This is a genomic window from Stutzerimonas stutzeri KOS6, assembly GCF_000307775.2.
Classification (GTDB): Bacteria; Pseudomonadota; Gammaproteobacteria; order Pseudomonadales; family Pseudomonadaceae; genus Stutzerimonas; species Stutzerimonas stutzeri_B.
Window position 1 is genome coordinate 446,553 of the sequence record NZ_KK020675.1, and the last position, 57,671, is coordinate 504,223.

Below are 57,671 nucleotides of genomic sequence, written 5' to 3' on the forward strand. Positions count from 1 at the left end.
CTCCACGCAGCGGATACGCACCGATCCCCGTGGGAGGCGCGCCCTCGCGGCGATGCAGGCCAAAGGCCTGCGCAAAATCCAAAGCTGCAGCCCGAGAACATCGCCCTAGAGGCGGGCCTCCCACGAAACCGGCACGCACCGATCCTCCCGTGGGAGGCGCGCCCTCGCGGCGATGCAGGCCAAAGGCCTGCGTAGAACCCAAACCTGCAGCCTGAGAACATCGCCCCGGGCGAGCCCTCCACGCAGCGGATACGCACCGACCCTCCCGTGGGAGGCGCGCCCTCGCGGCGATGCAGGCCAAAGGCCTGCACAAAGTCAGCCTGCGGCCAGAACGGCAGTGATCTGCCGATCCGCTCCTGCTCGACACTTTTCCCAAAAAAAATGCCCGTATCCTGCGATACGGGCATTTTCGTCAGCCAGCGCAAGGTCGCATCGATCAGCTCAGGGCAGCGAAGACCTTGGCGGTGATTTCGTCCACCGAGCCGACGCCCTCGATGCGGCTGTACTTCGGTGTACCTTCGGCAGCCGCCAGGCTCTGATAGAAGTCCACCAGCGGCTTGGTCTGCGCATGGTAGACGGACAGGCGATGACGTACGGTTTCTTCCTTGTCGTCTTCGCGCTGAATCAGGTCCTCGCCGGTTTCATCGTCCTTGCCCGCTACCTTCGGCGGATTGTGCTCGGTGTGGTAGACGCGGCCGGAGGCCGGATGCACGCGACGTCCAGCAATGCGACCGACGATTTCCTCGTCGTCCACGGCGATCTCGATCACGTTGTCGATGCGTACGCCCGCGTCCTTCAGCGCTTCGGCCTGGGGAATGGTGCGGGGAAAGCCATCGAACAGGAAGCCATTGGCGCAGTCGGGCTGGGCGATGCGTTCCTTGACCAGGTTGATGATCAGGTCATCGGAAACCAGGCCACCCGCATCCATCACGCTCTTGGCCTTGAGGCCCAGTTCGGTGCCGGCCTTGACTGCCGCACGCAGCATGTCGCCCGTGGAGATCTGCGGAATACCGAATTTTTTGGTAATGAAGCCTGCCTGGGTACCTTTTCCGGCACCGGGCGCTCCCAGCAGAATCACACGCATGGATGAGTCCTCGATTTTCTTGGAAGGGGGCGACTCTGCCAGCGGGCCGGTTCGGCTCTTCGCTGGCGAATCAAAAATTCTGGTCTGCCGCTATGCGACAAAAGGTTGAACACGATACACAGCGCACCGGGACGGCACAAGCCGTCCACAAAGCGTCTATCAGCTTGCATAAATGCCGCCATTGAACAGCGGTTTCGAGCACCAGGGAACCCGCCGCACCCTCCATGAGCGAGCTCAGCCGGTATTGCGCAGCCCCGCCGCGATACCCGCCACACTGACCAGCAACGCCTGCTCCAAGGGGCTCTCGGGTGGGCTTTGGCACTGTCGCGAACGGGCCAGCAGCTCGATCTGCATCAGGTGCAGCGGGTCGAGATAGGTGTTGCGCAGACTGAGCGCCTCCTGGGTCTTCGGGCTGTGATCGAGCAGATCGGACTGACCGGTCAGGGCCAGGACGGCCCTGACCACCTGCGACAATCGGTCACGCAAATCGACACCGAGCGTCAGCAACTGCGGCTGAACCAGGCGCTCGTCATAACGCCGGGCAATGTCGGCATCGGCCTTGGCCAGGACCATTTCCAGCATATCGATGCGGGTACTGAAGAACGGCCAGTGGGTGCGCATCTCTGCCAGTCGGTCCGCCTCGCCGCGCTCCAGGGCACGATGCAGGGCCTGCTCCCAGCCCAGCCAGGCCGGCAGCATCAGCCGCGTCTGCGTCCAGGCGAAGATCCAGGGAATGGCCCGCAGGCTCTCCACCCCACCCTCCCTGCGCTTGGCCGGGCGGCTGCCCAGGGGCAACCGCCCCAGCTCCAGCTCAGGCGTTGCCTGGCGAAAGTATTCGACGAACAGCGGATGCTCGCGTACCACGCCGCGGTAGGTCGCCACACCGTCCTCGGCGAGACGATCCATGACTTCGCGCCAGCCGGGTTCGGGCAACGGTGGCGGCAGCAGCGTCGCCTCCAGCACGGCGGCGAGGTAAAGGTTGAGATTTTGCTCGGCGATGTCCGGCAGACCGAATTTGAAACGGATCATCTCGCCCTGCTCGGTCGTACGGAAGCGTCCTGCGACGGAGCCTGGCGGTTGCGACAGAATCGCCGCATGCGCCGGACCGCCACCACGCCCTACGGTGCCTCCGCGCCCATGGAACAACAGCAGCTCCACGCCGTGCTCGCGACAGACGTCCACCAGACGCTCCTGGGCCCGGTACTGGGCCCAGGCCGCTGCCGTCGTGCCAGCATCCTTGGCCGAATCGGAATAGCCGATCATCACTTCCTGCGGGCCTTGCAGCCGCTGGCGATAGCCCGGCAGGGAAAGCAGCCGGTCGATGGTCGGCGCCGCGTTGTTCAGATCGTCGAGGGTTTCGAATAGCGGCACCACGCGCATCGGTCGGCGCAGACCGGCTTCCTTGAGCAGCAACTGCACGGCAAGCACGTCGGAGGCGGCATGTGCCATGGAGATCACGTAAGAGCCCAGCGAGGCAGCCGGCGCCTCGGCGATCACCGCGCAGGTGACCAGCACTTCGGCGGTATCGGCCGAGGGCCGGTAATGCGCCGGCAGCAACGGACGGCGATTGCCCAGCTCATGCTGGAGCCACTCCAGCCGGCGCTGTTCATCCCACTGCTGATAGTCACCCAGACCGAGATAGTCGGTAATCTCGGCGAGCGCCGCCGCATGCCGGGCGGCATCCTGGCGGATGTCCAGACGCACGAGGAACAGGCCGAACACGGCCAGCCGCCGCAGGCAATCGAGCAAGGCGCCATCGGCGATCATGCCCATGCCGCAGGCGTGCAGCGAGCGATAGCACAACTCCAGCGGCCGGCGCAGTTCAGCGCAATCCTGCAGCACTTCCGCCGGCGCCGGCTGACCATGCTCGATGGCCGCCCGCGCCCATTCGCGAGTCGCCCGCAGGCGATGGCGCAGCGGCTTGAGCAGCACGCGGTAGGGTTCCGGCGACTCCCCTGTCTGGCGCAGCAACTCCTCGCTGGCGGCGCTCATCGACAGGGCGGTGATCAGTCCTTCGATCTCGCGCAGATACAGGTCCGCGGCAACCCAACGCGCGGTGAGCAGCACTTCGCGCGAGACCATGGCGGTGACGTTCGGGTTGCCATCGCGGTCGCCGCCCATCCAGGACGCGAAACGAATCGGCGCAGCCTCCAGCGGAAGGTGCAGGCCCGTCAGGCGGCGCAGCGTTGCATCCGTCTGCCGCAGGACGTTGGGTACGGCTTTCCACAGCGAATTCTCGATTGCCGCGAAACCCCACTTGGCCTCTTCGACCGGCGTCGGTCGGTTGCGACGAATCTCCTCGGTATGCCACACCTCGGCGATCAGGCGTTGCAGCTGCAGCTCGATCCGGTCCTGCTCGGCGGTAGACAGATCGGTGTGATCGCGCGCAGCCAGCTGCTCGGCAATGGCGTCGTATTTCTGGATCAGCGTTCGCCGGGAAACTTCCGTGGGATGGGCCGTCAACACCAGCTCGATGTCCAGGCGACTGACCTGACGTGCCAGGAATTCGTCATCATGGCCGGCCGCCTTGAGGCGCTCGAGCAGGTCGGAAAACACGCTTGCCTCGAACGGCGCCGGATCATTTGCAGTGCGCCGGCGCACCTGGTGGTACTGCTCGGCGATATTGGCCAGATTGAGAAACTGGTTGAACGCGCGCGTCATCGGCAGCAGCTCGCCCTCGTCCAGACTGTCCAGCGTCTCTGCCAGTTGCTGCGCGCCCTCGGCCGATCCCCGTCGCGCCGCCTTGGCGCCCTTGCGGATGCGCTCGATCTTGTCGAAGAACTGCTCGCCGTGCTGTGCACGGATGGTATTGCCAAGCAGCTCGCCGAGCAGATGCACGTTGTCGCGCAGGCGCGCATCGATGATTTTCGCCATGACCCTTGCCCCTTCCGTCCATGCGGCTGTTCCCGAGCTTGGCAGCCGTTCGGGACCTTCGCTAGCGATTCGCCGCCGTTGATCAGACGCGCCGCTGGGAAAAAGATCCTGAACGGCTACGCTGAAATTGTCTCCAACCAGAGTGCCCACCGCGTCAGGTCATGACAAGGTATCAATGCCAACGGACGTGTCGCTGGGGCGCGCAACGGCACCAGTCACTACTGCTCGTCAGCGCGGGCCAAGGAGTAAGCATGAGAATTTCCGAACTTGTCAGCCACTGGGAACGGGACGCCAAGGGCCACATGAGCCATACCAGCTACAGCATTCCGCTGGACCTGGAAAGCGCGGCACGCCTTGCCGCTCTCGCCGAGATGTACCCCAAGCGCAGCCCGGAGGCGCTGCTCGGCGAACTGGTCGGAGCCGCTTTGGAAGCAGTGGAAACCAGCCTGCCGTATGTCCGCGGCGCCCAGGTGATCACCACTGACGAGCAAGGTGACCCGGTCTACGAGGATGTCGGGCCTACGCCTCTCTTTCTGGAGCTCTCGCGCAAGCACCTCCAGCGCATGCTCGATGAAGAGCAGCAGTCCGCAAACCCGGCCTGATAGCCAGACCCGGCTCGCACTGGCCCGACCCGACCCGACACGCGAGCGAGCGCACCAGAGCAGCCCCGGCAGCTCAACAAACCGAATCAACGATGCTTGCCCCAGCGCAAGCACTGCCTGCTCACGGCGGATATCGCCGGGCAGCTGCGTCATCGTCAGCCGCTCTGGCCCGCCATCTTTACTGAACGATTGGCGCCGAATGGCCTCACAAAAATATGTCCCGACATCGGTAGTGCACTCACGACCGCACTTTCTGTCTGTCCGGGATGCTGACTACTCGTCACGCAAATTCGAACTGGAGACTGACCATGAACAAAGCTGTCGAAACCCCCGCTTCGAGATTTCAGCTACCCAAGCTGGCGGCCATTGCGCTTGGCGGCCTGCTGCTGACTGCCTGTGCCGGCAACCCGCCGAAGGAGCAGTTTGCCGTGACCGAAACGGCGGTGCGCAGTGCCGTCAGCGCTGGTGGCCCGGAATATGCGGCGGTCGAGATGCGCGCCGCGCAGGAAAAGTGGAAGCAGGCAGAACTGGCCATGCAGAAGGAAAATTACGAAGAAGCCCGCAAGCTGGCCGAGCAGGCCGAATGGGATGCCCGCGTTGCCGAGCGCAAGGCGGAGGCCGCCAAGGCGCAGAAGGCCCTCGACGACGCTCAGCAGGGAATCCGTGAACTGCGCGAGGAAGGCATGCGCAGCGTCCGCTGATCCTGCGTCACGTCCGACATTCCATTTTCAGCAGCAAAGGATGAATTCGTCATGCACAAGCTCGTAACCCTACCTACCGTGCTGGCCCTGAGCATCGGCCTGGTGGCCTGCGCAAACCAGCCCAATCAGAACCTCGAACAGGCCCGCAGCAGCTTCTCCGCCCTGCAGAGCGACTCACGGGCCAGCAGGCTCGCGGCACTGGAAACCCAGGACGCCGGCACCATGCTGGACAAGGCGAACAAGGCATATCTGAGCGACGCCGATGAAGAAACCGTCGACCAGCTGGCCTATCTGACCAAGCGGCGGATCGAACTGGCCGAGCAGACCATCGCTCTGCGTACCGCCGAAGAGGACCTGGGCAAGACCTCCGCACAGCGCGCAGAGGCGCGCCTGGAAGCCCGCGAGGCGGAAATCCGCAAGCTGCAGGAAGACATGCAGGCCAAGCAGACCGAGCGCGGCACGCTGGTGACCTTCGGCGACGTGCTGTTCGATTATGATCGCGCCGAACTCAAGCCAAGCGGCATGCGCAGCGTGCAGAAGCTCGCCGAATTCCTCAACGACAATCCCGAGCGCCAGGTGATCGTCGAGGGCTACACCGACAGTACCGGCTCGGCCGAGTACAACCAGCGCCTGTCCGAGCGCCGTGCCGACTCGGTACGCATGGCGCTGGTGAAGATGGGCGTGGACTCGCGGCGCATCGTGTCGCAGGGCTACGGCAAGGAGTACCCGGTGGCCAGCAACGGTGACTCGGCCGGGCGCGCCATGAATCGTCGCGTGGAGGTAACCATTTCCGACGACAACAAGCCGGTGGCACCGCGCTCTTCGATGCGCTGAGTCACGCGCGCACGCGACAAACGAGCGCTCCCGGCGTGTTCATCGCGCCGGGAGCGCATTCGTCTCACGCAGACAATGGGCTGCGGCAATCGCCTCCGGATCAGCGCAGCAAGCCGGCCGGCGGCTGCTCTTCCACGCAGCGTACGGCACGTTTCTTGTTGTCGACCAATACTCCGCTCAGGCCTTTCTGCTCGGTATCGAACAGCACCAGCACGCCATCGATGCACTGTGCCACCTGCTCGGCCGGTTTCAGCGATACCCGATAGTCCTCGCCGGGAATGGTCTTGAGCATGGTGTAGTCGGCCAGCAACAATGCGTCCTCGGGCTTGGCGACATGCACGTAGCCGTAGTAGCTCAGCACCGCTACCGTGCCGATCACGCTGCCGATGGCGGTCAGGATCAATGGAATGGGATTGCGTTCGGACATGGATGTTCTCGTCGAGGCAAAGAGGCGCATTGTGGCAAATTCGAGGGTCCTGGCGTCAGCTCATTTGCCCCCGGCGCGGGTTTCTCCACGCGCCTGGTAGGTCGCTTCGTAAACCCGTTCGGCCAGGCGGGAGAACGGCAGGCTCTGAATCCAGACGCTGCCACTGCCCTTGAGCGTGGTCAGCAGCAGCCCTTCCCCGCCGAACAGCATGCTGCGCAGGCCGCCAGCCAGTTGGATGTCGTAGTCGATGCCCGGCGTGAAGGCGACCAGGCAACCGCTGTCCAGGCGCAGGGTTTCGTTGTTGAGTTCCTTGCGAATCACCGTTCCGCCCGCATGCACGAAGGCCAGCCCATCGCCCTCCAGGCGCTGCAGGATGAAGCCTTCGCCGCCGAAGAAGCCCGCACCGATGCGCTTGCTGAAGCTGATGCCGATGCGGGTGCCGTAGGCCGCACAGAGAAAGGCATCCTTCTGGCAGATCAGCTGGCCACCGAACGCAGCGAGGTCGATCGGCACGACCGTACCGGGATATGGCGCTGCGAAGGCCACACGCGCCGGGCCATCGCCCTGGTTGCTGAAATGGGTCAGGAACAGCGACTCGCCAGTGATCATTCGCTTGCCCATGCCCCACAGCTTGCCGAGCACCCCACTGCTGGAACCGTCGCCCATGCGTGCCTCGAAACGCACGCCACCAGTCATGTAGTTCATCGCCCCGGCCTCGGCGATCACCGTCTCACCGGGGTCGAGGATGATCTCCACGCTTTGCGCGGACTGTCCGAGGATTTCGTATTCGAGCTGATGACTGGCCACGGCAGTCTCCTTGAGCGAATGAATGGGCCATTGCGCCGACGCAGCCATGAAAACCGCTTGTGCGTCATGTGTCGCGGCGCTACTTGCGCCCGAGAATGCGCAGGATACGCAGGAACAGGTTGATGATGTCCATATAGAGAGCCGCGGCGCTGTCGATGGCGTTGTCCAGCGTCTTCGGAATCCGGTTCGCCCGGCCCCAGTCGACACCCACGTAGCCGCAGAAGATCAACACGACGATCCAGTCGATAACACCGTGGTGGATGCCAAGGAGGAACAGCTCGACCAGCTCCACGACGATCACCAGCAGCAGCGCCACCGTCAGCGCACCGGCGATGCTGGCGAAAAAGCGCGGAAACAGCGTACCGAGCAACATCATGCCCAGGGTCACCAGCGCCGTGATACGCATCGCCTCGTGCACCAGCGCGGCGTCATAGCGGGTGACCACCAGGTTGACGATCAGTCCGAACGGCACCACCACCAGGTTGTAGCCGAGGAAACTCACCCAGGGCTGGCTCGAACGGTGAAACAGCCAGGCGCCGGTCAGGCAACTGGCGAAGTAGCCGCCGAAGAACAGCCAGGGGTGAATGCTGCGAATGGCTTCGACCGGGATATTGCCGACCATCCACCAGTTGATCCAGAAGCCCCAGCCGAGCACGAGGCCGATGACGAGGTTATAGCTGGCAGCCGACAGCCTGCGGTCCATCGGGCTCGTCCGGCGACTGAAGACGGGATTGTCCATATCGTTACGCTTCCTTGCGTTGTGGGGGATTCGTGGTCGATGCCGAATCGCATCAGATGATGTTGGCGTAATCGGCTTCGATGCGATCCAGGCTCAGGTGATTGAGAAAGTTGGAGAAGCACATCCAGGCCGACAGCGCATTGAGATCCTGGAACTGCTGCGGCAGGTATTTGGGCGGCGCCACCATGCCCTCGTCCACCAGCTGGCGCAGCGTACGCATGTCCTCCAGCGTGGTCTTGCCGCAGAACAGCAGCGGGATCTGCTCGAGGCGGCCCTTGCGTACCGCGAGCTGGATGTAGTTATAGATCATGATGAAGCCCTTCAGGTAGGACAGATCCTTGGTGAAGGGCAGGCCATTGGGCGTCGAGCCACGGAACACGCGGCTGGCGTTGCTGTAGCAGTCGTCTTCGCCATAGCCCTGCTCGCGGAAAAAGGCGAACACGTCGAGGAAGTCGGCGCCCTCCTCGGCCATGTGGATGGCGCGGGTGCGGTTGGTCAGCTTGCGCAGGCGCGTCGGGTAGGAGGCGAAGGCGATCACCTCCATCAGAATCGCCAGGCCTTCCTGGGTCACCGTAGAGGACGGCGGGCCCTTGGCGAGGAAGGTGCAGATCGGCTGGTTCTGTCCGTTGAGCGTGGTACCGACGTGGACCAGGCCCTCGTGGACCTCCAGCGCGCGTATGTCACGCTCGTTGAACAGCGCATCGCTGCGGATCTTGATGTAGTCGGCACCGGCCGCCGCATCGGCGAGGATACCGTCGGACTCGAAAACGCGGATCACACCCTCGCCTTCGCCGAACACCACATCCAGCCGCTTCTGCAGCAGCTCGACCGCCTGCGGCGCGGTGAGATTCTTCGGTTCGTCACGCAGGTCGCCACGATCGGCAATGTTGTTCAGGTAGTCGGAAAGCATCAGGCCGAGATCGGCCAGGGTCGGGTCACCGGCATGGAAAGCATCGGACGCCGCGCCGTAGAGCTCCTGGGAGATCATGCCGAAGTCCGGAGTACCGCGCGCCTCGAGCATGCGGATGACCATGCGGTATTCCTTGCACATGCGCCGCATGATCTGCCCGACCGGGTTGAACTGGCCGAGCTGACGGGTGATGTCCCGCTCGATGTCCTGGAACTCCTGCTTCTTCGCGCTGGAGTCGAAGGCCAGCGGGCGGCTCTCGTAATAGGTGCGATCGATCTTCGGCAGCTCGCGTCCCTGGGCGGCGAAGAAGCCCTGGCGGATGCTCTCGTCCCACTTGACCGCATCCAGTACGCGCACCGGGGTCTGCGCCTCGACGATGCGGTCGGACAGCGCGCGCACGATGGTCTGGTAGTCGTCCAGGTTGTTACGGGTGTTCATGAGTGCTTACCTGCAGTCATTGATCGACACGCCTGCGTCGGGCTTCGCTTCGCTCAACCCAACCTACCGGTACACGTAGGTTGGGTAGCACCACCCAGGTTGAGCGGCGCGAAGCCCGGCGCTCATTGAACCACCGCACACCGCGTCCAGCCCAAGGTGTCGATCACAGTTCCGGACGCATATGCGGGAAGAGAATCACGTCGCGGATCGAAGGCGAGTTGGTCAACAGCATCACCAGGCGATCGATGCCGATACCCTCGCCAGCGGTCGGCGGCATGCCGTATTCCAGCGCGCGGACGAAGTCGGCATCGAAGTGCATGGCCTCGTCGTCGCCGGCGTCCTTGTCCGCCACCTGGGCGTGGAAGCGCTCGGCCTGATCCTCGGCGTCGTTGAGCTCGGAATAGGCGTTGGCGATCTCACGGCCACCGATGAACAGTTCGAAACGATCGGTGACATTGGGATTGCGGTCGTTGCGCCGCGCCAGGGGCGACACCTCGAACGGATACTCGGTGATGAAGGTCGGCTGTTCCAGCTTGTGCTCGACCAGTTCCTCGAAAATCATCACCTGCAGCTTGCCCAGACCTTCGTGGCCGAGCAGCTTGGCGCCGGCCTTCTTGGCCAGGACGCGGGCCTTCTCCAGGTCGTTGAGGTCGGAGGCCGAGATCTCCGGGTTGAACTTGAGGATCGAGTCGAACACCGACAGCCGCGCGAACGGTTCGCCGAAGTGAAACACCTTGTCGCCATAGGGCACGTCGGTGCTGCCGAGCACGGCCTGGGCCAGCTCGCGGAACAGTTCCTCGGTCAGGTCCATGTTGTCTTCGTAGTCGGCGTAGGCCTGGTAGAACTCGAGCATGGTGAACTCGGGGTTGTGCCGGGTCGAGACGCCTTCGTTGCGGAAGTTGCGGTTGATCTCGAACACCCGCTCGAAGCCACCGACCACCAGGCGCTTGAGATAGAGCTCCGGCGCGATGCGCAGGAACATCGGCATGTCCAGCGCGTTGTGGTGGGTCTCGAACGGCTTGGCCGCGGCGCCGCCAGGGATGGTCTGCAGCATAGGCGTTTCCACTTCGAGGAAGTCACGCTCGGCGAGGAACTTGCGGATATGCGAGATGACCTGGGAGCGCACGCGGAACGTTTCGCGCACCTCCTCGTTGACCATCAGGTCGACGTAGCGCTGGCGGTAGCGCTGCTCGGTGTCGGTCAGGCCGTGGAACTTGTCCGGCAGCGGGCGCAGCGACTTGGTCAGCAGGCGCACGCTGCTCATGTAGACGTACAGGTCGCCCTTGCCGGAACGCGCCAGGGTGCCTTCGGCGGCGATGATGTCGCCCAGGTCGAAGTGCTTGACCGCCTCGACCTGATCGGCCGGCAGGGTCTTGCGATCGACGTACACCTGGATGCGCCCGCTCATGTCCTGCAGCACCATGAACGGACCGCGGTTGAGCATGATGCGTCCGGCCACCTTGACCGGAACGGCATCCGCTTCCAGCTCTTCCTTGGTCTTCTCGGCGTACTGTTTCTGCAGGTCGCCTGCATAGCGGTCGCGGCGGAAGTCATTGGGGAAGGCGTTGCCCTGCTCGCGCACGGCTGCAAGCTTTTCCTTGCGCAGGGCAATCAGCTTGTTCTCTTCCTCTTGGATGGCGTGCTGGTTCAGCGGTTGTTCGCTCATGGTTTCAAAATGCCTGGATCGAATGGATGAATCCTGGGTTGAGTCTTCCGGAAGGCGTTTCGCTTCAGCCCACCCGGGACCCTGTCCCTCTTTTGGTGGGCTGAAGCCCACCCTACATCTGGACACGCGGAACTCAAGCAGGGTGGATTTCAGCCCACCAACGCGGTGCCCGGTCATGCCGGGCCGCCGCACTCTACGGTCGCTCTGCCACTGTGCCCGGCAAGGCTTAAAGCCCTTGCTTGAGACTGGCCTCGAGGTACTCGTCGATATCCCCGTCCAACACCTTGTCGCAGTCGCTGCGCTCGACGCCGGTCCGCAGATCCTTGATGCGCGACTGGTCGAGCACGTAAGAACGGATCTGATGGCCCCAGCCGATATCGGACTTGGAGTCTTCCAGCGCCTGGGACGCTGCGTTGCGCTTCTGCATCTCCTGCTCGTACAACTTGGCCCGCAGCATTTTCATGGCGGTGTCCTTGTTGGCGTGCTGGGAACGCTCGTTCTGGCACGCCACCACGGTGTTGGTCGGTACGTGGGTGATACGCACGGCCGAATCGGTGGTGTTTACGTGCTGACCACCGGCCCCGGAAGAACGGTAGGTGTCGATGCGCAGGTCGGACGGGTTGATCTCGATGTCGATGTTGTCATCGATTTCCGGCGAGACGAATACCGCGGTAAACGAGGTATGGCGACGGTTGCCGGAGTCGAACGGGCTCTTGCGCACCAGGCGATGCACGCCGATTTCGGTACGCAGCCAGCCGAAGGCGTACTCACCCTTGATGTGCAGGGTGGCGCCCTTGATGCCGGCAACTTCGCCTTCGGACAGCTCGATGATGGTGGCGTCGAAGCCGTGCTTGTCGGCCCAGCGCAGGTACATGCGCAGCAGCATGTTGGCCCAGTCCTGAGCCTCGGTGCCGCCGGAACCGGCCTGGATATCGAGATAGGCGTTGTTGGGGTCCATGTCGCCGCTGAACATGCGGCGGAATTCCAGACCTTCGAGAATGCCGCGCAGGCGATCCAGCTCGGCCGCGACATCATCCACGGCGCCCTGGTCGTCTTCTTCGACGGCCATGTCGAGCAGGTCACGGGAATCGGCCAGGCCGCCGTCGAGGTCGTCGATGGTTTCGACGATCTGCGCCAGGGTGGCGCGCTCACGGCCAAGGTTCTGGGCGTATTCGGGGTTGTTCCAGACGTTCGGGTCTTCGAGTTCGCGGTTTACTTCGACGAGACGATCATGCTTCTGATCGTAGTCAAAGATACCCCCGAATTGACAGGGTGCGCTCGGACAGGTCCTTGATGCTGTTGAGGATCGGGTTGATTTCCATAGGTAGGCAGCTCTCAATCGGACGGTGCAAAAGCCGGCGATTATAACTCAGCCAACCCGTGCTGACAGCCCGCCGGGCGTGCCGGCGGACGGTCAGGAAACGGATTTGCTCTCATGATGGTCGATCAGGCACTGACACCGCGTACCTGGCTTTCCAGTTCGGCTTTGAGTTGCGGATCGAGCTGCAGGCAGCGGGCCAGCTCGTCGAGGTAGGCACGCTCCATGAAATGCTCCTCGTCCACCATCAGCACACTGGCCAGATACATCTCGGCGGCCATTTCCGGCGTCTTCGCGGCAGCAGCCACGTCGGCCGGATCGAGCGGCTTGTTCAGCTCCGATTCCAGCCAATGCTGCAGGTCGGTATCGCCAGCCAGCTTGGCCAGTTCGGCTTCAATCAACTGACGTTCGCGCACATCGACGTGGCCGTCGGCCTTAGCCGCCGCTACCAGAGCCTTGAGGATGCCCTGGCTGTGCACTTCGACGTCCGCCGGCGGCAGGCGATCGATGGTCTGCGGCGCCTGTTGCGCCGCCGCGCCCTGCTGTGCCTGCCAGTTACTGTAGGCTTTGTAGGCCAGCACACCGAGTGCCGCCAGGCCGCCGTATGTCACCGCCTTGCCGCCCATCTTGCGCACCTTGCGATTGCCCAGCAGCAGGCCCATGGCCCCGGCTGCCAGCGCACCACCGCCCGCACCGGACAAGACATTGCCGAGCGAACCGCCGCCGGCACCGGAGAGCAGATCGCCCAAGCCACCTTTGCCGGGCTTGCCGCTCGCGCCGGTTTGCTGCTTCTGCAACAGGTCCTGCCCGGACCTGAGCAGTTGATCGAGAAGGCCACTGGTTTTCATCGAAGTCCCCATACGAATGGAATTTGTCCCGGTTGCTCAGTCGAACGACTCGGGCACTTGGCGAATCGGTGTGTCGCGATGCGCCGCACGTACGTACTGCGCCGGCCAGGCCACCGAATTGTCGCGCAGGTCCTCGGCGGCATGCAGCGGCCAGTAAGGATCGCGCAGCAGTTCGCGGGCCAGCAGGATCAGATCAGCCTGGCCGGTGCGCAGGATGTGCTCGGCCTGCACCGCCTCGGTGATCATGCCGACCGTGCCGGTGGCGATGCCCGCCTCCTTGCGCACGCGTTCGGCGAACTGGGTCTGGTAGCCCGGGCCGACCGGAATATCGGCGTTGGCAGCGGTTCCGCCGGAGGACACATCGATCAGGTCGACACCCGCGTCCTTGAGCCGTCGCGCAAGCGCCACGGTTTCGTCGGCGTTCCAGCCATCGTCTACCCAGTCGGTCGCCGACAGGCGCACGAACAGCGGCAACTCCTGCGGCCAGACCTCGCGAACGGCAGTGGTGACCTCCAACAGCAGGCGAATGCGATTGTCGAACGAGCCGCCATAGCGATCCTGGCGCTGATTGGACAGCGGCGAGAGGAACTGATGCAGCAGGTAGCCGTGCGCCGCATGCACTTCGGCGATCTTGAAGCCGGCTGCCAGAGAGCGCTCGGCAGCCTCGACGAAAGCCTGCACGACTGCCGCGATGCCGGTCTCGTCCAGGGCCGTCGGCGATGCATGCTCCGGCGAGAAGGCGATTGCGGAAGGAGCGACCGGGTTCCAGCCACCGGCAGCGACCGGGACGCTGCCGTGCCTGCCGAGCCAGGGCCGCCAGGTGCTGGCCTTGCGCCCGGCATGGGCCAGCTGCACAGCGGCAACCGAGCCCTGCGCCTCGATGAAGCGGGTGATGCGCCGTAGCGGCTCGACATGCGCGTCGGACCAGATGCCAAGGTCCTCCGGCGAAATGCGCCCGTCAGGGCTGACCGCTGTCGCCTCGACGATCACCAGCCCGGCACCACCAACGGCGCGGCTGCCCAGATGCACCAGATGCCAGTCGTTGGCCATCCCGGCTTGCGCCGAGTACTGGCACATCGGCGACACGGCGATGCGATTGGGCAAGGTGAGCTGGCGCAGGGTAAGCGGTTGAAAGAGTTGGGACATGACGGCCTCTACTGTCGTGAATGCAGGTTTGGACACCCCTCAGTAGAGACCGTTTCCACGCCCATGCCCAGCCCGACATTCGAATCAGGCGGCGCTGATCTGCACCGGCACGCCGTTCAGCGCCGCATTACCGGAGACATCCAGCTCACGCTCGTCCGTCAGGTCATTGCTGCTGGCACCGGGCTGCTGCCACGCGATATGCATCTGCACGCCGGGCCGGGCATGGCCCCAGCCATGCGGCAGGCTGACCACGCCCGGCATCATCTCGTCGCTGGCCAGGGCTTCCACTTCGACCACGCCGACCCGCGAGTGCACCCGCACACGCTGTCCATCCTGCAAGGCACGCGAGGCCATGTCGGCCGGATTCATCAGCAGTTGATGACGCGGCTTGCCCTTCACCAGACGCTGGTAGTTGTGCATCCAAGAGTTGTTGCTGCGCACATGTCGGCGACCGATCAGCAGCAGCTCGCCGGCAGGCGCCTGCGGCTGACCGGCGAAGCGCTGCAGGTCCTCCAGCATCAGCGACGGCGCGGCCTGAATGCGCTTGTTCGGCGTTTTCAGGCGCCGCGCCAGGTTCGCCTTGAGCGGCCCGAGGTCCAGCCCATGTGGATAGTCCTGCAGCGCCGCCACGCTCAGCTTGCGCTCCGACCTGTCGCCATACGGCCCATGGCGCAGCGCCAGATCGATCATCTGCTGCGGTGTCAGCGTCGGCTTCAGCTCGACGCCGGTGCGCGTCGCGTAGGCCCTGGCCAGCCCGATGAAGATTTCCCAGTCGTGCAACGCACCTTCGGGCCTCGGCAGCACCGGCTGATTGAAGCGGGTGACGTTGCGCACCGCGAGCAGATTGAAGGTGCTGTCGTAGTGATCATGCTCCAGCGGCGCCGTCGGCGGCAGGATGACATCGGCATAACGGGTCGTTTCGTTGATGTAGAAATCGACGCTGAGCATGAACTCCAGGCCGTCGAGTGCCTGCTCCAGCTTGCGCCCGTTGGGCGTGGAAAGCACCGGGTTGCCAGCGACACTGATCAGCGCCCGAACCTGCCCCTCTCCCGGCTCGAGCATCTCCTCGGCCAAGGCTGCCACCGGCAATTCCCCGCCGTATTCGGGCAGCTGCGAAACCCGGCTGCGCCAGGCGGCGAAATGACCGCCGGATGTGGTTTCCACCAGATCCACTGCGGGCTCGGTGCACAGTGCGCCGCCGACCCGATCGAGATTACCGGTGACCAGGTTGATCAGTTGCACCAGCCACTGGCAGAGCGTACCGAAGGCCTGGGTCGAGACGCCCATGCGCCCGTAGCAGACCGCCTTGTCCGCCGCGGCGAAATCCCGCGCCAGCTGGCGGATGGTGCCGGCCGGCACGCCGCAACGGGCACTCATCGCTTCGGCGCTAAAGGCGGCGATCGCCGTGCGTACCTCCTCGATGCCGTCCAGCGGGAGCTCGGTGGTACGCGTCAGGCCCTCCTCGAATAGAGTATTGAGCAGGCCGAACAGCAGCGCGGCGTCCTGGCCAGGACGCACGAACAGATGCTGATCGGCGATCCCCGCGGTCTCGCTGCGCCGCGGATCGACCACCACCAGCTTGCCGCCGCGCGCGCGGATCGCCTTCAGCCGCTTCTCCACATCCGGCACGGTCATGATGCTGCCGTTGGAGGCGAGCGGATTGCCGCCGAGAATCAGCATGAAATCGGTGTGATCGATATCGGGTATCGGCAACAGCAACCCGTGGCCGTACATCAGGTGACTGGTGAGGTGATGCGGCAGCTGGTCGACCGAGGTCGCGGAGAAGCGGTTGCGCGTCTTCAGCAGGCCGAGGAAGTAGTTGCTGTGGGTCATCAGCCCGTAGTTGTGTACGCTCGGGTTGCCCTGATAGATGGCCACCGCGTTGCTGCCATGACGCTCGCGCACGCCGGCCAGGCGCTCGGCGACCAGTTCGAAAGCCTCCTGCCAGCCAATGGCCTGCCATTCGTCGCCACAACGGCGCACCGGATGGCGCAAGCGGTCGGGGTCGTTCTGGATATCCTGCAGCGCCACGGCTTTGGGGCAGATATGACCACGGCTGAAACTGTCATGTGGATCGCCCTTGATCGAGAGGATGCGCTCGCCTTCGGTCTGGATGGTCAGACCGCAGATGGCTTCACACAGGTGACAGGCACGGTGATGGACGCTGATGTCGCTCATTTCGGATTCCCGCATGGCGCTGTTGTTGTCCAGCCACTCTAGGCGCCACGGCCGCGGCCAACAATCAGACGTCTTGACGGGGAATGCCGATCGATTCAGGCGGCCTATCGTCGCTTCGAACGGAGCATTCAGCGCGGCGCGATATGCGCCACCATCAGTTGCACGCTTTCCTGGCCACGGTACTCGTTGACGTCCAGCTTATAAGCCAGTTCCGCCCAGCGAACCGTCGGATTCGGCCAGATCTCGCGGTCGATGTTGAAGGCGATGCCGTCCAGGGTCAGCGCGCCGCATTCGCTCTTGAGCACGAGCTTGAGATGACGCTCGCCGACGATGCGCTGCTGCACCAGCTGGAAGACACCATGGAACATCGGTTCGGGAAAGTGCTGCCCCCAGGGCCCGGCATTGCGCAGCGCACGCGCCAGCTCCAGGTGGAATTCCTCTACGCTGAGCTGGCCGTCGGTGAGCAGCCGACCGGTGAGGTCGTCCTCGCACAGCTGACGGCGAACTTCGGCGTCGAATGCCGCGGCGAAGGCACCGAAGTGCTCCTGCGGCAACGACAGACCGGCCGCCATGGCATGCCCGCCGAACTTGCTGATCAGCCCGGGATGGCGTGCCGCTACGGCATCCAGCGCATCGCGGATGTGGAAGCCCGGCACCGAACGCGCAGAGCCCTTGAGCAGGCCTTCGCCGGCATCGGCAAAGGCAATGGTCGGACGGTGGTAACGCTCCTTCAGGCGCGATGCCAGGATGCCGATCACGCCCTGGTGCCAGTCCGCATCGAACAGGCACAGGCCGAACGGCAGGTCCTCGAGCGCCAGGTCCTTGAGCTGCGCCAGCGCCTCGCGCTGCATGCCCTGCTCGATGGCCTTGCGGTCGTGGTTGAGCTGGTCCAGCTGGGTCGCCATGTCACGTGCGAGCGCCTCGTCCTCGCAGAGCAGGCACTCGATGCCTAGCGACATGTCGTCGAGCCGTCCGGCTGCATTCAATCGCGGCCCGAGAATGAAGCCCAGGTCGGTAGAGGTGATTCGCCGATGGTCACGCTTGGCGACTTCCAGAATCGCCCGCAGCCCCGGCCGCGCCCGCCCGGCACGAATCCGCGCCAGGCCCTGATGCACGAGGATGCGGTTGTTGGCATCCAGCGGCACCACGTCGGCCACGCTGCCCAGCGCCACCAGGTCGAGCAGCTCGGCCAGGTTCGGCTCGGCCCAGCCCTGACGGCTGAACCAGCCAAGCTCGCGCAGCCGTGCGCGCAGGGCCAGCAGCACGTAGAAGATCACCCCGACCCCGGCGATGCACTTGCTCGGGAAGGTACATTCCGGCTGGTTCGGATTGACGATGGCATCGGCCGCCGGCAACTCGTGGCCCGGCAGGTGATGGTCGGTCACCAGCACCTTGAGGCCCGCCGCCTTGGCCGCGGCAACGCCGTCTACGCTGGAAATGCCGTTGTCCACGGTCACCAGCAGCTCGGGTTCGCGCTGCAAGGCGACGGCGACGATTTCCGGCGTCAGGCCGTAGCCGTATTCGAAGCGGTTCGGCACCAGATAATCGACGTGCGCGGCGCCCAGCTGGCGCAAACCGAGCACGCCGACGGTGCTCGCCGTTGCGCCATCGGCGTCGAAATCGCCGACGAAGAGGATGCGCTGGCGCTTCTCCAGAGCCTCGACCAGCAGCTCGACTGCCGCATCGATGCCCTTGAGCTGTCCATAAGGAATCAGCCGCGCCAACCCCTTGTCCAGCTCCGCCGCGCTGGCCACGCCCCGGGCAGCATAGAGGCGCTGCAGCAACGGCGGCAGATCGCCCAGGTCGGGCAGGCGCTCGGGCAAGGGGCGGGGTTCGATACGCATCGTCAGATTCCGGTCTCGCTCACAAATGGATTACAAGGATGGCAGCATGTGCGCTGGTGCAACGCGGGCCGACCTGCGCTACAAGGCTGTCAGCGTGATCGATCAGATCCGGGCGTGGCGCCAGCGGCCGTGCCGATGAGGCGGGCAAGCATACAGCAATGTCGAAGCAGGCACTTCAAGCGGGGCAACGGCCTAAATGTGGATAATCTACCGGCGCCTTGCCAGCTGGCACGCCGCAACGCATCGACCAGTCTCGGAGGAGCAGTTCACGTGGGCCGTCTGTTATTGAATTGCGACATGGGGGAAAGCTTCGGCGCCTGACCATGGGCCAGGATGCGCAAGTCATGCCGTTCGCCGACTGCGCCGCCGGTCCCGCCATTATCCAGCCCGACCCTGCCGGTAGTGCTCGGCGCACAGATTGGGCGATTTCAGCGGACAAAGCCTGTTCGAGGCTTTCAACCGCGAGTGGACGGTCGATCAGCGCGCCGACCGGATGAGGGGACCAACTGCTCGGCCCACGGCTGCGTTGCCTACGCTCTTCGATGATCTCCGAAGGCGTGCCGTCAGGAGCGATTCAGGTTCCCCCCGACGGCCAGCCGATCATCCTGCTCAATGATCGCCAGACCATTGGCGGCTATCCCCGCCTCGGTGCATTGACCCGCTGGCCACGGCCCAATTGGCCCAGTGTCTGCCAGGCCATCAGTTGAGGCTCAAGCCTGTCGCGCTGGAAGCTGCACAACGCCAGCAGCGTGAGCTGCTGGTCAACTGGCGCTAGCGCCGTTGAATAAAGAAGCCGAACGGGCAACACGCCAGGAAAACTCGGCACCAGCAAGCATCCGCAGCCCTGCGGCCGGCAGAGCGCACAGCTAGCCGCGCTCGCCAATCAGCCATTGCAGCGGCAATTCGTGCTGACCACGCTCATCCGTGACGAACAGTGCGCCATCGCTGATCATCACGCTCCAGCTGATCGCGCGAGGCAGATCCCGGGCTACGGTTTCCAATGCCTCCTGCTGCACCGCCACCACGTTGATCTTCTTCAGGCTGCGCACCGCATCCAGCACCCTGGTCTGCCAGACACGCAGATTGCCGTAGGCGACCAGACTGAAACGCTCGGCGCGGCGCGAGCACCAGGTAATGCGCTCGGCGTCCGGCTGACCGACTTCGATCCAGTGCAGCACGCGATCATCGAGGCTCTTTTCCCATAACGCCGGCTCGTCGACATCCGACAGCCCACGACCGAACGACAACTGCTCCCCGTACCAAAGGACATAGGCAATCAACCGCGCCACCAGACGCTCCTCGGTTTCGGAGGGATGCCGGGCAACGGTAAAGCGCAGGTCCTGATAGACGTTGCGGTCGAGGTCGGTGAGATTGATTTCAACTTTGTAGGGCGTGGCTTGCAGGGCCATGACGGGCATCCGGCGAACGAAAGGCGCAGAGTCTACCGGAAAGCCGAGGCGCCCGGCCTGAATTGTCCGCGACCGCACCACGGGCAATACGCAGCAAACCGAGCCGGTCACCTATTTTTTCAGCAATCGCCGACAGAGTGCTTTGACAATTATTCTCATTCTGATTAGCATCCGTTCCGTCAACGAATTCAACGGGTAATGCTATGTACGTCTGTCTTTGCCAAGGCGTCACCGACGGCCAGATTCGCAACGCCATCTATGAAGGCTGTTGCAGCTATCGCGATGTGCGCGAGGCGACCGGTGTCGCTACCCAATGCGGCAAATGCGCATGCGTTGCCAAACAGGTCGTTCGAGAGACACTCAGCAACGTGCAGAATGCCCAGGCCGCCCTCGCCTACCCCGCGAGCTTCGCCCAAGCCTGACGGACGAGATTCGCCAAAAGCCGGGACTGCCCGGCTTTTTTTTGCCTGCAAATCAGGCGGTTGCCGAGATAACACGGAACGCAACCATTCTCGTTAAATTTTAGCTTTGGGATTCAACGACTTAGCCCAAGGGCTATCGTTTGACAGGCTGCCTTGCCGTGCCCAGACTGCATTCAATCCCACCGGTCAGTACAGGCTAATTCCATGAAAGGCGACAAGCTGGTCATTCAGCACCTCAACAAAATCCTCGGCAACGAACTGGTAGCCATCAACCAGTACTTCCTGCACGCACGCATGTATGAGGACTGGGGGCTTGGCAAGCTGGGCAAGCATGAGTACGCAGAATCCATCGACGAGATGAAGCACGCGGACAAGCTGATCAAGCGCATCCTTTTCCTGGAAGGCCTGCCGAATCTGCAGGATCTCGGGAAGCTGCTGATCGGTGAGAACACTCGCGAAATGCTCGAGTGCGACCTCAGGCTGGAGCAAGGCGGTGTACAGGACCTGAAGGTGGCCATCGCCTACTGCGAGAGCGTCGGCGACTACGGCAGTCGAGAGCTGCTGGAAGACATCCTCGAATCCGAGGAAGAGCACATCGACTGGCTGGAAACTCAGCTGGGCCTGATCGACAAGGTCGGAATGGAGAATTACCTGCAGTCGCAAATGGACGACTGATCCACTCGGACGGCCACTGCTAAAACGAAAACGCCCCGATCGAATCGGGGCGTTTTCATTTCCAGCGGCACAGCGACTCGCTTATTCCTGCTCTGTCGCTTCAGCAGGCTGCTCGGTTTCGCTGCCCTTGATGCCCAGCAGTTCGAGATCGAACACCAGCACCGAATTGGCCGGAATCAGCGGGCTCGGGCTCTGCTCGCCATAGGCCAGCTCGCTCGGGATGTAGAGCTTGAACTTCTCGCCCACGTGCATCAGTTGCAGGCCTTCGACCCAGCCCTGAATCACGCCACCGACCGGCAGGTCGATCGGGCTGCCACGCTTGATCGAGCTGTCGAAGACGGTGCCATCGGTCAGGCTGCCTTCGTAGTGGACGGTAACCACATCGTTTTCGGTCGGCTGGCGGCCTTCGGCCGATTGGATGACCTCGTACTGCAGACCGGACTCGGTGGTCTTCACGCCGTCACGCTTGGCGTTTTCCTCGAGAAATTTCTTGCCGGCCTCGACCGCCTTGGCGTTCATCTCGGTCATGCGCTCCTCGGCGCGCGTCTGCAGGAAGGCAAAAGCCTCCATCAGTTGCTCGTCGGTAAGCTTCTGCTCTTTCTTGCCGATCGCATCCTCGATGCCCTGCGCCACAGCCTGGGAATCGAGATCATCCATACCCTCCTGCGCGAGGCTCTTGCCCATGTTCAGGCCGATGCCGTAGGACGCCTTCTGCGCCGGAGTGTCCAGCTTGACACTGGTCTGCGAGTCGCAACCGGCCAGTACCAGACCGACCAGGGCAATCGCAGGTGCCAAACGTTGATGTCTCAGTCTCATGCTGTTTCCTTAATTACGCTGGGGGCATATCGAAAAATCGGTACCCGAGCTTAGCAGCGTGCACCGGCAGTGGCTACTGCGGCCCCTGAGACAGACAGGCACGGCTGCCGACTCGAGAAGCGCTCACGCCCCTGCGACACAGCGCAAAGTTCCCGAGCATGGCCCGGCGACGCTGCGCCTGCCTGCGAGCCGATAACGCGCACCAATAAAATCGAGGCAAAAAAAAAACGGCCTTTATGGCCGTTTTTTTCTTTGCTTCAGGGCGTTCAGTGGTCCCTTGAAGCTAATATGGCGCAGCGGACGGGACTCGAACCCGCGACCCCCGGCGTGACAGGCCGGTATTCTAACCGACTGAACTACCGCTGCGCTAAACCTCGAGTGGTGGGTGATGACGGGATCGAACCGCCGACCCTCTGCTTGTAAGGCAGATGCTCTCCCAGCTGAGCTAATCACCCGTTTGCTCTCGAAGTGGGGCGCATTCTAGAGAGGGTTCCTAACCTTGGCAACCCCCTTTTGAAAAAAAATTGCAGAAGTTCCAAAGACTTAGGAAAACCGCTGTTTAGCAGTCGTTTTTTCCTGCCCGCTGCGCATTAACCTCCTTCAGGGTTGGCCTTAACTAGCCAGGCAGGAATAATGCCTCCCTTTGCTTTCCGGAGATCTACCCCGCCATGTGGTTTCGTAACCTGCTCGTTTACCGTCTCACCCAAAATGTTGCGCTAGATGCCGAGACGCTAGAAGCTGCACTGGCCTCAAAACCTGCCCGCCCCTGTGCCAGCCAGGAGCTGAGCACTTACGGCTTCGTCGCGCCGTTCGGCAAGGGCGCAGACGCTCCACTGGTCCACGTCAGCCAGGGCTTCCTGCTCATCGCCACGCGCAAGGAAGAACGTATCCTGCCTGGCAGCGTGGTCAAGGACGCTCTCAAGGAAAAGGTCGACGAGATCGAAGCCGAGCAGATGCGCAAGGTCTACAAGAAGGAGCGCGACCAGATCAAGGACGAGATCATCCAGGCCTTCCTGCCGCGTGCCTTCATTCGCAAGTCCGGCACCTTCGCCGCGATCGACGCCGAGCGTGGCCTGATTGTGGTGAACTCGGCCAGTCCGAAGAAAGCCGAAGACCTGCTGTCCACCCTGCGCGAGGCCATCGGCTCGCTGCCGGTGCGCCCGCTGACGGTGAAGATCGCGCCAAGTGCCACGCTGACCGACTGGGTGAAGACGCAGAAAACCGCGGCTGATTTCTTCGTCCTGGACGAATGCGAACTGCGTGATCCCCATGAAGACGGCGGCGTGGTGCGCTGCAAGCGTCAGGACCTGACCAGCGACGAGATCCAGCAGCATATGGAAGCCGGCAAGCAGGTCACCCAGCTGTCGCTGGCCTGGCAGGACAAGCTGTCCTTCGTACTGGACGACAAGCTGATCATCAAACGCCTGCGCTTCGAGGAACTGCTCCAGGACCAGGCCGAAGAGGATGGCGGTGATGACCCCCTCGCCCAGCAGGACGCCAGCTTCCTGCTGATGATGATGACCTTCCGCGAGTTCCTTCCGGCGCTGTTCGAAGCGTTCGGCGGCGAGGAGGTTCCGCAGGGCGTCTGACCCCGCACGGGGCGCCTCTCGGCGCCCCTTCTGCCTCAGCGCAATCCGATCCGCACCAGCAACTTGCCTCCCAGCCGAGCCCCCAGCGACCAGAGCACAAAGCGCTCGATGAACTCCGGCACATCGATGAACAGCGCACCACAGATCAGCACGCTGAGCAGCGATACCACGAGGAAAAGCTGCGGTATCGAGAGTTTCAGCAACACCAGCAAGACGATCGCGACGATCGCCGATGCAACCATGAACAGTGCATTGAGGATGTTGTTCGCCGCCACTACCCGCGAGCGCTCGTGCGCCACGCTGCGCGACTGGATCAGGGCATACAGCGGCACGATGTACAGGCCGCCGAATACGCCCAGCCCGAGGATATCCGCCAGTACCCACCAGGCCGACGGCTCGCCGAGCAGCGCCAGCCAGTCCACGTTTGCCGGAGAGGCCGGATGGATGCCGGCATGCCACCACAGCAGCACCCCGCAAAGGCTCAGGCCGATCGCCCCGAAAGGCACCAACCCGATCTCCACGTGATGCCGTGACAGCCGCTCGCAGAGCAGCGAGCCCAGCGCGATGCCCACCGAGAACAGCGTGAGGATCAGCGTCACCACGCTTTCATCGCCACCCAGATAGTCCTTGGAAAATGCCGGGATCTGCGTCAGGTAGGTCGCACCGAGGAACCAGAACCACGAGTTGCCCAGCATTGCGCGCGACACGGCTCGCTGCTGGCCGAACCCGAGCCGCAGGATCCGCCACGACTGGCGCAACACACGCCAGTCCATGTGCAAGGTCGGCAAGGCAGCTGCCCCGGCGGGAATGGCCAGACTGGCCAGGTAGCCGGCCAGGGCGATAAGCACCACGCTGATCGCCACCAGCTCGGCGTAGCTTTCGCTCGCCATCAGCAGCCCGGCACCGATGGTGCCTCCGAGAATGGCCAGAAAGGTACCCATCTCGACCAGCGCATTGCCGCCCACCAGCTCATCCTCGGTAAGCTGCTGCGGCAGGATCGAATACTTTACCGGACCGAACAACGCGGACTGGGTGCCCATGCAGAACAGCACGACCAGCAGCACGGGCAGGTTTCCCAGCAACATGCCTAGGGCACCGGCGAGCATGATCAGGATTTCGGCAAACTTGATCCTGCGGATCAGCCAGGCCTTCTCGAAACGCTCGCCGAACTGCCCGCCCAGGGCCGAGAACAGGAAGAACGGCAGGATGAACAGCAATGCGCAAAGGTTGATCAACAGGCTCTTGTCGGCAGCGGTGCCGATCCTGAACAGGATCGCCAGGATCAGCGCCTGCTTGAATACGTTGTCATTGAACGCACCGAGCAGCTGCGTACAGAAAAACGGTAGAAAGCGGCGCTTGCCGAGCAGACGAAACTGCGAGTGCGAGGCGACCGCCCCGTCGTCCGGTGCCGACCTCTTCGAGCGCGTCTCAGGTGATTCATGGCTCATATCGGCAGTTGTCCAAATGCCCAGCGCAGCAGGAAGAAACTCAGCAGACCGCCCGCGATGGTGGCCAGCAGATTGCGAGTGAACGCAGCTATCAGGATAGCCAGCAGGCCCGCGAGCAGATAAGCGTTGTCCCAGCGCAGGGCCCACTGCCCTTCCGGCATCAGCATTCCCGGCACCACGATGGCGGTCAGCACGGCCACCGGCACGTAGTGCAGCCCCTGCTCGACGGCCCGCGGGAAGCGCAGATCCGGCCAGGCGAAGAAGCTGTAGCGAATCAGGAAGGTGATCGCCAGCATGCCGAAGATCAGCATCCAGGTCGTCATAGTGCCCCCTGCATGCGCGATTGACCTTCAGCACGGCGCTCCAGCCAGACGCCGACGACGATGCCGGCCATGGCCGCGGCAATCAGCCCGAGCTTGTAAGGCAGTTCCCAGGTCAGCAAGGCCACCGCTCCGGCTACCAGCGCCGAGGCCACCTGCGGGCGGCTGCGCATCATCGGCACGGCAATGCCGATGAAGGTGGCGATCATGGCGAAGTCCAGCCCCCAGCTGGCGATATCCGGAACGGCCTGACCGAACGCGACACCGACCAGCGTCGACAGTTGCCAGCTGATGTACATGGTCAGCGCGGCGCCGAGAAAGAACCAGTGCTTGTGGGGCGAATCATCATCACGGGCATAACGTTTCTGCACGACGGCAAACGCCTCGTCCGTCAGCCAGAACGCCAGCGGCACGCGCCAGCGTCCCGGCAGATGACGGACGAAGGGCTGCAACGCGGCACTGTACAGGGCATGGCGCAGATTGACGACGAAGGTGGTCAACAGCACCACGGCGGCGCCGACCCCGCCGGTGAGCAGCGTGATCGCGATGAATTGGGCAGAGCCGGCGAACACCAGCGTGGACATCCCCATCGCCTGCCACCCGGACAACCCCGCGCCTATCGCCAGAGTGCCGAAGATGACCCCGAACGGAATCGCGCCAAGGATCAACGGCAGAATGTCACGGCAACCGTGGACGAACTCTTGCGAGCGGGACATCGGAACTCCTCGTAGCCATCACGTCGACGGCCGGGCAATCGACTGGAACGGCCTGTGCGGCAAAGCACCGCACGATAACCGAAGTCGAAGCGGCAGGCGATGCGCAGTGCGGCAGCGCGCATGCCGCCGTCAGTCGGCAGAGAGCTGTTGGCGGAGCTGAGGCCAATCCTGGTCGGTGATGCTGTAGATGACGGTATCGTCCAGACGTCCGTCAGCCAGACGTCGGTGATTGCGCAGCAGCCCCTCGCGCTGCGCGCCGAGCTTCTCGATGGCGCGTTGCGAGCGCAGGTTGCTGGCAGCAGTCTTCAGCTGCACGCGGACCAGTCGCCACTCCTCGAACGCGTGACGCAGCAGCAGAAACTTGATCGAGGCATTCAGGCCGCTGCCGTGCTGCGCCCGGTCCAGCCAGGTCCAGCCGAGCTCGGCAGCCGGCAGGCTCGGCATGAAGTCGGCGAAGCGCGTGGTACCGACCAACTGATCGGCGATCCGCACGCTGAAGACCACCGCGCGGGCATCCCGCTGCTCGGCCAGCGCATGCCGATACCAGTCCGGGCGCAGCGGTCCGTTCATGTACGTGAGTTCCGCGCGATTGCGTTCGGCCAGCGCAGCCAGCTCCGCGATATCCGCGTCCATCAGCGGTTCCAAGCGCAGCGCGCCGCGCTGCAGGGTTACCGGATGCGGCGTGAGCATGACATTCTCCTGTAATTGACAACGGGAGGGCGCTGACGGCGCGCCCAACAGAGCGATGATGCTGCCGACGAGCCCGTCCTAGACACATGCGACCTTGGTAGCAACCGCGTACACGGGGCACGCCAATACTGCGAAACTTCACCGATCGAGCATATTAACGAGTCGCCAGGGCTGATTGAATTTCGGTGCATGTTCCTGTCCACCGAAGCCGGCCTGGCGCCACCCACGCCCCTGGAGTTTGCATGACGCTGTCAGGCGGGCTGATCGCTGCGGTCGCCCTCGTCTACATGGCCATCCTGTTCGCCATCGCCTTCTATGGTGACCGCACCCGCGACTCGTTGTCGCCGCGCCTGCGGGCCTGGGTGTATAGCCTGTCGCTGGCGGTGTACTGCACCAGCTGGACCTTTTTCGGCGCCGTTGGCCAGTCCGCCGAGCAACTGTGGGCGTTCCTGCCCATCTACCTGGGCCCGATCCTGCTGCTGCTGTTCGCCCCGCACGTGATCCAGAAGATGATCATGATCAGCAAGCAGGAGAACATCACCTCGATCGCCGACTTCATCGCGGCGCGCTACGGCAAGTCGCAGGTACTCGCCGTTGTGGTGACCCTGATCTGCCTGGTCGGCGTGCTGCCCTATATCGCGCTGCAACTCAAAGGCATCGTGCTCGGGGTGAACCTGCTGAGTGGCACCAACATCGAAGTGGCCGGCACCGGCACGCGGGACACCGCCCTGATCGTCTCGATCGTCCTGGCGTTGTTCACCATCCTCTTCGGCACGCGCAACCTGGATGTCACCGAGCACCATCGCGGCATGGTGCTGGCGATTGCCTTCGAATCGCTGGTCAAGCTGCTGGCGTTTCTCGCCGTGGGCGCATTCGTCACGTTCGGCCTGTTCAACGGCTTCGGCGACCTGTTCAACCAGGCTCACGACTCGCCTCTGCTCGCGGAATTCTGGAGCGAGAACATCAACTGGGCGTCGATGCTGGTGCAAACCACCGTGGCGATGATGGCGATCGTCTGCCTGCCTCGGCAGTTCCACGTCGCGGTGGTAGAGAACATCGAGCCCCGCGACTTCAGCCTGGCTCGCTGGGTGTTTCCGCTGTACCTGGTGCTCGCGGCGGTGTTCGTCATTCCCATTGCGCTGGCCGGCCAGATGTTGCTGCCCGCAGGCGTGACGCCCGACTCCTTCGTCATCAGCCTGCCGCTGGCCGAACTGCACCCGTGGCTTGCACTACTGGCCTTCATTGGCGGCGCATCGGCGGCAACCGGCATGGTGATCGTCGCCAGCGTGGCGCTTTCGACCATGATGTCCAACGACATACTGCTGCCCTGGCTGCTGCGGCGCCAGGAAACCGAACGCCCCTTCGAGGCGTTCCGCCACTGGATGCTCTCGGTACGCCGGCTCAGCATCGTGCTCATTCTGCTGCTGGCCTATGTCAGCTATCGCCTGCTCGGCTCCACGGCTTCGCTGGCCACCATCGGCCAGATCGCCTTTGCCGCCATCACCCAGCTGGCACCGGCCATGGTCGGCGCGCTGTACTGGAAACAGGCCAACCGGCGCGGCGTATTCGCCGGTCTGACCGCCGGCGCCGCCATCTGGTTCTACACCCTGATCCTGCCCGTGCTGGGCTGGCCGCTGGAAATGTTTCCCGGCCTGAGCTGGATGTACAACGGCGGACTGGGCTTCGGCCTCAGCGGGCTGACCCTCGGTGTGACGCTCTCGCTGGTAGGCAATGCGACGCTGTTCTTCTGGGTGTCGATCCTGAGCCAGACCCATGTCGCGGAACACTGGCAGGCGAGCCGCTTCATCGGCCAGGAAATCAGCCCACCGACCGGCGGCCGCCGCCTGCTCGCCGTACGGGTCGAGGACCTGCTGGTACTGGCCTCTCGCTTCGTCGGCGCCGAGCGGGCCGAGCAGAGTTTCCAGCGCTTCGCCCGCCGCCACGGCCAGGACTTCTCGCCCAAGCTGCAGGCCGACGGCCAGTGGATAGCGCACACCGAACGCCTGCTGGCCGGTGTACTGGGCGCCTCGTCAACCCGGGCAGTGGTCAAGGCCGCACTCGAAGGACGCGACATGCAGGTCGACGACGTGGTGCGTATCGTCGGCGAAGCCTCGCAGGTGCTGCAGTTCAACCGTGCGCTGTTGCAGGGCGCAATCGAGAACATCACCCAGGGCATCAGCGTGGTGGATCAGTCGCTGCGACTGGTGGCCTGGAACCATCGCTATCTCGAGCTGTTCGAGTACCCGGACGGGCTGGTCTACATCGGCCGCCCGATCGCCGACATCATCCGCTACAACGCCGAGCGTGGGCTATGCGGCCCGGGCGATCCGGATACCCACGTGGCCAAGCGCCTGTACTGGATGCGCCAGGGTCGCGCGCACACCTCCGAGCGGCTGTTCCCCAACGGCCGCGTGGTCGAACTGATCGGCAATCCGATGCCCGGCGGCGGCTTCGTCATGAGTTTCAGTGACATCACCGCCTACCGCGAGGCCGAACGGGCGCTGAAGGACGCCAACGAGGGCCTCGAGCAACGCGTCAGCGAACGTACCCAGGAGCTGTCGCAACTCAACCAGGCACTGATCGAGGCCAAAAGCACGGCGGAAGCGGCCAACCAGTCGAAGACCCGTTTCCTCGCTGCGGTCAGCCACGACCTGATGCAGCCGCTCAATGCCGCGCGCCTGTTCTCTGCGGCGCTGTCGCATCAGCAGAGCGCCCTGCCCACGGAGGCCCAGGAACTGGTGCAGCATCTGGACAGCTCGCTGCGCTCGGCCGAAGACCTGATTACCGACCTGCTGGACATCTCGCGCCTGGAGAGCGGCCGGGTCACGCCGGATCGCAACCCGTTCCCGCTGGCCACGCTGTTCGACACCCTGAGCACCGAGTTCACGGCGCTCGCACGCGAGCAAGGCGTCACCCTGCGCGTGCACGGCAGCAAGCTGCGCGTCGACAGCGACATTCGGCTGTTGCGACGGGTGCTGCAGAACTTCCTGACCAATGCCTTCCGCTACGCCAAGGGACGGGTGGTACTCGGCGTTCGGCGGCAGGGTTCGTCGCTGCGCCTGGAAGTCTGGGATCGCGGCCCGGGCATTCCGCAGGACAAGCTGAGGGTGATCTTCGAAGAGTTCAAACGGCTCGATAGCCATCAGACCCGGGCGGAGAAAGGCCTGGGCCTGGGCCTGGCCATTGCCGACGGCCTGTGCCATGTGCTCGGCCATCCGCTGGAGGTCCGTTCCTGGCCCGGCAAAGGCAGCGTGTTCAGCGTCAGCGTGCCAATCGCGCGTGCGCTCAGCCTGCCGCGCGCGCCGGCCAAGCGGAGCGAACCGCAACACAGCGCACTCACCGGCACCCAGGTACTGTGCATCGACAACGAAGACAGCATTTTGGTCGGCATGAACAGCCTGCTCACGCGCTGGGGCTGCCAGGTGTGGACGGCTCGCAACCGCACCGATTGCGAGGAACTGCTGGCCGAGGACATTCGCCCACAACTGGTACTGGTCGACTATCACCTGGACGAAGGCCTGACCGGCACCGAGCTGATGGCCTGGCTACGCACGCGCCTGGGCGAGCCGGTGCCCGGCGTGGTGATCAGTGCCGATGGCCGCCCGGAACTGGTGACGGCGATCCATGCAAGTGGCCTGGATTTTCTCGCCAAGCCGGTCAAACCGGCCGCATTGCGCGCCCTGATGAGCCGTCACCTGCCCCTGCGCTGAGGTCGCCGCCGGGCGCGGCGGGGCTAATGGACCGCTAGACGCCCTGCCGACAGCGAGGACAGTCACCCCCGGTCGGGCCGGTTACACTGATGGCCATCTGCAGACACAGCCGCGAGATGGTCGATGACAATCGAGCTTTTCCTGAACCTCGCCACGGCACTGGCCGTCGGCTTGCTGATCGGCACCGAGCGCAGCTGGAGCGGCCGGGAAAGTCCCGGCCAAGAACTGGTTGCCGGCATCCGCACCTTCGGCCTTGCCGGCCTGCTCGGTGGCCTTGCGGCAATCAGCGTCACCCACCTCGGCGCACTCGCCTGGGCAGCGACGTTCTGCATGCTCGCCCTGCTGGTCATCGTCGGCTACGTCATCGACGCGCGCCGCAGTGGCGACCATGGCATGACCACCGAGGTCGCCCTGCTGCTGACCTTCGTCCTAGGCAGCCTGGCCGTGGCGGAAAGCCGGCAACTGGCAGCCGCCTGCGCCATCGTGGTGGCGCTGCTGCTGAGCCTCAAGGCGCGACTGCACCAGGCCCTCAGGCAGCTCAGCGAAGCCGAGCTCGGCGGCGCGCTGAAGATGCTGTTCATCTCGGTCGTCCTGCTACCCACGCTGCCGAACCAGGGCTACGGCCCCTGGCAGGCGCTCAATCCCTATACGACCTGGATGATGGTGGTGCTGATCACCGGGATCGGCTTTGCCGCCTATGTGGCGATACGCGTCCTCGGGACCCGCCACGGACTGCTCGTCACCGCGCTGCTCGGCGGCATCGTCTCGTCCACCGCCATGACCATCACCCTGGCCCGGCTGAACGCGCCGAATCTGCGTGCCGCACTCGCTGCCGGCCTGCTCGCCACATCCGCCTTGATGTTTCCGCGCGTGCTGCTGGAAGTAGGACTGGTCAACCCTGCGCTGTTGCCCGGACTGGTCCTGCCACTGGCATCTGCCGGAGCCATCTACGCCGCCGGTGCCATCTTCTACTACCTGCGCGCGGCGGCAGCCCCTGACGACGCCGCCGAGCCACTGCTGAGGAACCCCTTCGAGCTGGCCCCGGCGCTACGCTTCGCGGCGCTGCTGGTGCTTATCCTGCTGCTGGTCGAAGGCGCGCGGCGCTGGCTGGGCGACACCGGCATCTACCTGGTATCGCTGCTGGCGGGACTGACCGACGTCGACGCCATTACGCTTTCCCTGGCAAGCAACGCGCGCGACGGAATGAGCCACGAAGTGGCTGCACGCGGCATCGTGTTCGCCGCGCTGAGCAACAGCCTGGTCAAGGCCATGCTGATCGCCCTGATTGGCGGGCGCGATCTGGCGCTACGCACCCTGCCGATCATCTTCGCCAGCCTGCTGACTGCCCTCGCGATCCTGCTGCTGGGCTGAACGCGGGCGCTCAGGCGTCCGTCTCGCCGAGCTCCTCGGCGCCGGCGCGTTCCAGCCAGTCGCCCGGCAGGCGCTTGCTGGCCCGTGCCCCGAGCGACTTCAACTGCTCCGCACGACCCACCAGATTGCCACGCCCGTCGCTGAGCTTGTTGCGCGCCGACAGATAGGCCCGATCAAGCTGCTGCAGGCGGCTGCCGATCTCGTCGAGATCCTGGATGAAGGCCACGAACTTGTCGTACAGCGCCCCGGCCTTTTCTGCTATTTCGCGCGCATTCTGGCTTTGCCGCTCCTGCCGCCACAGACTGTCGATGACCCTCAGCGTGGCCAGCAGCGTCGTCGGGCTCACGATCACGATATGCCGGCCGTAGGCCTCCTGGAACAGTTCAGGGTCGGCTTGCAGCGCCGCCGCGAAGGCAGCTTCGATCGGAACGAACAGCAGCACGAAGTCCAGGCTCTGCAGACCTTCGAGGCGTTGGTAGTCCTTCAGCGAAAGCCCCTTCAGATGGCTGCGCAACGACTGAACATGCTGCTTGAGTGCCAATGCCCGGCTGCTCTCGTCCTCGGCGCAGGTCAACGCCTGATAGGCGGTCAGGCTGACCTTGGCATCCACCACGACCTGCTTGTCGCCCGGCAGATGAATGAGCACATCAGGCTGGAAGCGCTCGCCGTCAGGGCTCTTCAGACTGACCTGGGTATGGTATTCACGGCCCTTTTCTAAACCGGCGTGCTCCAGCACCCGCTCGAGCACCAGCTCGCCCCAGTTACCCTGCGTCTTCTGCCCTTGCAGTGCCCGTGTCAGGTTGGTCGCTTCGTCGCCCAGGCGCTGGTTCAGCTGCTGCAGCCGCTCCAGCTCGCGCGCCAGGGAAAACCGCTCGCGCGCCTCGTTCTGGTAGCTTTCCTCGACGCGCTTTTCGAAGGACTGGATGCGCTCCTTCAGCGGCTCGAGCAACTGCCCCAGCCGCTCATGACTGGACTCGCTGAAGCGTTGCTCGCGTTCATCGAATATCTTGCCGGCGAGTTCGGCGAACTGCGCCCGCAGTTCATCTCGCGCCGCCTGGAGATCGGCCAGGCGCTGCTGGTGGGCACTGTGCTGCTCGCGCAGTTCGGCGTCCAGCGCGGCATGCGCAGCGCTCAAGCGCCGCAACTCGCCCTGCTGAGCATCACGCTCGGCCTGCAGATCGGCGATGCTTTCGACATCCTCACCCCGCTGGGCACGCAACAGCTCGCTCTCGCGGCGCAATGCCGCCAGCTCGGCCTGCTGGTTCGACTTGATGCCATTCAGCTCGGCGAGCTCGACCCGACAACCATCCAGCCGTGCGTTCAGGCCTTCCTGAGCGAGTGCGGCCTGCCGGAGCCGCTCATCGAGTGCGGCGCGCTCGGCATTGCCCGCGGCCAGCCGCCGCTGCAGGTACAGGCTCAGGGCGACCAGGGCGACCAGGCCAAGCGCCAGGCCGACCAATAGATGAAGAGGATCAAAGGACATGAGGGGCTCCGGCGAAATTGCCGGGCAGTATAACGAGCCGCAGGTAGGCGGTCAGGCGAGCCGATCAGCCCGTGACCCGGCGCAGGAAGCGCAGCGCTTCCTGCGACCCCTGTGCCGCCGCCAGCTCGAGCCATTGGCGTGCCTTGGCCGGCTCGGCATGGTCAGCCCGGCAGTAGAGTCGACCCAGCTCCAGCTGGGCCTGGCAATCGCCAGCACGCGCCGCCTGGCGCAGCAGCTCGAAACCGATCCGGCGATCCCGCTGGCTATCGCACTCGCAGCACAACAACCGGCCCAGGCGACTCTGCGCTTCCACCACCCCTTCGCGCGCAGGCTGCTTGAGCATACGCCCGGCAATCCGCTTGACGCCCTGGCTACGGCCCAGGTGCTGGCTGTCGAGCAGCCACAGCGCCATACGCAGCGGCAAGCGTGACGCGGTAGCGGTAGTCGTCGGGGAAGCAGGAGCAGAAGTACGCGTTCTCATGCACATCAGGGGGGCTGGATGAATAAGGTCGCGCACTCTACTCCTTTTTTCGGAGAGTTAAAGTCTTGTCAAAATCTAAAAAATTAGATCTGAATCACAACATTCATTAATCCACAGAAGCTGTGGATAAGTCAGTGGACAAGCAGCAGACAAATCCTTCGATCCCGCGTCTCATGGGGGCTGCGCTTAAACTGACGCTTTTTTCACCAGCGAAAAAATCGCTTATTTTTCAATTGGTTATTAACGTTCTATGGATTCCGGGCATTTGCGACAGTTTGTCATAAGCGCTTGACAGACGCGTTTTGCAAATGTGCACAAGTTCAGCGCACGGTGCTCCAGGCGGCATGGATCAAGGCTTAGGGCCGCCCGGTCTGAAACTCCGCTGACATCTTGCTGTCGGCCTCGCACCGCGCTGGAGCAGCCTCAGCGCGCCGCTCCTGCGGTTATGCTGTCGCCCTCCTCCTTCCGGGACGCGGCAATGACGAAACCGTCAAGAATCCTGCTTCGACTGTGCTCGGCGGTGCTGGCCGTATTGCTGCTCGGCAGCGGATTCGCCTGGCAGCAGTGGACCGCATTCAAACGCGAGCAGGGTATCGTGCGGCTCGACTGGGACGGCCTGCGCCTGTCTCCTTCGGGCCTATCCGTACGGCTACTGAGCTATGAACAAGCCACCACGGAAGGCCTGCATCTGACCCTGCAAGCCGATGATGCTTCTCTACAGCTTTCCGGCTTATTGCGACCATTACCTGCCCGTTCGTTGCACGTTGCCCGGCTCGAGCTTAACGTGCAGTCCCTTCCGCAAAAGGCGGAAAGGCAACCTTCGCCGCCAGTCCTTGACAGCTATCGGCAATCGATCGCGTGGTTGCCGCAGCAGTTGAACATAGCCGACCTGCAGCTAACGCTCCCTTGCGCGAGCGGGCATTGCGACGAACGGGGCGCCCTTCAGCTGCGCCATGCCGGTGACTCGCTGCTCCCCCTCGACGGCCGCCTGGACCTGAACCGCAACGAGCACCAGCTATCTCTGATCATCGCCGCGCAGCGACCCGATGTCGCAGGCAGCCTGGTCGAAGCGACGCTGCTGATCGACGGACAGCCGCGCATGGAAACGCGCAGCCGGCTCGACAGCAGCGCAGACGCCCTGCAGTGGAGCGGGACACTTTCCATGGGTAGCCTGCCTGAAGCGCCCTGGCTACTGGACTGGCTTGCCGAGTGGTCGAACCGCGCGTCACCGGCGCTGCCGGATATGCCCAGCGACATGCGCCTCGGCGCCGGTTGGGCGCTGTCCTGGCCGCCCGTGCAGGAGGCGACCTTCGACTGGCGCGACTCGACCGGCGAGCTGCGCCTCTCCGCGCTCCTGCCGGTGCCCTGGCCAGTGATCGGGCTTGGCGAGTTGCAAGGCGAGTTCGATCTCGCTGCGCATGGCCGAAACGGCGTTTGGCTGCCGTCCGAGCTGAACGCCGCTCTCAAGCTGAAACCCGCGCCCACACTGCTCGCCAGCGTGCCAACGCAACTGCACCCCACACAGCTGCACATCGGCATCGAGCCTATCGATGCCGAGCGATCCCCCGGGCACCTGCCGGTCCAGCTCAAACTGGATGCCGAGGGCGACAGTACGCTGACCCTGCTGGCACGCCTGCAACTGACCACCACACCGCCCTATGCGCTGGGTATCGAACAGGCGCAGCTGCAGTTGCAAGGCAGCGAACTGCAGTTGGACGGCTTGTCGCTGCAGGGCCTGGATGCGGAGCTGGGCTTCTCCGGGCAGATCGACCTGGAGCGCATCGAGCTGCAGCTTCTCGAGTCCTCGCACATCGCCCTGGCCAGGGCGAGCAGCGGCGAGCTTGCCGCCAGCCAGCTGCGTGTCGACCTGCCTGAGCCGCTGCACCTGCAAGTCGAACATCATCGAATGCGCCCCACCTTCTGGCGCGCCCGGGGCAAGGCGGCCTTGCGCCTGGGTCGCCTGGCGCATCCTCAATTGCTCGCCCAGGGCTGGCGCTGGAGCGCCGAGCTGGACGCGGACGCCACGCACGCCAGTGGTTCCGGCCCTTTGAGCAACGACGCCGGGCTCGCGCTGGACCTGGACCTGGACAAGCGCTGGAGCGGCCCGCTGCAGGTGAACGGCAAACTGCAGGAGATCTTTCTGCGTGCCGGAAACCCCTTGGCCGGCAGCCTCACGGCATGGCCTGCATCGCTCGAACTGAACAGCGGGCGCCTGCAGGGTAGCGGCAACCTGACGCTGCCTGAAGACGCCAACGTCGTATCGGCCAGGCTCACGCTGGAAGCCCGCGGCCTGGCCGGCATCTTCGACCGTGCAGAGCTGGCCGGCCTGGATGCACAACTTGCCGCAAACCTGGAACGCAACCGACTGCAGGTGGATCTCGCCGAAGTCCGGCTGGCCCAACTCAACCCCGGATTCACAATCGGTCCGCTGCGGCTGCAGGGGCAGTACCAGGCGAATATCGAGCAGCCGACTCGCGGCCGCGTCAGCTGGATAGCCGCTGAAACCGAAATATTCGGAGGACGGTTCTGGCTGCAACCATCGGAAATCGACCTGAGCGCGCCGAGCCAGAAGCTCAGCGCGCGCCTGCAGGGACTGCAACTGGACGAACTGCTGAAGGCCTATCCGACCGAAGGACTCAGTGGCGACGGTATCCTGGATGGGCGTTTCGACATTCAGCGCAGCGCCCGGGGGCTGAGCGTGAACCAGGGCCAGCTCGCCGCACGCGAACCCGGCGTGCTGCGCTTTCGTTCACCGAAGATCGAAGCTCTCGGCCAGTCGAACCCGGCAATGAAGCTCGTCACCGAAGCCCTGCACGACTTTCATTATGATCTGCTGAGCAGTGACGTCCGTTATGATGAGCGCGGCAAGCTGAACCTCGGGCTTCGCCTCAATGGCCGCAATCCGGCACTGGAAGGCGGACGACCGATCAATTTTTCGATCAACCTGGAAGAGGACATTCCGGCGCTTTTGACCAGCTTGCAGCTCAGCGACCGGGTAAGCGAAACCATCCAGCGGCGGGTGCAGGAGCGCCTTCAATGAGGCCATGCAGCCGCGCGTCGACACAGGAGAAGCCGCCATGCGGTTGCGCCAATCGCTGAGCATCGTGCTACTGGTCCTGCTCGCCAGCGCCTGTACGCCACGGGTCGAACTGGCCGTACCGAACGAGCCGATCAACATCAACCTGAACGTGAAGATCGAACACGAGATTTACATCCGGGTGGACAAGCAGCTCGACTCGATCATCAACCAAGACAGCGGACTGTTCTGAGGAAGACGATGAAAACCTATTCGAAACTGGCCAGTCTCCTGCTGGCATTCATGCTGGCCCTGCCCGTCGCGGCGATGACACTCAACCAAGCCATGTCCGCACTGGGCGAGGCCAAGGCCAGCGGCCTGCTTGGCGAGAAACCCGACGGTTACCTTGGCGTGGTTCGCTCCGGCGGGAACGTCGAGGAGATCGCCAGCCAGATCAACCAGGCGCGCCGCGCCGAATACCACCGCGTGGCCAAGCAGAACGGCATCAGCGTCAGCGACGTGGAAGCCATCGCCGGCAAGAAAGCCATCGAGAAGACCCCGGCCGGGCAGATCATCCAGCTCAACGGCAACTGGGTTCGCAAGTGACCAACGATGATGGCCGGGTCCGCCGGCCATCGCTCTTCACGGCAGCGCCTACAGCAGTGTCAGAGCGTGTGCCCGGATCACCAGGCTCTCCTGCCGAAACCGGCGCTCCAGCTCGGCGCGATAATCTGCCCACCAGCCCCTGTCCAGCTTATCGGCCATGACCTCGTAGACCACCAACTCGTCATGAACCGCGTTGTCACCCTCTTCCAGCCAATAGCCACTCGCTGGGGCTCGCGAATAGGTGGTCAGGCCACCGAAACGCTCGATGAGCTCATCACGCACAGCACGGAAAGACGACTTCGGCAGCGCCTGCTGATCGATGTCGTAGAGCGGTAGCAGCAACTGAATCAGGTACATGTCGGCACTCCAGTGAATGTTGCCTGACATATGACCTGCCCGGCGCTAGACAGATGCCACGAGCCGGCGAACTCAGAACAAGCCGAGCTGCCCGTCGACCAGCGAGGCGAAGTCATCGCCCACGAATGGCAGTATCGCGTCGGCCACCGGCTGTAGCTGACGCGTCACATAGTGGTCGTAGTCGATGGGCGACGAGCGGGTTTCCAGCGGCTCGGGGCCGGTAACTGTGATCAGGTAGCTGATCCAGCCACCGTTCTGGTACTGCCGTGGCCGACCGTGACGGTCGTTGTAGTCGTCGGCCAGGCGCGCCGCCCGCACATGTGGCGGGACGTTGCGCTGGTAGTCATCCAGCCGGCGACGCAGGCGCTTGCGGTAGATCAGCAGCTCGTCGAGCTCGCCGGCCAGCGTGCGCCGAACGTAGTCGCGCACGTAGTCCCGGTGCGGCTGGCGATGGAAAATACGCCGGTATAACTCCTGCTGAAAGCCCTGGGCCAGCGGCGACCAGTCGGTACGCACGGTTTCCAGCCCCTTGAACACCATCCCGTCGCTGCCATCCGGCCGGGTGACAAGGCCGGCATAGCGCTTCTTGCTACCCTCCTCGGCGCCGCGAATGGTAGGCATCAGGAAGCGCCGGAAGTGCGTTTCGTACTGCAATTCCAGCGCACTGGCCAGTCCGTACTCGGCCTGCAGACGCTCTCGCCACCAATCATTGATGTGCTGGACCAGCTGACGCCCGATCAGCGCCGCCTCGTCATCCGAATGCGCCTTGCGCAGCCAGACGAACGTGGAATCGGTATCGCCGTAGATCACCACATGCCCCTGGGCCTCGATCAATTCCCGCGTGCGACGCATGATTTCGTGACCGCGCAGGGTGATCGACGACGCCAGCCTCGGATCGAAGAAGCGGCAGCCGCTGGAACCGAGCACGCCGTAGAAAGCGTTCATGATGATCTTCAAGGCCTGCGACAATGGCTTGTTGTGCTCGCGCTTCGCCGTCTCGCGGCCTTCCCACACCCGCTCGACGATCGCCGGCAGGCAGTGCCGGGTCCGCGAGAAACGCGCCCCGCGAAAGCCCGACACCGAGTCGTCGTCGGCCGGTTGACGGAGCCCCTCGATCAACCCCACCGGATCGATGAGAAAGGTGCGGATGATCGACGGGTACAGGCTCTTGTAATCGAGCACCAGCACCGACTCGTAGAGCCCCGGCTGCGAATCCATTACGAACCCACCCGGGCTGGCTTCGGCCTGGCGCTCGCCGAGGTTGGGCGCGACGAACCCCTGGCGGTGCATCAGCGGCAGGTACAGGTGCTCGAATGCCGCCACCGATCCGCCGCTGCGATCGGCGGCCAGACCAGTCACGGTGGAGCGCTCCAGGAGGAAGGTCAGCAGCTCGGTACGGGCGAAGATCCGCGTTACCAGCTCACAGTCCTTGAGGTTGTAGCGCGCCAGTGCCGGCTTGTCCTCGGCGAACATCCGGTCGATTTCCGCCATACGCTGGTAGGGATTGTCGATCGCCTTGCCTTCGCCCAGCAGGGTCTGGGCGACGTTCTCGAGGCTGAACGAAGGAAAACTCCAGGTAGCCGAACGCAGTGCCTCGATACCGTCGATGATCAGCCGTCCCGCTGCCGCGGCGAAATAATGCCTGGCGCGACCGCCATGCTCGCGCCACTCCATCTGCGCACCGCCACGACCGAGACGCAGGGGTACCTGCAAACGTTTCGAGTGATCGTGCAACACGCGCAGATCGAACTGCACCAGGTTCCAGCCGATGATCGCATCCGGATCATGCTCGGCAAACCAGGCGTTCAACCGCTCCAGCAGCTCGGCGCGGGTCTGGCAGTAATCGAGCGGGAAATCCAGCGCGTCCCCCTGCTCGCTCGCCGGCCCCAGCATATAGACCTGGCGCTGGTCACAGCCTTGCAATGCGATTGAATAGAGATCGCCGCGGGCATTGGTTTCGATATCCAGCGAAACCAGCCTGAGTGCCGGCCGATAGTCCGGCGCCGGCCTGAGCTGCGCATCGATCTGGGCACCGCCAGCCGCGGGCACGCCAGCGAAGCACACCGGCGCGGTGATGAAGCGCTCCATCAGATAGCGCTCGGGCGGGCGGATATCAGCCTCATAGACATCCACCCCAGCATCGCGCAGTAGCCGCGTGCAGTCCAACAGGCGACGATAGGAGCGGCAGTACAGCCCCATCACCGGACGATGGCGGAAATCATGCAAGGCCAGCAGCCGCAGCTCGGCGTCACGCTCACCACGCAACAACGCCTCGACGCGCCCCCGCTGCTCCTCCGGAATGAAGGCAACCGAATGCTGATGCGGCACGCGCACCTGCCGAGCTCCTTCATCGGTGGCCAACCAGAAGCTGATCTCCGTGCCATCTGGCGTATCCCGCCAGTGCCGCGTCAGGATGAAACCCTGTCGTGGTTGCGACATCACATTCCCGCCGCCATACGCAAAAAAATCCGAATTCTGACGAGCCCAACGGCCTAGGTTACATGCCGTGGCGTAGAGAGCGTGATCTGGGCCCTGTTTTTTGGTGGTCGTTGCAGCTATAAGCGCGTCGTTGGTGCAGACTTCAGCCGGTTCTCCAGCTTGTTGCGTCGCAATTGGGCACGGTGATTTACGACATTTTTATGACATCTGCGTATTCAGATGAATCACGAACAATTGCGTAGCCAACGTAAGAGCAAATTGATCCGATGGATGATACGTCGCAAATCTAGCCACAAAAAGAAACCATAAGGAAAATTAGGCAGATCCAACATGACCGATCTAACTGCTCCTTTAGTATCTATGGCGCATGGCCATCATTTAACTATATGATCTCTTCGTTATTGCCCCATTGAGGCCCAGACCGAGGAACAGGATGAGCTTGCGATCCACAAGGCGGGATCGATTCATGGTTGTCTTTGCTGCCTTCTTATCGATATTCATTCTCACTGAAATGCATTCTCTACTAAACGTTAACTCAAAAGGGAATAGCGCCGATCCAAGCATCACTTGGTGACAGCCCTAACTTAACAACATCCCTTTAGTTTTACCTTCAGACATCTTGCTTAGAAAGCTCAGAATACGGCCAATAATCTATACATGGCTTCTATCAAGCCCAAGCGCATCTACCGACTTACCAAACTCAATTGCAGTCACAACTTATTGCCCAGCGCTTAAAACCAAGTAACAATTGCCCGATCCTGATCTACCAAAAGTAAGTGAATCATTGCCAAATGCCGACCTCACGAGCAAGATCCAATAGATGGTAATGACGAATTCAGCATGCTCAGCTAAAAAATGAGCAAAACGCAAAGTTTCTATCGCCCAGAAAACAGGCAATGCCTCAGCGACACCGGCAACACCCTTGGAAGAATTGAGCTCTATTACCTCAGGATACAACGCAATGACGATGCTTGAGCATGCTTTGACCAAGGGGCCCAGAGGGATGCCTTTTTTGGTTCTTCTCTGCGGTTTGCTTTGTACGGCGGCCGTTTGGTTCACCTTGTATGCCACTCAGGAAAAAGCAGCGGATCAGAAATTTCAGCAACTGGGTGATGAGGTGCTGGAAGCAATCGAGAAGCGGATGAGCAGCCATCGCCAGATACTACTCAGTAGCGCAGGCTTGTTTGAGGTAAGCAATGACGTCAGCAGGGAAGACTGGCGACGCTTTGTGCAACGTATGAATCTGGAGTCCAACTATCCGGGAATTCTCGGGCTTGGTTATAGCCAGGCCGTGAGGCCAGAGCAGTTGAACGCCTTTGAGGAGGGCGTACGCCAAGAGGGCTTTGCCGAGTTCACCATCAAACCGGCCGGCAAGCGTGATCTGTACACGTCGATCATCTATCTGGAACCATTTGAAGGGAGAAATTTGGCGGCACTCGGCTTCGACATGTTTTCCGAGCCCATCCGGCGAGCAGCTATGACTAGAGCGGTTGAAACCGGTATGGCTCAACTGAGCGGCAAAGTCACTCTCGTCCAGGAAAACAATGGGCCTGCGCAAGCGGGCTTGCTGATGTATGTACCCGTTTATCAATCTGGGGCTGTATTGAGTTCACCTGAGCAACGCTGGGAGGCTTTGCGTGGATTCGTCTACAGCCCCTACCGTGTAAACGACCTGATGCGAGCAATACTCGATGGCCGGGATTTGCAAGTCGACTTTGCACTCCATACCGGCGTATTGGGCTCTCCTGAACAGCTTATTTTCAACAGCCACCCGCGAATTGAGTCGGCAGATTTGCCGTCGCGCACAAAGCGACTAGAACTTTTTGGCCAGCCTCTCTATGTAAGTTTCTATCCGCAGCCAGGTTTTTACGAGGATTTCCATCAGGGCCAGGGACTATTGCTGGTGCTTGGCATTGTGATCAGTCTGCTTCTGTTCCTGTTGGCACAAGTGCTGGCGAATGGTCAGCGGCGGGCCATTACACAACTGAGAGTGCTGGAAAAGAGCGAAGCTCGCCTCGGCGCCATCGCAATGGTTTCCAACGATTTAATCTGGGAACTCGATGTCGAAAGCCGGACGCTCTCTCACAACCAGCGAAGCAGCGTCAGTCAGCTACCCAAGAGCCTCATGATTGATGATTGGCTGAGATGCATTCATCCAGATGACAAGCAACAACTCGTCGAAAGCTTTCTCCACGCTCTGGAGGGTAAAGACCTTACATGGGTTGCAGAATTTCGATACCTAGACAGATACAGCAATATCGGAATACTTGAATCCAAGGCAGCCTTCTTAAGAAATGAAGAAGGAAAGGCCATTCATGTTGTAGGCGGCGCACAAGATTTGACGCGTCGACGCAAGATGCAGTCTGCGATGATGAATATGGCAGCGAGCGTCGCCGACCTTGAGGACGAGCAGTTTTTTACTGCCCTACTTAGAAACCTGGTCCATGGTCTTGAGGCAGACGGCGGTTGCATCGCCAAGATAGACGAGGAGGACCCGTCCACAGCAAGAACATTAGCGGTTGTTGTCGATGGCGAACGCGTCAATGACTTCAGCTATCCAGTTGCTGGAAGTCCTTGTGAGAACCTACTGTCAAACAAGGAGTGTTTTGTACCTGAAAATCTTGCTGAACGTTTTCCGCACGCAAGTGGTGTGCCGGGTATCCAGCCGAGGACCTATGTCGGCGGCCAACTTCTTGATGAGCAAGGTGTCGTCATAGGTTTTATCTATGTGCTGTACAGGACTCCTGTTGAGCGCACGGATTTTATGACCTCGGTATTGCAGGTTTTTGCAGTGCGCGCTGCGGCGGAAATACGCCGCATTGAGGCTGATAAAAAGCTTCGAGAACAAGCAGACCTACTCGATCATGCAAAAGAATCAATCATCGTACTGGACCTGGACTTGAACGTCAGATTCTGGAACAAAGGTGCCGAAGAAATGTATGGCATTGCTAGAAGTAATGCCATAGGTCACAACGTGAGCCAGTTTTACGCCGAAGCGTCCGCCCTCTCTTTTGCCCTATCGGAAACGTTGCATAACGACCAGTTCAGCGGAGAATTCCAGCAGGTGGTTGAGTCCAACACCTCGACTGCTGTAGTAGATGAAAACTGGACGCTAATTCGAGATGCATCCGGCACACCTAAATCAATCCTTAAAGTTGGTATTGACGTCACGGATCGAAATGAAGCCGAGGCTCAGATTAAGAAGCTGGCGTACTTCGACACACTGACCGACTTGCCTAACCGCAGGCTGTTCATGGAGCGTTTGAAGGATGCAACAGAAAGCAGCACGGCCAGCGGCAGAAGTTCCGCACTGCTTTTCATTGACTTAGACAACTTCAAGAACCTGAATGACTTGCATGGCCACCTCAAAGGCGATGAATTTCTCGTATCCGTCTCTCGGGTGCTCTCTAAAACCGTACGCAAGGGCGATACCGTAGCACGGCTAGGCGGTGATGAGTTCGTCATTATCATTACCGAACTGGATGCGAATCGATCCATCGCGAAACAGCAGGCCTCTCAGGTTGCCAAGTCAATTATCAAGGCATTCGAAAATCCACTCGACATACAACATTTGGTTGTATACGCCACTGCAAGTATCGGTATAACTGTGTTCAACGACGCCAGTCATCATCTTGGCGAGTTGCTCAGGCAAGCCGACCTGGCCATGTATGAAGCAAAGGATTTTGGACGCAATACCTACAGGATTTATGACGCTAGAAACGACGAAGCCCTCAACACTGCGGATTCCACGCCATTCGGACACTCAGCCCACGCTGATCCGGACACCTGTTCCACGATCATTCGGACAGGCAGTCGGAGCGCAGCGACGCAGGGCTGGCATTGTTAGTCCGGGTTGGCTGACGTCGTCAATTCCTGCGTCCGTTTGCGCATTGATTCACCCTTCAGATTGATCCGGTAAGCGTTGTGCACCAGGCGGTCGAGGATGGCGTCGGCCAGGGTCGGATCGCCGATCAGTTCGTGCCAGTTGTCCACCGGCATCTGGCTGGTGACGATGGTCGAGCGCTGGCCGTAGCGGTCGTCCAGTAGCTCCAGCATGTCGCGCCGCTGTTCGGCGGTGAACGGGGCCAGGCCCCAGTCGTCGAGGATCAGCAGGTCGGTCTTGGCGTAGCTGCTCATCAGCTTGGCGAAGCGGCCGTCGCCATGGGCCAAGCCCAGCTCTTCCAACAGGCGCGGCAAGCGCAGGTAACGCACGCTGTAGCCCTCTCGGCAGGTCTGGTGGGCCAGGGCGCAGGCCAGCCAGGTTTTACCGACACCGGTGGGGCCGCCGATGATCAGGTTGAGGCCGTCGCGTAACCACTGACCGCTGCTCAGCTGGAGGATCAGCGCCTTGTCGAGTCCGCGCGGGCTGCGGTAGTCGATGTCTTCGAGGCAGGCGTTGTGCTTGAGCCGGGCCTGACGCAGGCGGCTGCTGAGGCGCTTGTCGTCGCGTTCGGTCAGTTCGCGGTCGACCAGCAGGCCGAGGCGTTCCACGAAGCTCAGGCTGTCGATGTCGGGGGTTTTCAGTTGCTCGGCGAGTGCCTTGAGCATGCCGGTCAGGCGCAGGGTCTGGAGCTTGTCCAGGGTCGGATGGGGCAGCATGGTGGGATTCCTTGTGTTCAGTGGTAGTAGCCGGGGCCGCGCAGATTGGCGTGGTCGTCCGGCAGCAGGGGCAGGTTGGCTTGAGCCAACGGCAGGCTTTCCAAAGCCTGGCGCAGGATCGATTCGAGGCTCTTGTAGCTGCACGCACCGAGGCTGAGGGCGCGACGGCAGGCCAACTCCAAGCGCACTTCGCCATGGGTCTTGCCCAGGCGCAGGATGCCCAGGCAGGCCCGGTAGCCTTGGGTTGGGTGGATGCGCCGTTCGAGGATGTGGCTGATCACGCCGGCCGTGTTCGGCCCGGTCTGCTCAGCCCAGCGGATCAGCCGTTGTGGCGTCCACTCGGCGTGCTCGCGATGGCTCTTGGGCATGTGCTCGGCCTGTGTGCTGTGCCGGCCCTTGTGCGGTGAGCGAAGGTGGCTGGCCACCCGCTGATTGGCGTGGAAACACTCGACGGTGCGCGCCGTCAGGCGTACTTCCAGTTGTTTCTTCACCAGTTGGTACGGCACCGAGTAGTAGTGCCCATCAACCTCGACGTGGTAGTCGATGTGCACACGCGCCTTCTTCCACTCGGCATACACGTAGGGTTGCTCCGGCAGCGGCCGCAGCACCGGACGATCCAGGGCTTCGAAGGCCGAGTGCCGGGAGCCCGGCAGCTTGCGAAACGGTCGTCGGTTGAGGCGCTCCAGCAATAAGGCGATGGCGCTGTTGAGTTCGTCCAAGGAGAAGAACTGGCGGTTCCTCAGCGCGGCGAGGATCCAGCGCTCGACCACCTGCACGCCGACCTCGGCCTTAGCCTTGTCGCGCGGCTTACGCGCCCGCGCCGGCACCACCGCCACGCCATAGTGCTCGGCCAGATCGCGGTAGCTCGGGTTGATGTCCGGCTCGTAGCGATGGCTCTTACTCACCGCGCTGCGCAGGTTGTCCGGCACCACGATCTCCGGCACGCCCCCGAGGAAGGCGAAGCAGCGGGTATGCGAGCCCAGCCAGTCCGGCAGCTGCTGCGACCAGGTGGCTTCGGCGAAGGTGTAGCTGGAGGCGCCGAGCACCGCGACGAACACCTGCGCCTGGCGGATCTCGCCGCTGTGCCGGTCGATCACCGGCACCGTCTGCCCGGCGTAGTCGACGAACAACTTCTCGCCGACACGATGTTCCTGGCGCATCACCACGTCCAGCTTGCCCTGCCAGGCCCGGTAGTGCTCGCAGAACCAGCTGTACTGAAAACCCTGCGGCTGGCTCAGGCGATACTCCTGCCAGAGCAGCGCCAGGGTCACGCCGGGGCGACGCAGCTCGGCGTGCACCCAAGACCAATCAGGCAGTGGCCGCTGCTCACTGGGCACCGCAGGGGCCAATGGGAACAGTTGCTGTTCCAGTTCGGAATCGGACAACGAGCAGGGCCAGGCTAGACCGCTGGCGGCAAAGCGACAGAGGTAATCACCGGCACTGCTGTGGCCTATGCCCAGACTGCGGGAGATCTTACGGACAGACAGCCCGCAATCGAACTTGAGGCGCAACACCTCACGGATTTTACGCATGGATAAACGCTCCACGACGACCTCTTCGCTTCGAAAAAGAGGTCGATGGTAGTGAATAAATCCTGCGTAGCTGCCTGCCTGAAAAGTGTCCGGATGGCCGTGGAATCGGTGTCCGGATGCTCGTGGAATGAGTGTCCGGATCAGCGTGGAATCACTGTCCGGATGTGCGTGGAATGGGTGTCCGAGTCAGCGTGGAATCCGCATCAACACCAGGATCTCGCTATCCACTGAATTCAAGCGCGCACTGGAAAACGGCGAATTTGAACTATGGTATCAGACTCAATTTAATGCCAGCGAAGATGTTTACGGAGCTGAAGCCCTCCTGCGATGGCGACATCCCTCGAAAGGACTCATACCCCCTTCCGACTTCATACCTCTCGCTGAACGCTCCAGTTTTATTGTGGATCTGGGTCGCTGGATTCTGGACAACGCTTGCCTCCAACTTTCCAGATGGCAAGATAAAATTTCGAATAAACACTTTACGCTATCCGTCAACGTCAGCGTCCAGCAACTTCGTCAAGATAACTTTGTGGAGGAAGTGCTTCAGTCCATCCAACGCCATAACGTCGCCCCAGGAAAACTTGTACTTGAGCTAACGGAAGGCGTGCTGGACGAAACTAACGACATCATATCCAGAAGGCTTCACGCATTACGCGAAAGCGGAATCCTCATCTCACTTGATGATTTTGGAACAGGCTACTCCTCACTTTCTCGACTCAAGAGAATGCCTTTTGATGAAATAAAGATTGATAAGTCTTTCATCAATGAAATACCCCATAACGAAGACGACTCGGCAATTGTTATGGCTATATTGGAACTTGGTAAGGCGATGCGTATGAGGGTTGTGGCTGAGGGCGTGGAAACCGCTGAACAGCTTAGCTTTCTTAAACGTAACGGATGCCAGGCATTCCAAGGCTACTACTATTCTGTTCCAACCCCTAACCCAGTGATCGGCCCCAGCGAGCCTGGGGACGAATGACAAAGCGTTGTTGCGAAGGCTCAGACGCTCGGCATAAAAATCGAAGTACGACTCGGTTTGGCTATTGATCGATAGTCATGCCAGAGCGCATCACCCCGCGCGCTGGGCAGTCGTAGCATGTACAGCGGAACCCCTTCGGCAGCCGTTTCGTAATGAACGCGGAAACATCCTGCCCCATGCGTCGCCGGCGATGACGATGCGCTATGCCCACCTTGCGCCAGAGCATCTCAAGGATGAGATCAGCCTAGGCTCTGTACGAAACGTGCCTGCGCTCGGTGATGCTTCGTTAAAAACGGGTTCGGAATGCTCATTTACAGCACGTAAACTCCGCCTCCTCACCCGTTTTTGCCTCGCCTGACCTTCGCTCGACGACTTTTCGTACAAAACCTAGGACCGCAATCATGGAGAAATGCCTTTCAGCCAGAGGCAGATCACTAGATCTGCGATATGCCTGCATCCCGGTTTATTTCTCCCTGGACTTGCCTGCGTCGCGGTGTTTGTCGCAGATCTGCCCGCCGTTATTCTGGGAGCGCAGCTGCTCTCCGCCACCGGGCGTGGATACATTTCCGTGCGGGCTCTTCGGTCTTCTGTCGGCCATAAGTGACGACCTCTTTTAGCTGCTGGATATCGACCGCAATCTCTACATCCGAGCCCACACTAAAGCTGCTCGAGAAATGTTGGACCATCAGAAGCTAGCAAAGAGCCATCCTCATCCTGCTGCTTGTTTCGACACTACTTCGACAACTGGCCGGTCTAGAAAAGCAAAAGCCCCCGAAACTCTAGGAATTTCAGGGGCTTAGGCTATATATGGTGGCGGAGAGATAGGGATTTGAACCCTAGGTACCCGCGAAGGTACAACGGATTTCGAATCCGTCCCGTTCGGCCACTCCGGCATCTCTCCAGCGGCGCGCATGATATCAGCTGAATCGCGTTTGTCGAACCCCAACCGCACAGATTTTTTGCGATTTTTCAGGCTATTGCGACGGCCCGCAGCCAGAACCGAGCGGTGCGGGCCGCGCGGGCCGGTCAGGCCGTCAGGCGAGTCAGCGCTTCACGGTATTTGTCGGCGGTCTTCTGCGCGACATCCGCCGGCACCGCAGGAGCGGGTGGCTCCTTGTTCCAGCCGGTGGACTCCAGCCAGTCACGGACGAACTGCTTGTCGAAGCTCGGCGGGTTCTTGCCTTCCTCGTAGCTATCGGCCGGCCAGAAGCGGCTGGAATCGGGCGTCAGCACTTCGTCCATCAGGGTCAGCGTGCCGTCTTCATCCAGGCCAAATTCGAACTTGGTGTCGGCAATGATGATGCCGCGCGTGGCTGCGTATTCAACGGCTGCGCTATAGAGCGCGATGGACACGTCGCGTACCCGAGCCGCCAGCTCGCTGCCGATGATGGCTTCACACTGCGCGAAGGAGATGTTCTCGTCGTGATCGCCCACGGCGGCCTTGGTGGAGGGCGTGAAGATCGGCTGCGGCAGCTTGGCCGCCTCTTTCAGGCCGGCCGGCAGCTGGATGCCGCAGACCGTGCCGCTCTTCTGGTATTCCTTCCAGCCGGAACCAACGATGTAGCCGCGCACGATGGCCTCCACAGCGACCGGCTTGAGGCGCTTGGCGACTACCGCGCGCCCCTCTACCAGCGGCAGCTCGGCGGCCGGGACCACATCCTCGACCTTGTCGCCGGTGAAGTGATTGGGAACCAGCCCCTTGAGCTTGTCGAACCAGAAGTTGGAGATGGCGGTGAGGATCTTGCCCTTCTCCGGGATCGGCTCGGCGAGAATCACGTCGAACGCCGAGAGACGATCGGTGGCGACCATGAGCATGCGTTTGTCGTCGATCTCGTAGAGATCACGAACCTTGCCCGAGTAAATTTTCTTCAGGCTGAGGGCGGTGGGACTGGTCATACGAAAGAACTTCCGCGGTTGGCAGGTCAGCAGAAACGAAACAGGCGAAACCCGGGGGCCTCGCCTATTCGTGTCGTGTCACGGGGCGGCTCGCGCTCAGCCCAGGTTGTCTTTGAGCAGGCCGAGTACGCGTCTGGCGACATCGGCTGGTGCGACGGTGTCGATGCTCTTGTCCAGCGTCACCTGAATGGCATTGCCCACACGCGTCAGGCGTACCTGATAGCGCTCGGCTCGCGCTTCGATTTCTTCCTTGTCCGGCGCACCGCCGAACAGGCGGCTGAAGAAGCCGGGCTTTTCGTCCGGATCGTTGGCGCGCTCGCTGAGGTTCACGTAATAGACACCCAGGCTCCGGTCAAGGTCGTCGACGCGCACATCGGCGGCCTGGAGCGCTCGGCCAACACTGGACCAGGCGCGATCGAAATCGCTGTCCAGCTGCAGGACCGGGTTGCCGCTCCCGTCCTCGGTCAGGCTCACACGGCTCGGTGCATCGAAGTCGCGCTCGGCCAGCAGTGAAACCGAACCACCCTCGCGCGTACTGCGATCCAGGCTCGCCTGCAGCTCATCGAGCAGTACCCGATCGAGCTCCTTGTTGCTGGAGCTGTCCGGCCAGTCCACATCGGCTCCGCTGCCGGCCGGACGTTTGACGCTGAGCACGAAAATCTCGCTGGTGTTGCTCTGCACACCGGGCTCGATACGGACGCGCACGCGGGTTTCGCCATCCTGGATGCCCAGGTCGCGCACCAGCGCCTCGTCCAGGTCGGCAGCCATCTGCCAGGCAGTGACGAACTCACCGGTCTGGCGCCGCTCTTCGGCGATGCCGAAGCCCTTGTCGGTGAAGAACTGCCGGGCCGCGACCCACACCTGCGACGGCGCATACTGCGCCACCAGCCAACGGGAATCGCCGGAGGACTGAACACTGAATTCGCTGACATCAGCTGCGACGACCAGGCGCTGAGGGCGCGGCACTTCGTACTTGCCCGAAACGCGGCTGTCGGCAACCTGCTGCGGGATCGGCAGCAGCGGGTCGAGCGGGCGGATTTCGCCGTCGACTGCAACCTGCATCGGCGCGGTCTGGTGCGCCGAAAGATAATCGCTTCCGCGGTCGCGGAAATATCCATCATCGCCCCACAGCCAGCCACAGCCGCTGGTTGTAGAGATGATCAGGGCAAGGGTCGAAAGTCCGGCCAGTCGCTTCATGCGTATTCCTTTGTTATTAAGCCAGCGCGCCGGTTTGGCGCATCGCCTGGCGCAGCGGTTCCTGGAAGCTCTGGCTCAGCCAGGTCAGCGGCAGACGGATGCCATTGCCCATCAGGGCCATCTCGTGCAGCGCCCACTTGACCGGGATCGGGTTGGCTTCCAGGAACAGAGCGCGATGCAGCGGCATCAGTCGCTCATTGATCGCCCGCGCAGTATCGGCATCACCCGCCATCGCCGCGGCACAGAGGTCACTCATGGCGCGCGGCGCCACGTTCGCGGTTACGGAGATGTTGCCCTTGCCACCCATGAGCATCAACTCGACGGCGGTGGGGTCATCGCCCGAATAGACAAGGAAGTCCTTGCTGACGCGATCCAGGACTTCCTGCCCGCGCTTGAGGTCGCCCGTGGCCTCCTTGATACCAATGATGTTGGATATCTTGGACAGGCGCTCGACGGTATCGGGCAACATGTCGCATACGGTGCGGCCGGGCACGTTGTAGAGAATCTGCGGAATCGCCACGGCTTCGGCGATATGTTTGAAGTGCAGGTACAGACCTTCCTGGGTCGGCTTGTTGTAATAAGGTGTCACCAGCAGGCAGGCGTCGGCGCCGGCGGACTTGGCGTTCTCGGTCAACTCGACTGCTTCGCTGGTGGAGTTGGCACCGGTTCCGGCGATCACCGGGATACGGCCGTTGACCTGGTCGACGACGCGCCGGATGACTTCGATGTGCTCGGCGACGCTCAGCGTGGCCGACTCGCCGGTGGTCCCGACTGCAACGATTGCATTGGTGCCTTCCTGCAAATGGAATTCCACCAGTTTGCTAAGGCTGTCCCAGTCCAGACCGCCCTGCGCATCCATGGGCGTGACCAGCGCCACCATACTGCCCGCAATCATGCAACCACTCCTGCCGGATTAAATAAAAGAGGCGTAATGGTACAAGGCTCCCAAGCGCTTTGCGAGTAGCCTGACGCTCGCCGTATGCGGTGGCCGAGCGCCTGCCCGGAACAGCCGCCCTCCGTATCCGTCCGGCGATACGCATTCCCTCCGACCACGCTTTTCGCTACCCTTAGCCGTTTTCGGCTTGGCTGGCCGACCGATTCACCACCGCCAGGAATGCTGCATGTCCACCCCCCCTCTACCCCGTGAACAATTTCTCGTCATCAGCGCACTCGGCGCCAACCCCATGGAGCTGACCAACGTGCTCTGCCGGGCTGCCAACGAGAATCGCTGCGCTGTGGTCAGCACCCGCCTGACACGTCATGGCGAGTGCAGCGCACTGGTCCTCGAAGTGGCCGGCAGCTGGGATGCCCTGGCCCGCATGGAGACCGCACTGCCGGGACTCTCGAAAAAGCATGCATTCACGGCCAACGTGGTACGCAGCGAGGCCCTGGAAAGCCGCCCGCAGGCGCTGCCCTATGTGGCCTACGTGAGCGCTGCCTATCGACCGGACATCCTCAACGAGCTGTGCCAGTTCTTCATCGACCACCGGGTCGAGCTGGAAAGCCTGACCTGCGATACCTACCAGGCTCCCCAGACCGGCGGCACCATGCTCAATGCCACGCTGACGGTGACGCTGCCGGCCGGGACCCAGATCAGCTGGCTGCGCGATCAGTTTCTCGATTTTGCCGACGCGCTGAACCTCGATGCATTGATCGAGCCATGGCGTCCCCAGAACCCGTAAGGCCCAGCACAGGAGTCAACATGGCTGTCGAAATCGATCATCCCGTTCCGTCTTTCCAGGCACAGGCCACCAGCAACCAGGTGATCAGCCCCGAATCGCTGGCCGGCAAGCAGGCCGTACTGTACTTCTACCCGAAGGACAACACGCCAGGTTGCACGACCCAAGGGCAAGGCTTTCGCGACCAGCACCAGGCGTTCCTCGCGGCGAACACGCTGGTCTTCGGCATCTCGCGCGACAGCCTGAAGACGCACGAGAACTTCCGTGCCAAGCAGGGCTTTCCCTTCGAACTGATCAGCGACAAGGATGAACAGCTCTGCCAGCTGTTCGACGTGATCAAGTTGAAAAAGCTCTACGGAAAGGAATATCTCGGCGTCGACCGCAGCACCTTCCTGATCGACCGCAACGGCGTATTGCGCCAGGAGTGGCGTGGCGTGAAGGTCCCCGGCCACGTGGAAGCGGTACTCAAGGCCGCCCAGGCGCTGAACGAGGCGTGAGCGGGCCGGCATCAAGCCAGCCGCTGTCCCACCTCACTCGCCGGCTTCGGCAACCGCCGCTGCCGGCCCGCGCGGCCAGGCATAGAGCACGGCCTTGAACAAGGTCGCCAACGGAATCGCGAAGAACACACCCCAGAAGCCCCAGAGCCCGCCGAACAGCAGCACCGCGCAAATGATCGCGACCGGATGCAAGTTCACCGCCTCGGAAAACAGTAATGGCACCAGCACGTTGCCATCCAATGCCTGAATGATCGCGTAGGCCACCATCAGATAGATGAACTGGTCGCCCAGCCCCCACTGGAACATGCCGATCAAGGCGATCGGGATGGTGACGACGGTCGCGCCGATGTAAGGCACCACGACCGAGATCCCCACCAGCATCGCCATCAGCGCTGCGTAGTTGAGCTCCAGCGCCGCGAAGACCGCATAGGACACCGCGGCGCAAATCAGAATCTCGATCACCTTGCCCCGAATGTAGTTGGCGATCTGCTGGTTCATCTCTTGGGAAACCTGGGTGATCAGCCCACGCTCACGGGGCAGGTAGCCCCGGATCCAGTCACCGATCTGCTGACGATCCTTGAGGAAGAAAAACACCAGAATCGGCACCAGAACCAGATAGATCATCAGCCCGATCAGCAGCGGCAGGCTGGACAGCGACGAGGTCAGCACCAACTGCCCATAGCGTCCGATCTCGCCGCGCATGAAGTCGATACCGCGCAGCACCTGCTCCTCGGTCACCAGCTGCGGATAACGCTCCGGCAACAGCAGCAACAGCGACTGCCACTCGACCAGCATCCGCGGCAGCTCATTGAAGAGCGTCAGCACCTGCTGCCAAAGCAGCGGCACGATGAACAGCGTGCAGACGACCAACACGCCGATGAACATCAGGAACACCAGCCACACTGCCAGCAGATGCGGCATCCGACGACGCTCCAGCGCACCGACCAGGCCTTGCATGAGAAACGCCAGCACCAGCCCAGCCAGTACCGGCGCAAGCATCTTGCCAAGCGTCAGGACGGCAGCGAATGCAAGGAACAGCAGCACCGCGAGAACGATCGCCTCCTCATGCGAGAAGTAACGCTGCATCCAACCGCGTAATACCTTGAGCATGTACATCCCCGGGGCGAATCGTCAGGCCTTGCGCAGCCAGTAGCGAAAGAGACCATCCTCGGCTTCTTCGTGCAGAAGCGCATGCCCCGCCAGCCTGGCGAAGCTGCGAAAATCGCGCTGCGAGCCCGGATCGCTGGCCGTGACCTTGAGCACGGCGCCGCTGGCCAGGCGATTGAGCTCCAGCTTGGCCTTGAGCAGAGGCATCGGACAGTCGAGCCCGACGGCATCCAGCTCGGCGTCGCAGGCGATTGCTCGCGATCGTGCATCAGTCATGGTTAGCCTCCACAGAAAAGCCATGCAGCATACCTAGCACAGCAGGACTCTGGCCAGCCGGCCAAGGTCAAGGCTACAGTAGCCCCTCTCCCCCAACGAGCCTGTCTGGATGAAACTGCTGCGCCCTGCCCTCCTCACGCTCACCTGTCTATTCGCCCAGCCGGTCCTGTCCAATGACCTGCCGTCGCTGGGCGACGCCAGCTCGGGCATCGTTTCACCGGAACAGGAGCACCTGCTCGGACGCGCCTGGCTCAGTCTGCTGCGCGGCCAGGTCAGCCAACTTTCCGATCCGCAGCTCAAGGACTACGTCGAAGATAGCGTCTACCGCCTCGCAGAAACGAGCAGGCTGGAAGATCGCCGGCTGGAATTCGTCCTGCTGGACAGCCCCCAGCTGAATGCCTTCGCGGCCCCCGGAGGGATCATCGGCGTCAATGGCGGCCTGTTCATCTACGCCCAGACCGAAGCGGAGTACGCCTCGGTCATGGCCCACGAACTGGCCCACCTGTCGCAGCGCCACTTCGCGCGTGGCCTGGAAGCCCAGCAACGCATGCAGCTACCGATGATGGCTGCGATGCTGGCAGGCGTCGTGGCCGCCGCTGCCGGCGCGGGCGACGCAGGCATCGCGGCGATCGTCTCCACCCAGGCGGCGGCGATCCAGGCCCAGCGCCGCTTTTCTCGCCAGAATGAGCAGGAGGCGGATCGCATCGGCATCGTCAATCTCGAGCGGGCCGGCTATGACCCGCGCGCAATGCCGTCCATGTTCGGACGGCTGATGCGCCAGTATCGCTATGACCAGAAGCCACCGGAGTTCTTGCTGACCCACCCCGTCAACGAGTCGCGCATCGCCGACACCACCAACCGAGCCGAGCAATATCCGCCAGGCGGCGCCCAGGACAGCCTGCGCTACCAGCTGATGCGGGCAAGAACACAGCTCAAGTTCGAGAGCACTCCAGGCGTCGGGGCCAAGCGCTTTCGCGCGATGCTCAACGAAAACCCGCAAATGGATGCCGCACGCTACGGCCTGGCACTGGCCCAGATCAAGGCAGGCCAACTCGCCGATGCCGGTGAAAGCCTGGCCCCCCTGCTGAGCAAGGCCCCGGATGACCTGTCCTACAACCTGGCGCAGATCGAGCTGGACATCACCTCCAACCGCCTGCAGCAGGCACAGACACGCCTGCAACGATTGCTTCAGCTTTATCCGGGCAACTACCCGGTGCGCCAGATGCACATCGACCTCTTGATGAAGCAGGGCGAGACACAAAAGGCCGAGCGGGAACTCGAACAACTCGCCGAGCAGCGGTCGCGAGATCCCGACATCTGGTATCAGGTTGCCGAAGTCCGCGGACTGAGTGGAAACATCGTCGGCCTGCATCAGGCTCGAGCCGAATACTTCGCGCTGGTGGGCGATTACGACCAGGGCATCGAACAGCTCGATCTGGCCAAGCGTCGAGCGGGCAACTTCCAGCTCGCTGCTCGGATCGATGCACGGCAGAAGCAGTTGATCGATGAAAAGCGCTCGGTCGACGAAATGCTGCGCTGAACCGGCAAGGGCCGTCGCAGAACGCTCAGCGCTCTGCGACGGACTCAGGCATTGCCCGCCTGTTTGAGCCGCGCGGCCTGGGTGAAATCCAGCATTCGCTTGAGCGGCTTGACCGCACGCGGAATGAGCGCCTGATCGACGAATATCTCGTTGCTGCCGGCCCGCAGGCACTCGAGCGTACGTTCCAGGGTATTCATCGCCATCCACGGGCAGTGCGCACAGCTGCGACAGGTTGCACCCTGGCCGGCAGTCGGCGCCTCGATGAAGATCTTCTCCGGGCAAAGCTGCTGCATCTTGTAGAAAATGCCACGGTCGGTCGCCACGATGAGTGTCTGCTGCGGCAATGTCTGCGCCGCCTTGATGAGCTGACTGGTGGATCCCACTGCGTCGGCGAGCTCGACCACGGCCTGCGGCGACTCCGGGTGCACCAGAATCGCGGCATCGGGGTAAAGCGCCTTCATGTCGGCCAGCTGCTTGGCCTTGAACTCTTCATGAACGATGCAGGCACCGTCCCATAGCAGCATATCCGCCCCGGTTTCGCGGCGAACGTAGTCGCCCAGATGCTTGTCCGGCGCCCAGATGATCTTCTCGCCGTTATCCATCAGGCTTTCGACGATTTCCAGCGCACAGCTGGACGTCACCACCCAGTCGGCCCGTGCCTTGACCGCTGCCGAAGTGTTCGCATAGACCACCACGGTGCGCTCGGGATGCTGATCGCAGAAGGCGGAAAAGTCCTCCACCGGGCAGCCCAGATCGAGCGAGCAAGTGGCCTCGAGGGTCGGCATCAGCACGCGCTTCTCGGGATTGAGGATCTTCGCCGTTTCGCCCATGAACTTGACGCCGGCGACCAGTACGGTCTGTGCCGGGTGCTCATTGCCGAAACGCGCCATTTCCAGGGAATCGGAAACGCAGCCGCCGGTTTCCTCCGCCAGGGCCTGGATCACTGGATCGGTATAGTAATGCGCCACCAGCACTGCGTTCTGGCGCTTCAACTCGACAGCTATCTCGCTGCGCAACTGCGCTTGCTGCTCAGGCGTAAGAGGCTTGGGCTGCATGGCGGCCAGGTGAGCCTGCACAAGAATGCGTTCGGGTATCTGCGTCATGGTCGCGGGTCCTGCCAACACGAAATTGCACGAAGCGCCGACCACAACGGCGTAACCCGGCATGATACGGCTTGTCGATAACAGGAGAGGCACAGGGTTCGACACACCTCCTGCCATTCGACGGGGCAGGAATACTAGCCGAAGCATCTGCTAAAGGGAAAGCGCGGGAGTCGCATGCGAAGCACTGGATGGCACCCCGCGAAATGAAAACCGCCGGCATCAGCCGGCGGTTATTTTGGATCACTCGCCCTTGAGCATGTGTCCACGTTCTTCCAGGTTGATATGCCACTGCATGGCTTCGCCCAGCAGATGCGGCGTCTGCCCGCCCTTCTTGCAGGCGTCGTCGAAGTACTTGTTCAGCGCATCGCGGTAGGACGGGTGTACGCAGTTGTCGATGATGACGCGCGCACGCTCGCGCGGAGCGAGGCCACGCAGGTCGGCCAGACCCTGCTCGGTCACCAGGATCTCGACGTCGTGCTCTGTGTGGTCGACATGAGCCACCATTGGCACGACGCTGGAGATGTTGCCGCCCTTGGCGATCGACTTGGTCACGAAGATGGCCATGTGGGCGTTACGCGCGAAATCGCCCGAACCGCCGATGCCGTTCATCATCTTGGTGCCACCCACGTGAGTGGAGTTGACGTTGCCGTAGATGTCGAACTCCAGCGCAGTGTTGATGCCGATGATGCCCAGGCGGCGCACCAGCTCAGGATGGTTGGAGATTTCCTGCGGACGCAGAATCAGTTTGTCCTTGTACTTTTCCAGGTTGCCGAACACGCGGTCGTTGCAGCGCTCGGACAGGGTGATGGAGCAACCGGAGGCGAAAGTCATCTTGCCGGCGTCGATCAGCTCGAAGGTGCAGTCCTGCAGTACTTCGGAGTACATGACCAGATCTTCGAACGGCGAGTCGATCAGACCGCACATCACGGCGTTGGCGATGTTGCCGATACCCACCTGCATCGGGCCGAGGTTCTTGGCCATGCGCCCGGCTTCGACTTCACTCTTGAAGAACTCGACCAGGTGGTTGGCAATGGCCTGGGTTTCTTCGTCCGGCGGCGTAACCGTGGAGTAGGAGTCCGGCTGGTCGGTAATGACGATCGCAGCGATCTTGGCCGGGTCAACCGGAATCGCGGCAGTGCCCAGACGGTCATCGACCTTGGTCAGCGGAATCGGACCGCGATTCGGACGCTCGCCCGGGAAATAGATGTCATGCAGACCTTCCAGGTTCAGGTTGTGCGCCAGGTTCAGCTCGATGATCACCTGATCGGCAAACATTGCCAGGTTGGCCGAGTTACCGACGGA

Annotated in this window: 47 protein-coding genes, 3 tRNA genes and 1 pseudogene (1 of these 51 only partly in view); 17 read left to right on the plus strand and 34 right to left on the minus strand. The window is 62.4% G+C overall.

Translation table 11 applies throughout. The features are described 5' to 3' along the window. Positions 1-436: 436 nt before the first annotated feature. Positions 437-1,084, minus strand: a complete 648-nt coding sequence (adk, locus tag B597_RS26050; RefSeq protein ID WP_003292879.1) for an adenylate kinase — start codon at positions 1,082-1,084, stop codon at positions 437-439. A gap of 234 nt (positions 1,085-1,318) precedes the next feature. Further along, the gene (gene ppc, locus B597_RS26055) at positions 1,319-3,958 is read right to left on the minus strand and encodes a phosphoenolpyruvate carboxylase (protein WP_003292878.1); all 2,640 of its coding nucleotides are present in this window, start codon (positions 3,956-3,958) and stop codon (positions 1,319-1,321) included. A 251-nt stretch (positions 3,959-4,209) separates the two neighbouring features. Between ppc and B597_RS26060 the strand changes: the two genes are divergently transcribed. The 3 genes from B597_RS26060 to B597_RS26070 all read left to right on the plus strand — a co-directional run bounded on the left by B597_RS26060 (position 4,210) and on the right by B597_RS26070 (position 6,095). Next, positions 4,210-4,560, plus strand: coding sequence for a hypothetical protein (locus B597_RS26060; protein ID WP_003292877.1), 351 nt, complete (start codon positions 4,210-4,212; stop codon positions 4,558-4,560). Between the two features lie 308 nt (positions 4,561-4,868). Continuing rightward, the gene (locus tag B597_RS26065; RefSeq protein WP_003292876.1) at positions 4,869-5,261 is read left to right on the plus strand and encodes a DUF4398 domain-containing protein; all 393 of its coding nucleotides are present in this window, start codon (positions 4,869-4,871) and stop codon (positions 5,259-5,261) included. A gap of 51 nt (positions 5,262-5,312) precedes the next feature. Beyond that, positions 5,313-6,095, plus strand: a complete 783-nt coding sequence (locus B597_RS26070; protein WP_003292875.1) for a lipotoxin F family OmpA-related lipoprotein LptF — start codon at positions 5,313-5,315, stop codon at positions 6,093-6,095. A gap of 100 nt (positions 6,096-6,195) precedes the next feature. On the opposite strand, the gene B597_RS26075 is transcribed toward B597_RS26070, so the two are convergent. From B597_RS26075 to recJ, 10 genes are all read right to left on the minus strand, one after another. Further along, on the minus strand, positions 6,196-6,522 hold the full coding sequence (locus B597_RS26075; RefSeq protein WP_003292874.1) for a PA3694 family proteiin: 327 nt from the start codon (positions 6,520-6,522) through the stop codon (positions 6,196-6,198). A 60-nt stretch (positions 6,523-6,582) separates the two neighbouring features. Beyond that, positions 6,583-7,329, minus strand: a complete 747-nt coding sequence (locus B597_RS26080) for a TIGR00266 family protein (RefSeq protein ID WP_003292873.1) — start codon at positions 7,327-7,329, stop codon at positions 6,583-6,585. 79 nt (positions 7,330-7,408) lie between these two features. Continuing rightward, positions 7,409-8,068, minus strand: a complete 660-nt coding sequence (locus B597_RS26085; RefSeq protein ID WP_003292872.1) for a Bax inhibitor-1 family protein — start codon at positions 8,066-8,068, stop codon at positions 7,409-7,411. A 52-nt stretch (positions 8,069-8,120) separates the two neighbouring features. Then, positions 8,121-9,416: a flavohemoglobin expression-modulating QEGLA motif protein gene (locus B597_RS26090; protein ID WP_003292871.1), complete on the minus strand. Its 1,296-nt coding sequence runs from the start codon at positions 9,414-9,416 to the stop codon at positions 8,121-8,123. 163 nt (positions 9,417-9,579) lie between these two features. Beyond that, complete coding sequence (gene lysS / locus B597_RS26095; protein WP_003292870.1) at positions 9,580-11,082, minus strand: lysine--tRNA ligase; 1,503 nt, start codon at positions 11,080-11,082, stop codon at positions 9,580-9,582. A gap of 226 nt (positions 11,083-11,308) precedes the next feature. After that, positions 11,309-12,404 (minus strand): peptide chain release factor 2 gene (gene prfB, locus B597_RS26100; protein ID WP_152028128.1). Its coding sequence is split into 2 segments (ribosomal slippage): positions 11,309-12,331 and positions 12,333-12,404, totalling 1,095 coding nucleotides; the frame shifts between segments, so codons are not numbered across the junction. A 124-nt stretch (positions 12,405-12,528) separates the two neighbouring features. Continuing rightward, on the minus strand, positions 12,529-13,248 hold the full coding sequence (locus B597_RS26105; RefSeq protein ID WP_003292868.1) for a tellurite resistance TerB family protein: 720 nt from the start codon (positions 13,246-13,248) through the stop codon (positions 12,529-12,531). A gap of 36 nt (positions 13,249-13,284) precedes the next feature. Next, positions 13,285-14,394, minus strand: a complete 1,110-nt coding sequence (locus B597_RS26110) for an NADH:flavin oxidoreductase/NADH oxidase (RefSeq protein ID WP_003292867.1) — start codon at positions 14,392-14,394, stop codon at positions 13,285-13,287. 84 nt (positions 14,395-14,478) lie between these two features. Further along, on the minus strand, positions 14,479-16,572 hold the full coding sequence (locus B597_RS26115) for a molybdopterin-dependent oxidoreductase (protein ID WP_003292866.1): 2,094 nt from the start codon (positions 16,570-16,572) through the stop codon (positions 14,479-14,481). 128 nt (positions 16,573-16,700) lie between these two features. After that, positions 16,701-18,416, minus strand: coding sequence for a single-stranded-DNA-specific exonuclease RecJ (gene recJ, locus B597_RS26120; protein ID WP_003292865.1), 1,716 nt, complete (start codon positions 18,414-18,416; stop codon positions 16,701-16,703). A 387-nt stretch (positions 18,417-18,803) separates the two neighbouring features. On the opposite strand from recJ, the pseudogene B597_RS46200 reads away from it, so the two are divergent. Next, positions 18,804-19,191 (plus strand): annotated as a pseudogene (locus tag B597_RS46200) (allophanate hydrolase); the annotation flags it as partial. A 91-nt stretch (positions 19,192-19,282) separates the two neighbouring features. Here B597_RS46200 and B597_RS26125 read toward each other — a convergent pair. Further along, on the minus strand, positions 19,283-19,825 hold the full coding sequence (locus tag B597_RS26125; protein WP_003292863.1) for a YaeQ family protein: 543 nt from the start codon (positions 19,823-19,825) through the stop codon (positions 19,283-19,285). Positions 19,826-20,028: 203 nt separating this feature from the next. On the opposite strand from B597_RS26125, the gene B597_RS26130 reads away from it, so the two are divergent. Next, positions 20,029-20,247, plus strand: a complete 219-nt coding sequence (locus tag B597_RS26130) for a bacterioferritin-associated ferredoxin (protein ID WP_003292862.1) — start codon at positions 20,029-20,031, stop codon at positions 20,245-20,247. Positions 20,248-20,451: 204 nt separating this feature from the next. Next, positions 20,452-20,922 carry a bacterioferritin gene (gene bfr / locus B597_RS26135; RefSeq protein WP_003292861.1) on the plus strand — a complete coding sequence of 157 codons (471 nt, stop codon included), beginning with the start codon at positions 20,452-20,454 and terminating at the stop codon, positions 20,920-20,922. Between the two features lie 81 nt (positions 20,923-21,003). On the opposite strand, the gene B597_RS26140 is transcribed toward bfr, so the two are convergent. The 3 genes from B597_RS26140 to B597_RS26150 all read right to left on the minus strand — a co-directional run bounded on the left by B597_RS26140 (position 21,004) and on the right by B597_RS26150 (position 22,193). Next, the gene (locus B597_RS26140; protein ID WP_031323190.1) at positions 21,004-21,738 is read right to left on the minus strand and encodes a BamJ family beta-barrel-assembly machinery protein; all 735 of its coding nucleotides are present in this window, start codon (positions 21,736-21,738) and stop codon (positions 21,004-21,006) included. 289 nt (positions 21,739-22,027) lie between these two features. Continuing rightward, positions 22,028-22,104 (minus strand) — tRNA-Asp (locus B597_RS26145). 13 nt (positions 22,105-22,117) lie between these two features. Beyond that, positions 22,118-22,193, minus strand: a tRNA-Val gene (locus B597_RS26150). 213 nt (positions 22,194-22,406) lie between these two features. Between B597_RS26150 and rdgC the strand changes: the two genes are divergently transcribed. Then, entirely contained in the window at positions 22,407-23,327 is a 921-nt protein-coding gene (rdgC, locus tag B597_RS26155) for a recombination-associated protein RdgC (protein ID WP_003292859.1), read from the plus strand. Between the two features lie 35 nt (positions 23,328-23,362). Here rdgC and B597_RS26160 read toward each other — a convergent pair whose 3' ends face one another. The 4 genes from B597_RS26160 to B597_RS26175 form a co-directional block, all read right to left on the minus strand. Further along, entirely contained in the window at positions 23,363-24,775 is a 1,413-nt protein-coding gene (locus B597_RS26160) for an MFS transporter (RefSeq protein WP_003292858.1), read from the minus strand. Then, on the minus strand, positions 24,772-25,098 hold the full coding sequence (locus tag B597_RS26165; RefSeq protein ID WP_003292857.1) for an AzlD domain-containing protein: 327 nt from the start codon (positions 25,096-25,098) through the stop codon (positions 24,772-24,774). Before B597_RS26165 ends, B597_RS26160 begins: the two co-directional genes overlap by 4 nt. After that, positions 25,095-25,811, minus strand: a complete 717-nt coding sequence (locus B597_RS26170; RefSeq protein WP_003292856.1) for an AzlC family ABC transporter permease — start codon at positions 25,809-25,811, stop codon at positions 25,095-25,097. The genes B597_RS26165 and B597_RS26170 overlap by 4 nt, the downstream gene beginning before the upstream one ends. 129 nt (positions 25,812-25,940) lie before the next feature. After that, positions 25,941-26,501, minus strand: coding sequence for a GNAT family N-acetyltransferase (locus B597_RS26175; protein WP_003292855.1), 561 nt, complete (start codon positions 26,499-26,501; stop codon positions 25,941-25,943). Positions 26,502-26,743: 242 nt separating this feature from the next. On the opposite strand from B597_RS26175, the gene B597_RS26180 reads away from it, so the two are divergent. After that, positions 26,744-30,211, plus strand: a complete 3,468-nt coding sequence (locus B597_RS26180; protein ID WP_003292854.1) for a hybrid sensor histidine kinase/response regulator — start codon at positions 26,744-26,746, stop codon at positions 30,209-30,211. 123 nt (positions 30,212-30,334) lie between these two features. Continuing rightward, positions 30,335-31,582 carry an MgtC/SapB family protein gene (locus B597_RS26185; protein WP_003292853.1) on the plus strand — a complete coding sequence of 416 codons (1,248 nt, stop codon included), beginning with the start codon at positions 30,335-30,337 and terminating at the stop codon, positions 31,580-31,582. 10 nt (positions 31,583-31,592) lie between these two features. On the opposite strand, the gene rmuC is transcribed toward B597_RS26185, so the two are convergent. Together rmuC and B597_RS26195 are read right to left on the minus strand one after the other, a co-directional pair. Next, positions 31,593-33,065: a DNA recombination protein RmuC gene (rmuC, locus tag B597_RS26190; RefSeq protein ID WP_024161637.1), complete on the minus strand. Its 1,473-nt coding sequence runs from the start codon at positions 33,063-33,065 to the stop codon at positions 31,593-31,595. Positions 33,066-33,129: 64 nt separating this feature from the next. Continuing rightward, positions 33,130-33,477 carry a tetratricopeptide repeat protein gene (locus B597_RS26195; protein ID WP_024161638.1) on the minus strand — a complete coding sequence of 116 codons (348 nt, stop codon included), beginning with the start codon at positions 33,475-33,477 and terminating at the stop codon, positions 33,130-33,132. Positions 33,478-34,024: 547 nt separating this feature from the next. Between B597_RS26195 and B597_RS26200 the strand changes: the two genes are divergently transcribed. Genes B597_RS26200 through B597_RS26210 form a run of 3 tightly spaced genes read left to right on the plus strand, consistent with a single transcriptional unit; the run spans position 34,025 to position 37,168 of the window. After that, complete coding sequence (locus B597_RS26200) at positions 34,025-36,586, plus strand: intermembrane phospholipid transport YdbH family protein (protein WP_024161639.1); 2,562 nt, start codon at positions 34,025-34,027, stop codon at positions 36,584-36,586. A 37-nt stretch (positions 36,587-36,623) separates the two neighbouring features. After that, on the plus strand, positions 36,624-36,815 hold the full coding sequence (locus B597_RS26205) for a YnbE family lipoprotein (RefSeq protein ID WP_003292850.1): 192 nt from the start codon (positions 36,624-36,626) through the stop codon (positions 36,813-36,815). An 8-nt stretch (positions 36,816-36,823) separates the two neighbouring features. Beyond that, on the plus strand, positions 36,824-37,168 hold the full coding sequence (locus B597_RS26210) for a YdbL family probable chaperone protein (RefSeq protein WP_003292849.1): 345 nt from the start codon (positions 36,824-36,826) through the stop codon (positions 37,166-37,168). 48 nt (positions 37,169-37,216) lie between these two features. Here B597_RS26210 and B597_RS26215 read toward each other — a convergent pair whose 3' ends face one another. Next, the gene (locus B597_RS26215; protein WP_003292848.1) at positions 37,217-37,525 is read right to left on the minus strand and encodes a hypothetical protein; all 309 of its coding nucleotides are present in this window, start codon (positions 37,523-37,525) and stop codon (positions 37,217-37,219) included. A 72-nt stretch (positions 37,526-37,597) separates the two neighbouring features. Beyond that, a complete protein-coding gene (locus tag B597_RS26220; RefSeq protein WP_024161640.1) occupies positions 37,598-39,964 on the minus strand; it encodes a DNA polymerase II in 2,367 nt (788 codons plus the stop codon). Positions 39,965-40,925: 961 nt separating this feature from the next. Between B597_RS26220 and B597_RS47250 the strand changes: the two genes are divergently transcribed. Next, positions 40,926-43,811: a sensor domain-containing diguanylate cyclase gene (locus B597_RS47250; protein ID WP_003292847.1), complete on the plus strand. Its 2,886-nt coding sequence runs from the start codon at positions 40,926-40,928 to the stop codon at positions 43,809-43,811. Here the strand turns inward: B597_RS47250 and istB are convergent. Together istB and istA are read right to left on the minus strand one after the other, a co-directional pair. Further along, entirely contained in the window at positions 43,808-44,563 is a 756-nt protein-coding gene (istB, locus tag B597_RS26225) for an IS21-like element helper ATPase IstB (protein WP_003292846.1), read from the minus strand. The two genes, B597_RS47250 and istB, sit on opposite strands and share 4 nt — an antisense overlap. A gap of 17 nt (positions 44,564-44,580) precedes the next feature. After that, positions 44,581-46,095, minus strand: coding sequence for an IS21 family transposase (istA, locus tag B597_RS26230; RefSeq protein ID WP_003292845.1), 1,515 nt, complete (start codon positions 46,093-46,095; stop codon positions 44,581-44,583). Positions 46,096-46,222: 127 nt separating this feature from the next. On the opposite strand from istA, the gene B597_RS26235 reads away from it, so the two are divergent. Beyond that, positions 46,223-47,074 (plus strand): putative bifunctional diguanylate cyclase/phosphodiesterase, encoded by an 852-nt coding sequence (locus B597_RS26235; protein ID WP_024161641.1) that lies wholly within the window; start codon positions 46,223-46,225, stop codon positions 47,072-47,074. A gap of 811 nt (positions 47,075-47,885) precedes the next feature. Here the strand turns inward: B597_RS26235 and B597_RS26240 are convergent. From B597_RS26240 to dapA, 4 genes are all read right to left on the minus strand, one after another. After that, a tRNA-Ser gene (locus B597_RS26240) sits at positions 47,886-47,975 on the minus strand. A gap of 125 nt (positions 47,976-48,100) precedes the next feature. After that, positions 48,101-48,970, minus strand: a complete 870-nt coding sequence (locus B597_RS26245; RefSeq protein WP_003292843.1) for a phosphoribosylaminoimidazolesuccinocarboxamide synthase — start codon at positions 48,968-48,970, stop codon at positions 48,101-48,103. Between the two features lie 96 nt (positions 48,971-49,066). Next, positions 49,067-50,167, minus strand: coding sequence for an outer membrane protein assembly factor BamC (gene bamC, locus B597_RS26250; RefSeq protein ID WP_003292842.1), 1,101 nt, complete (start codon positions 50,165-50,167; stop codon positions 49,067-49,069). A gap of 16 nt (positions 50,168-50,183) precedes the next feature. Then, the gene (gene dapA, locus B597_RS26255; protein WP_003292841.1) at positions 50,184-51,062 is read right to left on the minus strand and encodes a 4-hydroxy-tetrahydrodipicolinate synthase; all 879 of its coding nucleotides are present in this window, start codon (positions 51,060-51,062) and stop codon (positions 50,184-50,186) included. A 226-nt stretch (positions 51,063-51,288) separates the two neighbouring features. On the opposite strand from dapA, the gene B597_RS26260 reads away from it, so the two are divergent. Both B597_RS26260 and B597_RS26265 read left to right on the plus strand, forming a co-directional pair. Beyond that, positions 51,289-51,849, plus strand: coding sequence for a glycine cleavage system transcriptional repressor (locus tag B597_RS26260; protein WP_003292840.1), 561 nt, complete (start codon positions 51,289-51,291; stop codon positions 51,847-51,849). 20 nt (positions 51,850-51,869) lie between these two features. After that, a complete protein-coding gene (locus tag B597_RS26265; protein WP_003292839.1) occupies positions 51,870-52,343 on the plus strand; it encodes a peroxiredoxin in 474 nt (157 codons plus the stop codon). Positions 52,344-52,376: 33 nt separating this feature from the next. Here the strand turns inward: B597_RS26265 and B597_RS26270 are convergent, their stop codons facing one another. After that, positions 52,377-53,453, minus strand: coding sequence for an AI-2E family transporter (locus B597_RS26270; protein WP_024161642.1), 1,077 nt, complete (start codon positions 53,451-53,453; stop codon positions 52,377-52,379). A 21-nt stretch (positions 53,454-53,474) separates the two neighbouring features. After that, entirely contained in the window at positions 53,475-53,726 is a 252-nt protein-coding gene (locus tag B597_RS26275) for a sulfurtransferase TusA family protein (RefSeq protein WP_003292837.1), read from the minus strand. Positions 53,727-53,835: 109 nt separating this feature from the next. On the opposite strand from B597_RS26275, the gene B597_RS26280 reads away from it, so the two are divergent. Then, positions 53,836-55,266, plus strand: coding sequence for a M48 family metalloprotease (locus tag B597_RS26280; RefSeq protein WP_024161643.1), 1,431 nt, complete (start codon positions 53,836-53,838; stop codon positions 55,264-55,266). A 44-nt stretch (positions 55,267-55,310) separates the two neighbouring features. Here the strand turns inward: B597_RS26280 and nadA are convergent, their stop codons facing one another. Next, positions 55,311-56,369 (minus strand): quinolinate synthase NadA, encoded by a 1,059-nt coding sequence (nadA, locus tag B597_RS26285; protein ID WP_003292836.1) that lies wholly within the window; start codon positions 56,367-56,369, stop codon positions 55,311-55,313. Between the two features lie 240 nt (positions 56,370-56,609). Next, positions 56,610-57,671, minus strand: the 3' portion of a protein-coding gene (locus B597_RS26290) for an acetyl-CoA hydrolase/transferase family protein (RefSeq protein ID WP_003292835.1). It continues 435 nt past the right edge of the window; the window shows 1,062 of its 1,497 coding nt (coding positions 436-1,497); its start codon lies off the right edge, out of view; its stop codon occupies positions 56,610-56,612.

Coding starts and splice junctions, on each gene's coding strand:
- adk (WP_003292879.1), bottom strand. CDS start 1,084: ATGCGTGTGATTCTGCTGGGAGCGCCCGGTGCCGGAAAAGGTACCCAG.
- ppc (WP_003292878.1), bottom strand. CDS start 3,958: ATGGCGAAAATCATCGATGCGCGCCTGCGCGACAACGTGCATCTGCTC.
- B597_RS26060 (WP_003292877.1), top strand. CDS start 4,210: ATGAGAATTTCCGAACTTGTCAGCCACTGGGAACGGGACGCCAAGGGC.
- B597_RS26065 (WP_003292876.1), top strand. CDS start 4,869: ATGAACAAAGCTGTCGAAACCCCCGCTTCGAGATTTCAGCTACCCAAG.
- B597_RS26070 (WP_003292875.1), top strand. CDS start 5,313: ATGCACAAGCTCGTAACCCTACCTACCGTGCTGGCCCTGAGCATCGGC.
- B597_RS26075 (WP_003292874.1), bottom strand. CDS start 6,522: ATGTCCGAACGCAATCCCATTCCATTGATCCTGACCGCCATCGGCAGC.
- B597_RS26085 (WP_003292872.1), bottom strand. CDS start 8,068: ATGGACAATCCCGTCTTCAGTCGCCGGACGAGCCCGATGGACCGCAGG.
- B597_RS26090 (WP_003292871.1), bottom strand. CDS start 9,416: ATGAACACCCGTAACAACCTGGACGACTACCAGACCATCGTGCGCGCG.
- lysS (WP_003292870.1), bottom strand. CDS start 11,082: ATGAGCGAACAACCGCTGAACCAGCACGCCATCCAAGAGGAAGAGAAC.
- B597_RS26105 (WP_003292868.1), bottom strand. CDS start 13,248: ATGAAAACCAGTGGCCTTCTCGATCAACTGCTCAGGTCCGGGCAGGAC.
- B597_RS26110 (WP_003292867.1), bottom strand. CDS start 14,394: ATGTCCCAACTCTTTCAACCGCTTACCCTGCGCCAGCTCACCTTGCCC.
- B597_RS26115 (WP_003292866.1), bottom strand. CDS start 16,572: ATGAGCGACATCAGCGTCCATCACCGTGCCTGTCACCTGTGTGAAGCC.
- recJ (WP_003292865.1), bottom strand. CDS start 18,416: ATGCGTATCGAACCCCGCCCCTTGCCCGAGCGCCTGCCCGACCTGGGC.
- B597_RS26125 (WP_003292863.1), bottom strand. CDS start 19,825: ATGGCCCTGCAAGCCACGCCCTACAAAGTTGAAATCAATCTCACCGAC.
- B597_RS26130 (WP_003292862.1), top strand. CDS start 20,029: ATGTACGTCTGTCTTTGCCAAGGCGTCACCGACGGCCAGATTCGCAAC.
- bfr (WP_003292861.1), top strand. CDS start 20,452: ATGAAAGGCGACAAGCTGGTCATTCAGCACCTCAACAAAATCCTCGGC.
- B597_RS26140 (WP_031323190.1), bottom strand. CDS start 21,738: ATGAGACTGAGACATCAACGTTTGGCACCTGCGATTGCCCTGGTCGGT.
- rdgC (WP_003292859.1), top strand. CDS start 22,407: ATGTGGTTTCGTAACCTGCTCGTTTACCGTCTCACCCAAAATGTTGCG.
- B597_RS26160 (WP_003292858.1), bottom strand. CDS start 24,775: ATGAGCCATGAATCACCTGAGACGCGCTCGAAGAGGTCGGCACCGGAC.
- B597_RS26165 (WP_003292857.1), bottom strand. CDS start 25,098: ATGACGACCTGGATGCTGATCTTCGGCATGCTGGCGATCACCTTCCTG.
- B597_RS26170 (WP_003292856.1), bottom strand. CDS start 25,811: ATGTCCCGCTCGCAAGAGTTCGTCCACGGTTGCCGTGACATTCTGCCG.
- B597_RS26175 (WP_003292855.1), bottom strand. CDS start 26,501: ATGCTCACGCCGCATCCGGTAACCCTGCAGCGCGGCGCGCTGCGCTTG.
- B597_RS26180 (WP_003292854.1), top strand. CDS start 26,744: ATGACGCTGTCAGGCGGGCTGATCGCTGCGGTCGCCCTCGTCTACATG.
- B597_RS26185 (WP_003292853.1), top strand. CDS start 30,335: ATGACAATCGAGCTTTTCCTGAACCTCGCCACGGCACTGGCCGTCGGC.
- rmuC (WP_024161637.1), bottom strand. CDS start 33,065: ATGTCCTTTGATCCTCTTCATCTATTGGTCGGCCTGGCGCTTGGCCTG.
- B597_RS26195 (WP_024161638.1), bottom strand. CDS start 33,477: ATGGCGCTGTGGCTGCTCGACAGCCAGCACCTGGGCCGTAGCCAGGGC.
- B597_RS26200 (WP_024161639.1), top strand. CDS start 34,025: ATGACGAAACCGTCAAGAATCCTGCTTCGACTGTGCTCGGCGGTGCTG.
- B597_RS26205 (WP_003292850.1), top strand. CDS start 36,624: ATGCGGTTGCGCCAATCGCTGAGCATCGTGCTACTGGTCCTGCTCGCC.
- B597_RS26210 (WP_003292849.1), top strand. CDS start 36,824: ATGAAAACCTATTCGAAACTGGCCAGTCTCCTGCTGGCATTCATGCTG.
- B597_RS26215 (WP_003292848.1), bottom strand. CDS start 37,525: ATGTACCTGATTCAGTTGCTGCTACCGCTCTACGACATCGATCAGCAG.
- B597_RS26220 (WP_024161640.1), bottom strand. CDS start 39,964: ATGTCGCAACCACGACAGGGTTTCATCCTGACGCGGCACTGGCGGGAT.
- B597_RS47250 (WP_003292847.1), top strand. CDS start 40,926: ATGACGATGCTTGAGCATGCTTTGACCAAGGGGCCCAGAGGGATGCCT.
- istB (WP_003292846.1), bottom strand. CDS start 44,563: ATGCTGCCCCATCCGACCCTGGACAAGCTCCAGACCCTGCGCCTGACC.
- istA (WP_003292845.1), bottom strand. CDS start 46,095: ATGCGTAAAATCCGTGAGGTGTTGCGCCTCAAGTTCGATTGCGGGCTG.
- B597_RS26235 (WP_024161641.1), top strand. CDS start 46,223: ATGAGTGTCCGGATCAGCGTGGAATCACTGTCCGGATGTGCGTGGAAT.
- B597_RS26245 (WP_003292843.1), bottom strand. CDS start 48,970: ATGACCAGTCCCACCGCCCTCAGCCTGAAGAAAATTTACTCGGGCAAG.
- bamC (WP_003292842.1), bottom strand. CDS start 50,167: ATGAAGCGACTGGCCGGACTTTCGACCCTTGCCCTGATCATCTCTACA.
- dapA (WP_003292841.1), bottom strand. CDS start 51,062: ATGATTGCGGGCAGTATGGTGGCGCTGGTCACGCCCATGGATGCGCAG.
- B597_RS26260 (WP_003292840.1), top strand. CDS start 51,289: ATGTCCACCCCCCCTCTACCCCGTGAACAATTTCTCGTCATCAGCGCA.
- B597_RS26265 (WP_003292839.1), top strand. CDS start 51,870: ATGGCTGTCGAAATCGATCATCCCGTTCCGTCTTTCCAGGCACAGGCC.
- B597_RS26270 (WP_024161642.1), bottom strand. CDS start 53,453: ATGCTCAAGGTATTACGCGGTTGGATGCAGCGTTACTTCTCGCATGAG.
- B597_RS26275 (WP_003292837.1), bottom strand. CDS start 53,726: ATGACTGATGCACGATCGCGAGCAATCGCCTGCGACGCCGAGCTGGAT.
- B597_RS26280 (WP_024161643.1), top strand. CDS start 53,836: ATGAAACTGCTGCGCCCTGCCCTCCTCACGCTCACCTGTCTATTCGCC.
- nadA (WP_003292836.1), bottom strand. CDS start 56,369: ATGACGCAGATACCCGAACGCATTCTTGTGCAGGCTCACCTGGCCGCC.